This is a genomic window from Fodinicola feengrottensis, assembly GCF_039530045.1.
Taxonomy (GTDB): domain Bacteria; phylum Actinomycetota; class Actinomycetes; order Mycobacteriales; family HKI-0501; genus Fodinicola; species Fodinicola feengrottensis.
The window spans coordinates 170395-228065 of sequence record NZ_BAAANY010000002.1; the positions used below are offsets into that span (position 1 = coordinate 170395).

Here is a 57671-nt window from a genome sequence, read left to right on the forward strand (position 1 = left end):
TCTCCGGTTCTCGGGCGGCGTTGTCAATCACCGTCGTACCGTCCGCCAGCGCCGCCGCGCTCACCAGGTTCTCGGTGGCGCCCACGCTCGGGAAGTCGAGCCAGATCGACGCGCCGTGCAGCCGGTCGGCCTCGGCGATCACGAAGCCGTGCTCGCTGGACACCTTCGCGCCCATCCGCTCCAGCCCGTCGATGTGCATATCCAGCCCACGCGACCCGATCGCGTCACCGCCCGGATAGGCCACCTTGACCCGACCACGCCGGGTCAACAGCGGACCGAGCACGCAAATCGAGGCCCGCAGCCGACGAACCAGGTCATAGTCGGCCTCGGTGCCGGGCTCCGCCGGCACGTCGATGGTCAGCTCGTCCTCGACCCACTCGACCTCGCAGCCCAGCCTCCTGAGCAGCTCCGCCATGATCGTGACATCCAGGATGCGCGGCACGTTCTCGATGACCGTACGACCTTCGGCCAACAGCGCCGCCGCCATCAACTTCAGAACACTGTTCTTGGCACCGGCGACAAAAACCTCGCCCTCCAGCCGCGCCCCGCCCCGCACCCTGATGATTTCCACCCGGCCCATGGTAGGCGGACCCGCCCCCTGCCCCCTTTCACCCCTCACTCTTACGTGCCCGCCAACAACAGGCTCGACGTCGAGTGCGGGACAAAACCCCACACTCGACGTCGACCGCGGCACAAAGTCCCGCACTCGACGAAAATCCGGCCCGCTACCCAACCGGCATCCCCGTTGTCGAGTCAGCACAACAAAAAATGGCCCCCTCCTCGTTACCGGGAGAGAGCCTCGTACAAACAAAAATACCTAACTGGCCGCGCGATCGGACAAAAACGGCGCCCCCGGCGCGGCAGCCTCAAGCCACGAAAGAAACCCGGTCAACGCACCATCCGCGAGCGCCACCTCGATCCGGGAACCACGATCGGAACAGACCAGCACGATCGCGCCGGGCGGCAGAGCCAGCGTTTCCGGGCCGGACGGTGACCGGCGGCGCAGAATTTCCATGCTGGGCCGCAGAAACAGCCGCTTGGGCCGCGGCCACAGGCTGAAGATCCGGAACCACTGCAGCTCGTCGCCGGAGAACCGTCCGACGCCGAACGCCCAGCCCCACCCGCGGCCGCGGGTGGTCAGCCGGACGCTCATCTCGACGGTTCCGCCGGAGCGACGAAGCAGGTGCCGGCGGGTGTAGATGGCAGCGAGCAGCGCGACCGCGGCAATCACCACCAGGGCGGCTACCTCGATGAACTGCATCTCCCGGCCGCCGGCTTCTCGGCTGCTAGCTCGCCGAGCTGGCGGGAACTTCCGCCGGCTCCGCCGTCTCGGCGAGGATGGACACCCCGTCGGAGTCGACCGACAGGAAACCTCCGTGCACGGTGAAGACCTTCTCACCGTCACGGGTCTTGATTCGCACCTCACCGGGGTCGACCAGTTGGCCGAGCAGCGGAATGTGCCCAGGCAGCACTCCGAGCTCTCCCTCGGTGGTACGCGCGCGAACCATCTCAGCCTCGCCGGAGAAGATCATCTCCTCCACCGCGACGAGTTCCACGTGCAGTTCCGCCACTTGAGCTCCTTTACCGCGATTTAGCGTGAGTCTATCGGCGATTCAGCAAGTTATGTGTGACAGGAATGATTGTCACCAGACATGCTGGAAGTCGACTAATGGCTGCTATTTGGCGAATGGTCGGTTTGTTGCCCTGGCACGTGACAGCCCGGCAGTCGAACCACGACTGCCGGGCCGTCAACGCGTACGAGAACATTTAGCCCTGCAGTTCCTTGGCTTTGCGCTCCACGTCCTCCAGGCCACCGCACATGAAGAAGGCCTGCTCTGGCACGTGGTCGTAGTCGCCCTCGCACAGCCGCTTGAAGGCGTCCACGGTCTCGTCCCGGGACACGAACGAGCCGTCCAGGCCGGTGAAGGCCTTGGCCACGAACGTGTTCTGGGACAGGAAGCGCTCGATCCGACGAGCCCGGCCGACCAGCACCTTGTCCTCTTCGGACAGCTCGTCGATGCCGAGGATCGCGATGATGTCCTGCAGGTCCTTGTAGCGCTGCAGGATGACCTTCACCCGGGAGGCCACGTCGAAGTGGGCCTGCCCGATGTACTGCGGATCCAGGATCCGCGAGGTGGAGGTCAGCGGGTCCACCGCCGGGTAGATGCCCTTGGCCGAAATCGGCCGGGACAGCTCGGTGGTGGCGTCCAGGTGGGCGAAGGTGGTCGCCGGCGCCGGGTCGGTGTAGTCGTCCGCCGGTACGTAGATCGCCTGCATCGACGTGATCGAGTTGCCTCGCGTCGAGGTGATCCGCTCCTGCAGCTGACCCATCTCATCGGCCAGGGTGGGCTGGTAACCCACCGCGGACGGCATCCGGCCGAGCAGCGTGGAGACCTCGGAACCGGCCTGGGTGAACCGGAAGATGTTGTCGATGAAGAGCAGCACGTCCTGCTTCTTCACGTCGCGGAAATACTCCGCCATCGTGAGGGCGGACAGCGCGACCCGAAGACGAGTGCCCGGCGGCTCGTCCATCTGGCCGAAGACCAGCGCGGTCTTGTCGATGACACCGGTCTCGGTCATTTCCTCGATCAGGCCGTTGCCCTCACGAGTACGCTCGCCGACACCGGCGAACACCGACACGCCACCGAAGTTCTCGGCGACCCGGTAAATCATCTCCTGGATGAGCACGGTCTTGCCGACACCGGCACCACCGAACAGGCCGATCTTGCCGCCGACCACGTACGGGGTCAGCAGGTCGAGCACCTTGATGCCGGTCTCCAGCATCTCGGTCTTGGGCTCAAGCTGGTCAAACGGCGGCGGGTCGCGGTGGATCGGCCAGCGGTCCTTGATCTCCAGCTTGGCCGGCTCGATGTCCAGCGGCTCGCCCAGCACGTTGAAGACGTGGCCCTTGGTCACGTCGCCGACCGGCACGGTGATCGCGTTGCCGGTGTTGCGCACCTCGGAGCCGCGGACCAGGCCGTCGGTCTGCTGCATGGAAATCGTACGCACCACGTTGTCGCCCAGGTGCTGTTCGACCTCGAGGGTGAGCACCTGCGTCTGCTCACCCAGGGTCACGTCCACCTTGAGGGCGTGGAACAGGTCCGGCATGGCGTTGCGCGGGAACTCCACGTCCACCACGGAGCCGATCACCTGGACGACCCGGCCGCTGGCCAGTTCGCCCTCGGCCGCGGCCGAAGTCTGGTCAAGAGTCGATGTCACTAGTCTTCACTCCCTGCCGCCGCGAGCGCGTTCGCGCCACCGACGATTTCGCTGATCTCCTGGGTGATTTGCGCCTGCCGCGCCTGGTTCGCCTCGCGGGAGAGGTTCTTGATCAGATCCTCGGCGTTGTCGGTCGCCGACTTCATCGCCTGCTGTCGGGCAGCCGACTCCGAAGCCGCCGCCTCCAACAGCGCGGCGAAAATCCGGGTGTTGACGTACTTCGGCAGGATCGCCGACAGCAGCTCGTCCGCTTCCGGCTCGAACTCGTACTCCGGCAGCAGCTTGTGCTCGGCGCCCTCTTCGACGTACTCCACCTGAAGTGGGGCGACGATCTTGGCCGCCGGGGTCTGGCTGACCATCGAGTGGAATTCGGTCGACACGATGTGCAGCTGGTCGATGCCCGGCACACCGTTCGGCACGTTCGCCAGCTCGCTGGCGTCCACAGTGGACTCGCCGCCGGCGGTGAACGCGGCGATCAGGGTTTCCCCGGCGATCCGCGCGTTCTCGAACCGAGGCTGCTCGCTGAACCCGGCCCACTGCGCCGCGATCGGCCGTTCCCGGAACCGGAAGTACGCGATGCCCTTGCGGCCCATCACGAACAACACCGGCTCGACGTTGTCCTCCCGCAACCGGGAGAACAGCTGCTCGGCCTTGCGCAGCACGTTCGCGTTGTAGCCGCCGGCGAACCCGCGGTCACTGGTGACCACCAGTACGCCGGCCCGCCGAACCTGCTCGCGAGGCACCAGCAGCGGGTGCGTGAGGTTGCTGGCATTGGTCGCCAGCGCGGTCAGCACCCGAGTGATCTCCTCGGTGTACGGCCGAGCCGCGTCCACCCGCTGCCGGGACTTGACGATCCGGGAAGCGGCGATCAGCTCCTGGGCCCGGGTGATCTTCTTGATCGACTGAACAGATCGGACCCGGTCACGGATGATCCGTACGTTGGCTGGCATGGCCTAGTCGTCTTCCGGCTTCGGCTTGTTGACCTTGACCGACTCCGACTTCTCCGAGCCCTTGGCCAGCGCGTCGGCCTTGGCCTCGGTGCCGGCCCTGGTGCCACTGGCACCGCCGCTGAAGCCGTTCTTGAAGTCGTCGATCGCGGTCTTGAGCGTCTCCAGGCCATCGGAGGGCAGCTTGCCGGTCTCGTCGACCGTCGAGACGAAGCCGGGGAACTTGCTGTGTACGTACGAGATGAACTCCTGCTCGAAGTTCTTCACGTCCTCGACCGGGACCTCGTCGATGTTGCCCGAGGTGCCCGCCCACAGCGAGATGATCTGGTCCGGCACCGAGAACGGCGCGTACTGGCCCTGTTTGAGCAGCTCCAGCAGACGCTCACCGCGAGCCAACTGCTGCCGCGAGACCTTGTCCAGGTTCTCCGTACCGAACTGGGCGAAAGCCTCCAGGTCGCGGTACTGCGCCAGATCCAGCTTCAGGGTCTTGATGACATCCTTCATCGCCCGGGTCTGCGCGTCGCCACCCACCCGGGAAACCGACAGGCCCACGTTGATGGCCGGCCGCTGGCCCTGGTTGAACAGGTCCGACTCCAGGAAGATCTGGCCGTCGGTGATGGAGATGACGTTGGTCGGGATGTACGCCGAGATGTCGTTGGCCTTGGTCTCGACGATCGGCAGACCCGTCATCGAACCACCGCCGAGGTCGTCGGACAGCTTCGCGCAACGCTCCAGCAGCCGCGAGTGCAGGTAGAAAACGTCACCCGGGTAGGCCTCGCGGCCCGGCGGGCGGCGCAGCAGCAGCGACACCGCGCGGTACGCCTCGGCCTGCTTGGACAGGTCGTCGAACACGATCAGGACGTGCTTGCCCTCGTACATCCACTCCTGGCCGATGGCCGAGCCGGTGTACGGGGCGAGGTACTTGAAGCCGGCCGGGTCGGACGCCGGCGACGCGACGATGGTGGTGTACTCCATCGCGCCGGCCTCTTCCAGCGCCAGCTTGATGCTGGCGATGGTGGAGGCCTTCTGGCCGATCGCGACGTAGATGCAGCGGACCTGCTTCTTCTCGTCGCCGGAGGCCCAGTTGTCCTTCTGGTTGATGATCGTGTCGATCGCGACCGCGGTCTTGCCGGTCTTGCGGTCACCGATGATCAGCTGGCGCTGACCACGGCCGACCGGGGTCATCGTGTCGACCGCCTTGATGCCGGTCTGCAGCGGCTCGGACACCGGCTGCCGCTGCACGACGGACGGGGCCTGCACCTCCAGCGGGCGGCGGCGGGTGGCCTCGATCTCGCCCCGGCCGTCCAGTGGGGCGCCCAGCGGGTCGACGACCCGGCCCAGGAACTCGTCACCGACGGGAACGGACAGCACCTCACCGGTACGGCGGACCTGCTGGCCCTCCTCGATGTGGCTGTAGTCACCGAGGATGACGGCACCGATCTGCCGCTGCTCAAGGTTCAGGGCCAGGCCACGGATGCCGTTTCCGAAGTCCAGCAGCTCGTTGGTCATGGTGGACGGCAGGCCCTCAATGTGGGCAATGCCGTCGCCGGTGTCGGTTACTACGCCGACTTCCTCGCGGGAGACGTCGGGCGCGTACGACGAGACGTACCGGTCGATCGCCCCACGGATCTCGTCCGCCGAGATGGTCAGTTCGGCCATCGTTTCCCTCTACTATCTTCTCGCTCGGGTGATGGAATGCGCTTTATCGGGTGAGCCCGTTGCGGGCCTCGGTGATCCGCCGCAGAATGCTGCCGTCGTAGAGGTCGTCCCCGACCGCCACGACCGCGCCGCCGATGATCGACTCGTCGATCTCGACCAGCACCGAGATGTCCCGACCGTAGATCCGCCGCAGCGAACCGGCCAGCCGGCTCTCCTGCTCGTCGGTCATCGCGGTGGCCACCCGTACTCGGGCGACCGACCGGTTCCGCCGCTCGGCGGCCAGTTCGACCAGCCGATCCAGCCCGGCCGAGAACGGCCGACCACCGAGGCCGGTGACCGCACGGGCGACCAGCTTGAGGGTCTGTGGCGCGACCTTGTCGCGCAGCAGGCCCTCGGCCAGCTCGATCCGCTTGCGGACCGGCCGCATGCCGTCCTCCAGCTCGGAGGTCAGCTTGCTGTTCGCCTCGGCGATCCGGGCGAACCGGAACAGCTCGTCCTCGACATCGGCCAGCTTGCCGGCCCGCTCGGCGGCGGCCAGGGTGGCCTCCACCGAGGCGAGCTCGGCGGCGTCGATGAGGTCGTGCGGCGCGGACCACCGGGAAGTGGCCAGCCCGCGCAGCAGCTTCAGCGTGGGCTCGGCCAGCTGGCTGCCGAACAGGTCGTTCACCAGGCCTTCACGGGCCTCGTGGGTACGGGACGAGTCGGCCAGCGCACGGCGCAGGCCGACCTGACCGGCGAGCAGGTCGGCCACCGCGCCGAGTTCGTCCGCCACCCTCTCGGTGACGGCGTCGTCGGCGTCGGCGACCAGCTGTTCGAGCCGCTCGTGGCTGGTCGCCAGGGCGTCCCGGCTCGCTGCCCGCATCAGCTCTGCCCAGCCGGCAGCTTGGCACCGGCCTGCAGCCGCCCGTCGACGGTGTCGACCTGGGCCAGGAAGCGGTCGATCGTGCCACTCTGGCGGGCCTCGTCGGCCAGCGACTCACCGACGATGCGGGCCGCCAGGTCGACCGAGAGACGACCGATGTCGTCGCGCAGCTCGCGTACGAGTGCGTCCCGCTCAGCCGACAGCTGCTCGCGACCGCGCTCCACAATCCGGTCCGACTCGGCCTGCGCCTTGGTCCGCAGCTCCTCGAGGATCTGCGCGCCCTGGGCGCGTGCGTCGTCGCGGATCTTGGCCGCGTTGACGCGAGCCTCCTCGATGGCCTCTTCGTACTTCGATTGGGCCTTGGCGAGGCTTTCCTCGGTTTCCTTGGCCTGCTCGACCTGCTTGCGGATCATCTCCTGCCGGTCGTTCATCGCCTTGGCCAGCGGTGGCACGACGTACTTCCACAGGATGACCAGGATGATGATGAAGGCGATCAGCTCGACGAAGAAGGTCCCGTTCGGAAGGATCGGGTTGTTCACTTCCTCGGCCAGCACCGAGGTGACTGGTGCGGCAAGAAAAGCCATGGGACTACCTCCGCTCGCTTAGGTCAGACCACGCCGTTGGCTACGACGTACACGAAGACGATCATGAAGGCCAGGTTGATGAAGTACATCGCCTCGACCAGACCGATGGTCAGGAACAGGATCGGGAAGAGCTGGCCGCGGGCCTCGGGCTGCCGGGCGATGCCGGAGATGGTCGCGCTGCCGGCCAGGCCGTCACCGACCGCGGCGCCGATCGCGCCACCAGCCAGGGCCACGCCACCGCCGACCAGGGCGCCGGCGACGGCGATCGCGTGATCAATCGATGCCATTTTGGATCCTCTCGCATTTGCTTGCACTGCAACGAAAAAACAAAGGGGACTGCCAGTACTGACGGGAAAACGGGTATCCGCGGTCGGTCAGTGCTCCTCCTCGGCCATCTGGAATCCGAAGTAGAGGATGGTCAACAGGGCGAAAATAACCGCCTGCAGGACACCGATGAACATGTCGAACAGCTTCCAGGCGATGTTCGGCAGCCAGGTGCCCCACCAGGGAATCAGCGCGATGATGCTGAGCATGATGCCGCCGGCGAAAATGTTGCCGAACAACCGCAAAGCCAGCGTGAACGGCTTCACCAGCTCTTCGATGATGTTGATTGGGGCCAAAAACGCCGCGTGCCCCTTGACGGTGTCCTTGATCCAGCGGCCGAAACCCTTGCGCCGGATCGTCATCACGTGCATCAGGATGATGGTGAACAGGCCCAGCGCGTACGTCAGGTTCACGTCCGCCGTCGGGGCCGGCAGCAGGTGGAAATTCTCGTTCCACTGGGTCGGCAACAGTTCCAGCCAGTTGCAGATCAGGATGAAGAAGAAAATCGAGACGGCGAGCGGCACCACGAAGGGCGCCACCTTCAGTCCGACGTTTTCCTCGACCTGGTCTTCGATCTGACCGATCACGGTCTCCCAGAGGATCTGTGGCTTGGACGGCACTCCGCCGGTCGCCTTGCGGGCGATCAGCAGGCCCATCGCGACCACGATCGCGCCGGCCAGCACCGTGGTCCAGATGGTGTCCAGGTTGAAGGTCCATCCACCGATGGTCGCCTGGATGTGGTGGCCGACCTGGATACCGTCTCCAGCGGCCGCAAGGGGGGTGGTGATCATGCCCTCCGGTACTCCTTGATCAGTGGCATGGACGCGACGATGAGCATGATGACCTGGAAGACGGCGAGGCCACAGATCACGCCCAGACCGTCCGGTCGCAGCAGCAGCACCGGCCCGATGCCCAGCACCGTGATGAGTCCGATCCGGGTCAGCGCGCTGACCATGAACTGCTTCTTGGCGACCAGCTCACCGCCCTTGGCGTACTGCACGACCGCACGCTGGGTCAGGTGGGTGTTGAGGGCGCCCAGGGCGAGCCCGAGCATCACCAGCAGGCCGGCGACCGGGTGGCCCACCACGGACAGCACCGCGAGCGCGATGCCACCGATCGGGATCGCCACGATCGCGCCGATCCGCAGGTTGCGGGCGGTGTGGTGGGGAATGGCGGGGACGGCGAGGGCCAATGCCTCGGCGGCGTCCGGCGGGGGTTCGATAGGGGTCTTGTTATCCATAGGCCTGTCACTGTCAGTGGCGGTCATAGTCGTCGCTGCCCGTACTAGCCTTTCAAGAAACGGCGGATCTGAAGTCCGGCTGTGAGCAGACCGCCCACGATGCCGATGCCAAGCCCGATGAGAGTGCACAACGGGCTAGCGTGCGTCATGTTGTCGAGAAGCAGCCCTATCACCAGGCCACCCACGACGAACCCGAGCAGAGTCGACCCCAGCGTAACCAACTGCCAGAGTCCGGGCCCTTGCGGGCTGGCTCCACTCACCGCGCCTCAATCTTCAGCTCACCGGGGGAAAGGCGGCTCTTCCATGTCGTCGCTCCCTCGCGTCGTTCCGCGGCGCCGTCCAGACTCTCTCTCCGGGCCGGGCGCAGATCACACTTCGCTCCTCTATCACAGTGGCTGACCTGCGGTTATCACCTCGGCCGCGCCGCTGCGCCCCCGCTCTGTGGGGACTTTGAGAACGCTATCACAAAGTCCTTTGAGCACTGTTCACGGGATGGTCAAAACCGCAGCATGAGGTGGTCTTGCGGGCCTTCTTGCCACCCGTTGGCGCTGGACAAATTACGCCGTACGTTACTTATCCCGCAAACCGGCCCTGTTCGCCCTCGGCGAACACCCCGTTCATCACCCTCAGTGACTACTCCAGTTCGCCGCAACGCCCCGTTGCCTGCGCCCCGCCAGCGACAGGCCCGACGTCGAGTGCAGGACNNNNACGTCGAGTGCGGCACAAAGTCCCGCACTCGACGAAAATCCGGCCCCACCCGCGAAGACCGTGCGACAAACGGTGTGTGGGGAGGGTTTAGCGGGGGTAGGCGGGGTGGCGGGCGACCAGGGCGCGGACCTGGTCGCGCAGCTGCGGAGCGGCGGTGCCGTCCTCGTCGCGTACCGCCTGGCTGATCAGCGACGCGACCGACTTCATCTGCGCCTCGGTCATGCCCTGGGTGGTGACGGACGGGGTGCCGACCCGGATGCCGGACCCGATCATCGGCTTCTGCGGGTCGTACGGGATCGCGTTCTTGTTGAGGGTGATCCCGGCGGCGTCGCAGCGGGCCTCCGCCTGCGCACCGGTGACCCCGATTTCCCGCAGGTCGATGAGGCACAGATGGGTGTCCGTGCCACCGGAGACCGGCCGCATTCCCTCGGCGGCGAGGCCGTCGGCGAGCGCCTGGGCGTTGGCGATGACCTGGCGTGCGTACGCCTGGAAGTCCGGCCGGGCGGCCTCGGCCAGCGCGACCGCCTTGGCCGCCACCGCGTGCATCAGCGGTCCGCCCTGGCTGAACGGGAAAACCGCCTTGTCGATGCGCGGCGCCAGCTCCTGCGTACACAGGATCATCCCGCCGCGCGGGCCGCGCAGGACCTTGTGTGTCGTCATCGTGACGACGTCGGCGTACGGCACCGGCGACGGAATTGCCTTGCCGGCGACCAATCCGATGAAATGCGCGGCGTCGACCATCAAATACGCCCCGACCTCGTCGGCGACCTGCCGGAACTTCTCGAAGTCGATCAGTCGTGAGTATGCGGTCGCGCCGCAAATGATCATCTTCGGTTGGTGCTCGCGGGCCAGGTCGCGGACCTCGTCGTAGTCGATCAGCTCGGTGTCGCGGCGGACCGAATAGCCGATGGTGTTGAACCATTTCCCGGAAAAGTTCACTTTGCTGCCGTGCGTCAGGTGGCCGCCGTGCGGCAACGACATCGCCAGCACGGTGTCGCCGGGCTTCAACAACGCCGCGTACGCCGCGAGATTCGCAGAAGCACCCGAATGTGGCTGCAGATTCGCGTGCTCCGCGTCGAAAAGGTCTTTGGCCCGGGAAATGCCGATTTCCTCGGCTTGGTCGACCTCCGAGCAGCCGCCGTAATAACGCTTGCCCGGATAGCCTTCGGCATATTTGTTGGACAACGTCGACCCGAGCGCGGCCAACACCGCCGGCGAGGTCAGGTTTTCGCTCGCGATCAACTGCAACCCGTCGCGCAGCCGGTCCAACTCCGCCAGGATCACGTCCGCGATCTGTGGATCGGCGGCCCGCAGCGCGTCGAAATCGGGACCCCAGAACGGCGTGCTGTCAGACATGTGACGCTCCGAGTCAAGGGCGGCAGGTGTCCCGTGAGTGTAAACGCGGATGCGGTTCTCAGCCTGCTAGCGGGACTGCGTGAGGGCGCGTACGAGAGCACGCAGCGGCGCCTCGATGCTGTCGGCGGTCGCCGAGAAGACGACCTGGGGCCGGGCATACGGGTCGTCGATCTCGTCGGCCGGCAGCGGCGCGGCGTCCGCGCGGACGGCGTTGAGGGCGGCGACCAGGGCGACGCCACGCTTCAGCACCGACTCCGGGTCCTGGTGGAAGGCAGGCAGCGCGGACTCCTCGACCAGCGGGAGCAGGCGGGTGAGCTCACCGAGGACGAACGTACGGCTGGCGGAGCCGGGGACGGCGTGACCGACGTACTGCGACTGCTCGATGGTGGCGGTCAGTACGAGATCGCTGCCCTCGATGAGGTCAGGGCGCAGGTGCCGGGCGTGGAAGTCGCTCGGATCAGCGTCCCGGTGCCGCAACTCCCGGGCGGCGTTGCGCTCCATCGGGTCGCCGGCGTGCCAGGGCCCGACGCCTGCGCTGTGCGAGTGCAGCAGGTCGGCGTCCCCGAAACGGGCCGCCAGCAGCCGTTCGGCCATCGGCGAGCGGCAGATGTTGCCCATGCAGACGTGCAGGACGGTGAACGGCGGCATCAAGCCGCCGGCTCGTCGGTGGCCAGGTCGGGGGCGACCTCGCGGAGCTGCTCGATGCTGAGCGCGCCGGCCCGGCGCAGCCGTGGCGGTCCGCCGGTCGCGCACTCGGTCACGTCCACGATCGTGGACGCGACGGCCAGCTCGGACGGGCCGGCCTCCAGGTAGACGTCGACGGAGTCGCCCAGCATCAGCTCGGCGTCCGCGGCGGTCAGCGCGGCCGGGTTGCCGGTAGTGTTCGCGCTGGACACCGCCATCGGGCCGACCTTGGCCAGCAGCTCCAACGCGACTGGGTGCAGCGGCATCCGTACGGCCACCGTGCCGTACGTGTCACCGAGGTCCCAGTCCAGCGACGCGATGTGCTCGACGATGATCGTCAGGCCGCCCGGCCAGAAGGCCTCGACCAGGTCACGGGCGACCGCCGGCATGGTCATGACCAGGCCGTCCAGCGTCCGCCACGACGGCACCAGCACCGGCGGCGGCATCGAGCGGCCGCGGCCCTTGGCGGCCAGCAGCTTGCCGACCGCCGCCCGGTTGAACGCGTCGGCGCCGACGCCGTAAACGGTGTCGGTCGGGATCACCACCAGGTCGCCCCGGCCAGCCGCCTCGGCGGCCGCGTCCAGGCCCAGCTGGCGGGTGGATTCGTCGCGGGTGTCGTACGTCAGGCTCATGCGGTTTTCCTCACACCGGCAGTTTCCCACTTCCTGATCAGGCCCTCTCAGGGAGAGCGGCCCTGATCGATCGCTCCTTAAAGGAAACCCGGTGTTTTGGCCTCAACCAAAGGAGATTGAGTCGATCAGTGCGAGCGCACTACGAACTGACTCGAACCGTAGCCAGCCAAGGTCGAGGGAGAGTTCAGTCATGAAGAGGATCGCTGCTTTCGGAGTGTCCCTGTTACTGGCCGGCGGCGGTGCCGTCATCGCCGCGACACCGGCGTACGCCGACACCACCTGTCCAGCGCACAACTTCTGCCTGTGGACCGACGGGCATTTCACCGGAACCAAGCAAATCATCAGCGGGTACGCGAGCTATCAGGACGTGAACTCGACGCTGCACGACCACGCCAGCTCGTGGAAGAACGCCAACGCCAGCCAGCGTGAATGCGTCTATGACCACGTCAACGGCGCCCTCGTCACCCTGCAGGTCGTCAACGCCGGCCAGCAGGTCGGCGTCGTACCAGCCGGCACCAACGACCGCGCGGACGCCATCGGCTTCTGCTGAGTCGCGGTCAGCCGCGGCGGGCGGACAGACCGGATGTTTCCGAGCTGTCCGCCCAGATGACGGGTTGGACCGTTCAGCGCGTCGGGACGAGATCAACAACGTCACTGTGAAGTTTGGCCAGCCCTTGATCAAAGGTTGCCAGTCGACCGCCTCGCACCCTGACCAGCTCCGCGAGGTAGGCGTCGGTCACCTGGCGATGGCCAATGACTCCATCCATGGACACGTCAAGATATGAGATGTCGGCTGGCCAGAATTCGTGCCGAGGACTGTCGGTCACGGCCTTGAGAACCGCTTTGGCCGTCGCGGCGGTTTGTCCTTCACGTAGGAGCAGCCGCACCAGACTGCCCTCGGATATCGGACACGTGGCGAACCGATCTTCTCCCTCCACCAGCCAGTTCTCGGCGGCGTCATGATGCACATGACTGGCGACGAGAAGGGCGATGAGCACGTTCGCATCCAGGAGAACCGTCACTGGTCGTCTTCCAGTGAACGGACGTCCTCGGTCGTGATGGTGGTAGCAAGATGGACCACCGGCAAACCGGTGCGCGCACTCCGGGTAACCTCCGGCGTCCCGCCCTGCCCCAAGGCTCGCCGCATCAGATCGACGACCGTCTCGCTCAAGGTCCGCGCCGTATCCCGCGCGATCGACACCGCTTGCCGATGAAGGTCCTCGGGGAGGTCAATGGTCGTCCGCATAGAACACATCATAGCATCTCCGCATCAAGATGCGACGATCTCCATCGGAGAATGTGCTAACATTTTGTCATGACAATGACGGTGGGAATCAGGGAGCTCACCCGGCACACGTCCAGGGTGATTCACCAAGCCGCAGACGGCGAAACAATCCTCGTAACGGAGCACGACGAGCCCATCGCCATGCTTGTTCCGCTGCCGCGCACCGGCAATCCAGCCGTCGATCAACTCATCCGCGAGGGAAAGCTGACTCCCGCAAGCAATCCAGGCGGGATTGCCGCACTGCTCGCCATCACACCAACACCGGCGAGCAACGACATCGACACCACCGAGGTCATTTCAGAGCAGCGCGAAGACCGCGAGTGATCTACTTGGACAGCTCGGCCGTGGTCAAGCTCGCGCGGCAGGAGAACGAAACGGCGGCACTGCGTTCCTGGCTCGCCGCGAACCCACATCCGCTGGTGTGTTCGGCCTTGGCGCGCACTGAGACAGCTCGGGCGCTGCGCCGAAACGACCAGGCCGCACTCAAGATATTGCCCAACGTTCTCGCATTGCTACTTCAGCGCCCGATAACCGGTGCCATCCTTGACGCCGCGGGTCAGCTACCGGGAACGACCCTGAGAAGTCTGGACGCCATTCACCTCGCGACCGCTGAAGACCTCAAGCCAGCACTGACCCATTTCATCGCGTACGACAAACGGCTCGCTGACGCGGCGCGTTCGCTCGGCCTACACGTAGTCGTTCCCGAGTAGGGAACGCCGCTAGCGGCGGCGGGCGGTGGTGTAGCGGGGACGGGCGGACAGGTCGGGGTGATCCGAGATGTCCGTCCAGCCCCCCGCGGCGGCCAGGATGGCCGGCACCGATTCGCCTTGTACGTCCGCGTGTTCGATGCCGACCCAGCCGCCGGGTTTGAGCAGGGCGTGCATGCGCGGCACGAGTTTACGTACGGTGTCGAGGCCGTCGGCGCCGCCGCCCCACAGGGCCATCGCCGGGTCGTGGTCGGCGACCTCCGGGGGCGGCGCGGAGTCGTCCGGCACGTACGGCGGATTGCAGACCAGGAGGTCGGCCTGTCCGTCCACATCGGACAGGACGGCCGGGTCGGTGGCGTCGCCGCTGACCAGGTGAACCCGGTTTTGTCCGTACTTGTCGATGTTTCGCTGTGCCCAGGCGACCGCGAGCGGCGAGAACTCCACGGCGTGTACGACCGCGGCCGCACATTCGTCCACAATGGACAGTGAGATCGCGGCGGAACCGGCACAGAGTTCCACCACCACCGGGCTGTCCAGCGAACCAGCCCGGTCGATTGCCCACTGGGCCAGCATTTCGGTCTCTGGGCGGGGAATGAAGACGCCCGGGCCGACCGCGAGCTCCAGATAGCGAAAGCCCGCGAGGCCGGTCAGGTGCTGCAGCGGGATCCGGTTCGCTCGGTCCTCGACCAGGTCGTCGAAGTGCCTTTGTTGGTCGGAATCGAAACCCTCAACCAAAAGCAGCCCGGACCGCGTCGTACCCAACACGTGCGCGGCCAGCCATTCCGCGTCCACCTGCGGCGAGTCGACGCCGGCTTCAGCGAGCCGCTGGACCGCCACCGAAAGCATGCCAGCGAGCACGGCTCAGCTGCTGCCGGCGGTGGCGGCGGCCAGCCGGTCCTGGCCGTCCTGGTTCACCAGCGCGTCGATGACGCCGTCCAGCTCACCGTCGAGCACGGCGTCCAGGTTGTACGCCTTGTAGCCGACGCGGTGGTCGGAGATGCGGTTCTCCGGGAAGTTGTACGTCCGTACCCGCTCCGAGCGGTCGACCGTACGCACCTGCGACCGGCGCTCGGCGCTGGCCGCCGCGTCGGCTTCCTCCTGGGCGGCCGCGAGCATCCGCGACCGCAGGATCCGCATCGCCTGTTCTTTGTTCTGCAGCTGGGATTTCTCGTTCTGGCAGGACACCACGATGCCGGTCGGTACGTGCGTGATGCGGACCGCGGAGTCCGTGGTGTTGACGCTCTGCCCACCGGGTCCGGACGACCGGAACACGTCGATCCGCAGGTCGTTGGGGTCGATCTGCACGTCGATGTCCTCCGCCTCGGGCAGCACCAGGACGCCGGCGGCGGAAGTGTGTACGCGGCCCTGCGACTCGGTGACCGGCACGCGCTGCACGCGATGCACGCCACCCTCGTACTTGAGGCGCGCCCAGACACCCTCACCGGGCGCCGGGATGCCCTTGGCTTTTACCGCCAACGCAACATCTTTGTAGCCACCGAGCGCGGATTCGGTCGCTTCCATCAGCTCGGTCTTCCAGCCGCGACGCTCCGCATACCGCATGTACATCCGGAGCAGATCGCCGGCGAACAGCGCCGACTCCTCGCCGCCCTCCCCCGCCTTGACCTCCAGGATCACGTCCTTGCCGTCGGACGGGTCGCGCGGCATCAGCAGCTCGGTGAGCCGGCCGGTCAACTGCGGGATGCGGGCCGAGATCTCGTCCGCCTCGGCGGCGAAAGACGCGTCTTCGGTGGCCAGCTCCTTCGCGGTGGCGAGGTCGTCACGAGCCGACTCCAACGCGGTCGCGGCGGCCACGATCGGGCCCAGTTCGGCGTACCGGCGACCGACCTGACGCGCCTTGGCCGCGTCGCTGTGCAGCCCTGGATCGGACATCTGCTTCTCCAGGTCCGCGTACTCAGTGCGGATCGCCGGCAGCGAGGTCAGCGGATCGGACATGTCAGGCCCTTCGGGTGGTACGGATGTGAAGGCATAGACAAAGGCGCGCCCGGAGACCCAAGTCTCCGGACGCGCCTTGATGTAGCTAGCGTGCGCGCTTGCCGAAACGACGCTCGAACCGGGCAACCCGGCCACCGGAGTCCAGAATCTTCTGCTTACCGGTGTAGAACGGGTGGCACTGGGAGCACACCTCGGCGTGAATCTCGCCGCCCTTGGCGGTGCTGCGTGTGGTGAAAGTGGCACCGCACGAACAGCTCACCGTGGTCTCGGCATACTTCGGGTGGATGTCGGCCTTCATGATCTCCTCATTCTGACGTGGTCGCCGGGTCGGCCGTGACGCTCAGGACTCTTGCCAGCCGTGAACCGGAACCTGCGAACCGCCCACCAGTGTGACAGACGGCCTCACGTAGTGCTAAACCGCATGCTCCCCCGCGGTATTCCGGGGTCCAGAACCGCGTCATCAGTCGACGCCGCGCGGGAGGCGGGCGCCGAAGGCGGCGAAAACAGTGGTGCCGGCGCCGAAAAACAGCAGGCCGACGACGATCACGGCGCTGGCGACTGTCCAGGCGAAGCCGGTGGTGGCGTCGGCGCGTACGACCAGGGCCACCAGAGCGACCAGGGCGGCGGCCGCGGCTGGTACGGCCATGCGCCAGCTTCGGGAAAGATCGAAGGGGTTCGCGGCGCACAGGACCAACATGGGCAGCACCCACCACGGCATCGGCGGTTGGGCCGAGTCGCCGACTGGCACGGCGGCGAGCACCACGACGATGCCCAGGCCGGCACCGGCGGCGACCACGCCGAGCGCGCGCAGGACCGTCATCGGGCCCATCTCGGCCTGCCGGCGCTGGACGACCAATGCGCCCAGGGCCGCCGCCAGCAGGGCGAGAACCAGCACCAACTGGTCCTGGGCGCGGGCCGGGGCGCCGTTCATGCCGGGCAGCTCGGGCAGCACGCCGTGCGTCACGGTCGGCTGCAGAGCTGCCGCCGGTACGGTCACGGCCAGCAACGCGAGGGCCACCAAGGCGGCGAAGGAAGTGCGGCGAAAACCCGCGATCAGGGCCGGCACGGTGGCCAGCAAGGCGATGGTCGGGCTGACCAACAGGCTCATCATCAGCAGGGCGACCGTCGCGGCGGCGAGCGTGACCCATCGCAGCATTCGTTCGCAGCGACCAGAAAGCGGATCCAGCACGGACAGCGAGCGGACTCGGGCGTTGTGTGCGCGTCGAGCGCCATCCGCCGAGCGCTGCGCATCGAACGCCGTCACCGCATTGTCCTCCCGACCGCCCGCCTCGCCCCTTGCTCTCACCCTATGAAGGACAGGCCCCGACAATCGAGTCATTTATGAGCGCCGTCACGCGGTCGTTATTCAGCTGCCCGGGCAAACCGGCCGAAACCAGCGAGCTACCGATGGGTAATAAAACAAGAATCCGACCCCATCCCGCGGGGCCGGATTTTTGCTTGCGCGTACGAACAAACTAGTCGGAACCAAAAGTTCCCGGCGTGGTCTTCTGAATCTGCATCAGGAATTCAGCGTTCGTTTGGGTCTTCCGCAGCTGAGCCAGCAAAAGCTCCAGCGCCTGCTGCGAGTCGAGCGCGGACAGCACCCGGCGAAGCTTGATCACGATGCCCAGCTCGTCCGGCGCCAGCAGGATTTCTTCCTTACGGGTACTCGAAGCATCCACGTCGACAGCCGGGAAGATCCGCTTGTCGGACAGCTTGCGGTCCAGCTTCAGCTCGGCGTTGCCGGTGCCCTTGAACTCCTCGAAAATCACCGTGTCCATCGTGGACCCGGTCTCCACCAGCGCGGTGGCGAGAATGGTCAGCGAGCCGCCGTTCTCGATGTTCCGAGCCGCACCAAGGAAACGCTTCGGCGGGTAAAGCGCGGTCGAGTCCACACCACCGGACAGGATCCGGCCCGAGGCCGGCGCCGCCAGGTTGTACGCGCGACCCAGCCGGGTGATCGAGTCGAGCAGCACGACCACGTCGTGGCCCAGCTCCACCAGCCGTTTCGCCCGTTCGATGGAGAGCTCGGCGACCGTGGTGTGGTCTGCCGGCGGCCGGTCGAAGGTAGAGGCGATGACCTCGCCCTTCACCGAGCGCTGCATGTCGGTGACCTCTTCCGGACGCTCGTCGACCAGCACGACCATCAGGTGGCATTCGGGGTTGTTGGTGGTGATCGCGTTGGCGATGGCCTGCAGGACCATCGTCTTACCGGCCTTGGGCGGCGACACGATCAACGCGCGCTGGCCCTTGCCGATCGGCATCACCAGGTCGATCACCCGCGTGGTGAGCACGTTGGCCTCGGTCTCCAGCCGCAGCCGCGTCTGCGGGTAGAGCGGCGTGAGCTTGGTGAACTCCGGCCGGTTGCGGGCCTCCTCCGGGGGCACGCCGTTGACCGTGTCCAGCCGTACGAGCGCGTTGTACTTGTCGCGCCGCTCGCCCTCACGGGGCTGCCGAACCGCACCGATCACGTGGTCGCCGCGACGCAGGCCGTTGCGGCGAACCTGCGACATCGACACGTAAACGTCGGTCGGGCCGGTCAGATATCCGGACGTACGAACAAAGGCGTAGTTGTCGAGAACGTCAACAATGCCGGCGACCGGAATAAGTACGTCGTCGTCACGAACTTCGGGCTCGGTGTTGTCGAAACGCTCGTTGCCACCACGCTCCCGAGCACCGCCGCCACCGCCACCACCGGTGTTGCCGCCGCGGCGGTTGCGGTCGCGGAACCGGCGCGGCCGGCGCCGGCCGTCCGCGTCTTCCTCGTCGTCCTGCTGGTTGTTCTGCGGGTTCTGCCGGCCCTGGTTGCGGTTCTGCTGGTTGCCGCGGTCGGCCCGGTCGTTCCGGTTGTCGGTGCGGTTCTCGCTCCGATTGTCGGTCCGGTTCTCGGCCCGACTATCGGTACGGTTGTCCGCTCGACTGTCGTTGCGGTTGCGGCCGCCCTGACCGTCGCGCTGGTTCTCGGTACGACCCGGCTGCTGGTCGGTGTGCGCCGCGGCCCGAGCCGGTTCGCGCTGCTGGGGAGCCTCTTCGGCGGGCGCCTCGACGGCCTCCTCGCGCACTCGCTCCTGGCGGCCCCGACGCCGGTCCGTACGAGCCGGCGCGGCGGTCTCGACGACTGGCGCCTCGACGGTCTCGCGGGCCTCGTTGCTGGCGGCCTTGGCGGCCTGCTTGGCGGCCGAGCGCGGTGCCGGCGCGGACCGGGGCGCGGGCGTACGGCCCGTCGGCGCCTCGCTGGCCGGTGCGGTGTCCGCGCTGGTCAGGGTGTCGGCCGGGGCAGCCGTACCAGCCGCCCGGGTGGCTACCCGACGGCCACGCCGACGGGGTGCCTCGCTCGCCACCGGCGCAGCCGGTTCCTCGACCGGGAGCAGGGTGTCCTGCCCGGAAGAGCCGCCCTGCTTGGCCTTGATCGCGGTGATGAGGTCGCTCTTGCGCATCCTGGCCGTGCCGGTGATACCGAGCTCGCTGGCCAGCGTCTGCAATTCCGGCAGCTTCATGCCGGTGATCCCCCCGGTCGAGCGGCGCCGCGGCTTCGCGGCGGAGGCCGACTCGGTCAGGAGGTCAGTGGTGTCGCTCAATGGGGATTCCTTCCCTACGACGACGCCCGGGACACGAACCCGGCGTCGGTTGCACTGCGACCGACGCCAGGGCCCACGCCCCAGCATCGGAGACCCGCGTACTCACGGAATGCGGACAGCCCCGAAACGCACCGGCGATATGGACCGCTGCGATCGAAAGAAGTGTCCGTGCCTCAGCCCGCCCAGGGAACCCGGTCACAAAACGTCATCGAAGCGACGTATTGCGGCGGAGGAACCCCCGGAACGAGAAAATGGCCTCAAGACACTGGCCCGGTAGCGCTCACGCGCCAAAAGGGCGGCTGTACTGCTTCCAGAGCGTAGACTGCCCGGTCAACGACGGCAACAACACCCCACCGGCGTGTCCGTAATCACCTTGCCGCGTTTGCGCCGCCCAGCGCCCGTGAGAACGCTTTCAGGACGGCCGCGCCACCGCTCCACAGTAGTCAACAGTCAGTGGCAGGACAGCTGTTCCGGCCGGCGCGTACCCGGCCAGCACCTCGACCGAAGGACCGTCGCCGCTGGTCAGCGCCAGTACGGTCGCGCCCGCGCCGCTGATGACAGCGGGAATGTCGGCGGCTCGCAGCTTCTCGACCAACATCGCTGACACCGGCATCGCGGCAGCTCGATAGGCCTGGTGGAGGCGGTCCTCGGTGGCCGCGAGCAACACCGACAGGTCGGTGGTCAGAGCGTGTACGAGCAAAGCCGCGCGACCCGCGTTCGCGGCCGCGTCGGCGTGCGGGACCCGCGCGGGCAGCAATCCGCGCGCGACCTCGGTGGACAGCGGCTGGGTGGGGACGAAGGCGACCGGCACGAGATCCGCCGCCGGGTGAAACCGTACGGCCTGCGCTTTCGGCCCTTCCATCCACGCGATCGTGCCGGCGCCGAGCAGGCACGCGGCCACGTTGTCGGGGTGGCCCTCCAGCTCGGTGGCCAGGCTCAGCAGTTCGTCGTCGGACAGCGCGCCGCGCGGGCCCGCATCCGGGTCGGCGAGGACGCTGGCCGCCACCACGCCGGCCACGATCGCGGCCGCCGAGGACCCCAGCCCACGCCCGTGCGGGATCCTGTTGGTGCAGCTCAGCCGCAGGCCAGCTGGCTGGCCACCGAGCCGGTCGAAAGCGGCCCGGGCGGCGCGTACGAGCAGATGCGACTCGTCGGTCGGCACGTCCCGGGCGCCCTCGCCAGTCACCTCGACCAGCAAGCCGTCCGACACGATGCTCAGCTCGACGTCGTCGTACAAACCCAGCGCGAGACCCAGGGCGTCAAAGCCCGGGCCCAGATTCGCACTCGAGGCCGGCACTCGTACGCGTACGCCCGACGGCCGGTAGGCACGCCCCATTCGCACTCCCCCAGGAAGATCTTCGGCCAGAACGATCCAGCAGGCGGCCCATCGGCGAGGTCTTCCCCAATGCCGGCAAACCGCTCCTGAGCAGGCTACCGATCAATCATGATTGGCCTGCTCCTGCGGGTTTGTTTACCCAATTTCCGCAGGCACCCGGTGCAAAAAACTATATCTGCACAGGAAAGGGACACGATGTCAGAAGCACCGTTTCGGGGTCTGCCCCACAGACCCCGCCACGGACTCAAACGCGGCCTGATAGCGGTCAGCGCGGCGACGCTGGTCGCCGCCGGCATGACCCCGGCCGCGGTCGCGGCGGCGCCCGCGCCGGCCGCGAAGCCGGCTCCGGCCAGCAGTCAGGGCTCGTCCGACCAGGAGAAGTACGACTTCTACGACTCCCGCCAGGTTTCCGCGGCCCAGCCCGCGCTGCAGAAGCGAGCAGCCGTCAAGGCCGCGACGCCGTCCAGCGGCGTACCAGCGCTTCGCTCGCAGCTCGGGCCGCAGGGCGTCGTGCAGATAGACCCGTTGACGAACACCCCGCGCTCAATCGCCAAGCTCGACGGTTTCCTCACGCAGCCCAGCAAACAGCCGGCGAAGACGGTCGCGCTGAACTACGTGACCGCGCACCAGAACGTCTTCGGTCTGACCGCCGCGGACCTGTCCGCGCTGACGCTGCGGCGCGACTACGTCGACATCAGCGGTACGCACCACCTCAGCTTCGTGCAGTCGGTGGGCGGCGTGCCGGTCTTCGACAACGGCCTGCAGGCCAACGTGGCGAAGAACGGCCAGCTGATCAACCTCGTCGGTGCGCCCGTCTCCGGGATCACCACCGCGTCGCTACCGGCCGCCTCGGTGACCGCCGACAAGGCCCGTTCGCTGTCCGCGAGCAGCGTGAAATCCGCTCCGCTCAAGGCCACCGCGGCCGCCCCGACCGGGGCCGCGCAAGTCACCAAATACAGCAATGGTGACCAGGTCAGCCAGGTGGTCTTCCAGACCGCGTCCGGTCCCAGGCGGGGCTGGCAGACGGTCGTCACCACCGCGTCCGGCCGGATGTTCGTACACGTCGTCGACGCGCAGACCGGTGCCGTTCTTTATCGGCAGAGCCTGACCGACAACGACAGCGCCGACACGTTCGACAACTACCCGGGCGCGCCGGCCGGCGGCAAGGCCACCACGCACACGTACAAGCAGAGCTGGCTGCCCAACGGCTCGCCGAAGCTGGCCGGCAACGTCGGTCACGTGTACGCGGACATCAACGACGACAACATCGCGAACCCGAACGAGGAAATCGCGCCGAGCGCGCCAGGGAAGTTCCAGTTCCCGCTGAAAACCTTCAATGTGGCTGGTCAGCCGTGCTCTGCGGCCTTCCCGTGCACGTGGGACCCGTCGGTGCCGAACTCGTGGCGTACGAACGTGTCACAGGGCGCCGCGCAGGTCATGTACTTCCTCGGGAAATACCACGACCACCTGGAAGCCGCCCCGATCGGCTTCACCCGGGCGGCTGGCAACTTCGAGGCAGTTGACGACGACGCCGTACAGGCGCAGGTCTTCGACGGCGCGGCCACCGCCGCGAGCGGCAGCCTGCCGGACGGCGCGCACATCAACAACGCGAACTTCGGTACGCCGCCGGACGGCCAGAAGCCGACCATGCAGATGTACCTGTTCCGCCAGCCGGGCAACCCGAACGACCCGTGGCTGGCGTCCTTCGGTGGCAACGAGTCGGACATCGTCTACCACGAATACACCCACGGCCTGTCGCACCGGCTGGTCGTGGACGCCAACGGCCTGTCCCACATCGGCGCCCAGGAGGGCGGCTCGATGGGTGAGGCCTGGAGCGACTGGTACGCGATGGATTACCTGGTCAACGACAAGTTGGTCAAGGACACCGCCGCTCCCGGCGAGGTCCGGGTCGGCCAGTACGTCGGCGCCGGCAAGGACGGCATCCGTACGCAGCCGCTGGACTGCCCGGTGGGATCCACCTCGCCGGCCTGCCCCGGCAGCGCCTTCGGCGCCGGTCCCGGCGGCTACACCTTCGGCGACTTCGGCCTGATCAGCAAGCGCGGCACCGCCGAGGTGCACGCGGACGGCGAGATCTGGGGCGAGACGCTCTGGGACCTGCGGGCCGCGATCGGCTCGAAGATGGCCGAGACGCTGGTCACCCGGGGGATGGAGCTGTCCCCGATGGAGCCGTCGTACCTCGACATGCGTAACTCCATCCTGCAAGCCGACACCGTCGTCAACGGCGGCAAGCTGAACAGCAAGATCTGGCAGGTCTTCGCGCACCGCGGCATGGGTTGGTTCGCCAGCGTCACCGACGCCGGCGACACCCACCCGGTCGAGGACTTCTCGTTGCCGCCGGCGCCGGGCACCCCGACCGGCTCCGTCAGCGGCACCGCGAACGACGTGGACAGTGGCCACGGCGCTCCCGGCGTCCTGGTCGGCTTCGGCGGCCACAACTCCGGTTTCCCCGGTGACTACCAGGCCGTGACCGACGCCAACGGCAAATACACGATCAGTGGCATCTACGCCGGTACGTACCCGGCGCTCATCGCTGGTGGCGCTGGCTACGACCGACAGGTCAAGACCGGAGTTTCGGTGCCATCACACGCGATCACCGTCAACTGGCAGATTCGCCGGGACTGGGCGGCTGCCTCCGGTGGGGCCGCGATCAACAGCTTCACCGGTGTCGACTACAGCAGCTTCGGCTGTGGCCCGCCCGGCGACATCGACCAGTCGTTGAGCACCGGCTGGGGCAGCGAGACGAACCCGGTCGCCGGCGTGCCGACGGCCAAGAACATCGTTATCAAGCTGCCCAAACCGGTGTCGATCACCGAGTTGTCGATCGACCCGAGCAACACCTGCGGCGACGACCCGACCGCGGCGACCAAGGACTACACGATCGAGACCTCGACCGACGGGCAGGTGTGGGTGCCGGCCGCGGCCGGTTCCTTCGCCACCGGCGATCGCGGCCGCCTCAACAAGGTGACGTTGACCGCCGGCACACAGAACGTGTCGTACGTCCGCTTCACGATGGTGAACCCGCAGGTCCCAGGCGTCTACGCGACCGCATGCGCGGCGAACCCCGGGCTGAGCGGCTGCTCCTTCCTGGATTCCAGTGAGGTAGCGGTTTACGGCGCCGCCGGCTGATCTTTGGCCGCACTGGATCTTTGGCAACACTGGGCGGTGTCCTCTTCGGAGGGCACCGCCTTTTGCTTGTACGGTCGTGAGAGTGACTGACTTCCGGATGGTTTTCACCAAGTACGACGGCTCTCGGCACTGGCACGAGACTCTCGAACTGCTGGGCGAGGACCAGCACGGTCTGTGGATCGGCGCCTCCAGCGGCAGCGTCATCCAGCGCGGCGACGAGCCGCCCATCACGCTCCCGCAGCCGCACGTCATCCTGATTCCGGCCGAGCCGCACTGGTGGACGGTCGTGTTCAACGGACCGCAGGAGACATACCTCGAGGTCTACTGCGACATCTGCACTGTCCCGGTGCGTACGGACAACCAGGTCACGATGGTCGACCTGGATTTGGACGTGGTCCGGCGCTGGGACGGGGTCGTCGAGATTCTGGACGAGGACGAGTTCGAAATTCACCAGGTGACATACGGATATTCACCCGAAGTGATCGCTTCGGCACGTAAAGCTGCCGACGAGTTGGCCGAAATCGTTCGGTCTGGCGCCGAACCGTTCGCCACCGCGTACAAACCGTGGTTGGCAAAGGTCTCCTGACCGACATGACGTAGGAAAACTGGAAATTTAAGGCATCGGGGCAACGACTTAATTTCGCCTTCAGGTCCCCTTGACCCGCGCCCGCCTACTGTCGATCTTGCACCTCCGGCTCACCAGCATCTTTGTCGCGCGTTCACGCGCCGCTGCCCTGTGTCGTTTTTCGGCCTGGTTGAGCTGTTCCTTCGATCGACAGGAGACGCATGTGAATAAGCGCGCCATTTTCCGGGTTAGCGTGATAGGGGCGATGGCCCTCGCGGTGGTGCCAGCGGCCGGCACCGCGGCCTCGGCCGCGCCCGCACGGGTCGGCATCGCCGGTGCCAGCAACTGGACCACGCAGGCGAAAACCGCTGGTGCGGTGCCGGACAGCACACCGGTGACCTTCGGCGTCAACGTGAGCCTCCGGGATTCCGCTGGTCTCCAGCAGTATGTCCAGCAAGTCTCCACTCCGGGCAGCTCGAACTTCCGGAAGTTCCTTACCCCGCAACAGTTTGCCGACGCGTACGCTCCGACAGCAGACACTCAACGTAAAGTAAGCAACTGGTTGTCGTCGCAGGGCCTGCAGGTCCGCTATTCCTCCACTGACCGTACATATATCGCGGTGTCCGGGTCCGCGGCGCAGATCCACCAGGCTTTTGGTGCCCCACTGGACAAGTACAGCAAGAGCGGTCGGACCGTGACCGCGCCGAGCGGCGGCCTGAGCGTACCGGCCGACCTCGGCGGTGCCATTCAGGGCGTGGTCGGGCTGGACACCTCGCACCAGATCCAGACCACCAACCGGAAACCGACAGCCACCGCCGCTCGTTCCGCCGGAACCGATGACGGCTGCTCGAATTTCTATGGTCAGCACACCGTCTCGGCCGAATGGGACGCCGCCCCGGCGCCCTTTGGCGCTCGCCTTCCGGGCGCGAACTGTGGCTACACGCCTCAACAACTCGCCACCGCACGGGGCATCACCAGCACCGGGCTGACCGGAAAGGGCATCACCGTGGGCATCGGCCTGTGGTGCAACGACCTGATGACCGAGGCGGACACCAACCGCTGGGCGAGCATTCAGCACTGGCCCGGCCTCAAAGCCGGCCAATACACTTCCCTGCAGCCAAAAGACGGCCCGCAGTGCACCGGCCCGGACGGCGAGCAGGATCTGGACGTACAAGCGATCCACGGCGCCGCACCAAACGCGAACATCGTCTACGGCAACGCTTCCGCCCCACAGGACGACGCGTTGATCTCGATGTTCCACCAGTTCCTGGACGCCAACAAGGTCGACATCATCACCAACTCGTGGGGTGAGGTGGTGTCCGATGTGGACCCCGCCAGCTCCACCGCGTACGAAAACGTCTTCATGCAGGCCGCCGCCCAAGGCGTCTCCATCCTGTTCTCCTCCGGCGACGCCGGCGACAACAGCAACGGCAACGCCCCGAAAAACGGCACCCTGAACGACTACCCTGCGTCCGACCCGCTGGCCACCGCGGTCGGCGGCACGTCACTCGGGCTGACCAACGCCAGCGGCTCCGCGGTCGGCTTCGAACAGGGCTGGACCACCGCCGAAAGCGACGAGACCAACGACAAGTGGAGCCCCTGGTCCTCTGGCCGCTCCGCCGGCGGTGGCGGCACCAGCAAGACCTTTGCCCAGCCGTTCTACCAAAAGGGCCGCGTCCCGGCCGCCCTCGCCGGTGCCACCCCGCACCGCGTCTACCCCGACCTCGCCAACATCGCCGACTGGTACGCCGGCTACCGCATCGGCACTCACGACGACTTCGACCAGTCCGGCAACTTCGAAATGCAGGAAAACGGCGGCACCAGCCTCGCCTCCCCGTACACCGCCGGCATGGTCGCGCTTGCGCTGGAATCCAACAAGGGCACCCGCCTCGGCTTCCTGAACCCCTTGATCTACGCCAAATCCCACGCCGGCTTGACCGATATCAAGGCCGGACCAGTGAAATACGGCACCGAGCAGGTCTCCTTCGAAGGCCCCCGCGCAGCTGAGGCATTCAACGCCGAATCACTGCTGAACCAGACGCTGCATGCGACGGACGGCTTCGACAACAAGACCGGCTGGGGCGTCCCCGGCTCCGCCCGGTCCTTCGTCACCGGTTTGATCGGGTAGCTTCCCCGTCTGTTGCGGTTCTGCTTTGTCCCGCATCAGTAGTCCCACCAGTCTCGCCGGCAACAGGTCCCTCATCGAGTGCGGGACAAAACCCCGCACTCGACGTCGAGTGCGGGATAAAGTCCCGCACTCGACGAAAACCCAGCCCTCACCACAGCGAGGGTGACGTTGTGGGGGCGGATCGCCCTAAAATCAGTCGACGAGTTGCAGGGCCTTCGCGGCGGCCTGCGGATCGGTGGCGATGGTGATCGGCTTGGGGGCGCCATCGATGGCCCAGTCAGGATCCTTCAGGCCATTCCCCGTCACCGTGCACACAACCCGCAGACCAGCCTCGAGAGTGCCGGCTTCGCGCGCGGCCAACAGCCCAGCGACGCTGGACGCACTGGCGGGCTCCACGAAAACGGCCTCTCGTCGGGCCAACAGTTTGTACGCGGCCAAAATCTGCCGGTCAGTCACCGATTCGATGGCCCCGCCGGACTCGTCCCGAGCGGCCAACGCCTTGGTCCAGGAGGCGGGATTTCCGATCCGGATGGCGGTGGCGATCGTCGTCGGGTGTTCCACGACGTGACCGAGGACGATCGGGGCGGCACCGGCGGCTTGGAAGCCGCGCATGACTGGCCGGTGGGTGGAGATCTTGTCGTCCGCGTATTCGACATATCCACGCCAGTACGCGGTGATGTTGCCGGCATTGCCGACCGGCAGGCAGTGCACGTCGGGGGCGTCACCGAGCACGTCGATGATCTCGAAGGAGGCGGTTTTCTGGCCCTGGATACGGAACTCGTTCACCGAGTTGACCAGGCTGACCGGATATTCGATGGCCAGTTTGGAAGCCAGCGCCAGGCAGTCGTCGAAGTTGCCGTCGACCTGCAGCAGCCGTGCCCCGTGCACCAATGCCTGCGCCAGCTTGCCCATCGCGATTTTCCCGCGAGGCACCAGAACGGCGCAGACAATGCCGGCACGTGCCGCGTAGGCGGCTGCTGAGGCGGAAGTGTTTCCGGTGGAGGCACAGATAACGGCCTTGGCGCCTTGTTCGACGGCCTTGGAGATCGCCATCGTCATGCCGCGGTCCTTGAAGGAACCGGTGGGATTCGCGCCCTCAACCTTGAGAAAGACATCGCAGCCAGTCATTTCTGACAATACTGGCGCGGGAAGCAGCGGGGTGCCGCCCTCCAGCAACGTGATGCGGGGGGTCGCGTCGGTGACGGGCAGTCGGTCCGCGTATTCGTCGATGAGCCCGCGCCAGCGGACCCTGGAAAGATCAGCGCCGTCCCTCACGTTTCCCCCTCAACCCTCATCACCGAGAGCACTTTTCGCACCGAGTCGAGCCGGCGCAACCTGTCCACTGTGGACGACAGCGCGGCATCTGGGGCCGCGTGGGTGACCACCACGAGAGTGGCGTCGTCCCCGTGCCCTTCTTGTTTGACCGTACGGATAGACACCCCGCTGGTGGCGAATTCCGAGGCGACCGCGGCCAGCACGCCGGCTCGGTCGGCGACTTCCAGGCTCAGGTGATAGCGGGTGATCGCCTCGCCGATCGGGCGCACCGGCAGCAGCGCGTACGATGTGTCGCTGGCGGACCGCACGCCGGTGAGCTTGTGCCGAGCGACCGCCACCACGTCACCCAGCACCGCGCTCGCGGTCGGCGAACCGCCGGCACCGCGGCCGTAGAACATCAACTCGCCGGCCGCATCCGCCTCAACGAAAACAGCGTTGAACGCGCCGGTGACGCCGGCGAGTGGATGGCTGCGCGGAATCATCGCGGGGTGTACGCGTACGCCGACACTTTCGGTGCCATCGGCGTCCACCTGGCGCTGAGCGATGCACAGCAGCTTCACGGTGCAGCCGATCGTACGGGCGCTCGCCACATCGGCGGCGGTGATTTCCGTTATGCCTTCACGATAAACGTCCGCCGCGGTGACCGGTGTGTGGAAGGCAAGAGAAGCCAGAATGGCGGCTTTGGCGGCCGCGTCATAGCCCTCGACATCAGCGGTCGGATCGGCCTCCGCATAGCCGAGCGCGGTCGCTTCCTCAAGCGCCTCACCAAAACCGGCGCCGGTCGAGTCCATCGCGGACAGGATGAAGTTGGTCGTCCCGTTGACGATTCCCATCACCCTGGTGATCCGGTCGCCGTGCAGCGATTCGCGCAGCGGACCGAGCAACGGGATGCCGCCGGCCACGCTGGCCTCGTAATAAAGATCGGCGCCACCCTCGGCCGCGGCGGCCTGCAGGGCAGCGCCGTCCTCGGCCAGCAGGGCCTTGTTGGCGGTCACCACGGACTTTCCGGATTTCAGCGCGGCGAGCAGCCAGTCACGAGCCGGCTCGAGGCCGCCGACGACCTCGATCACCACGTCGACATCGTCGCGCTCGATCAACGACATCGGGTCGTCGGTGAAAAGCTCGGCCGGCACCGGCAGATCCGAGCGGTCGACGGTGAGTCGCCGGACCGCGATGCCAGCGATTTCCAGCCGCGCCCCCACTCGCGCGGCCAGCTCGTCACCATTGCGGTGCAACAGCCGGATAACTTCTGAGCCGACCGTGCCACAGCCCAGAAGCGCGAGCCTCAACACCCGCTTTTGGCCGGTCATCCGGCATCCAACCGGAGCAGGTCGTCCTCGGTTTCCCGGCGCAGCAACACTTTCGACTGCCCGCCGCCGACCGAGACCACCGGCGGTCGGGGCACCTGATTGTAATTGCTCGCCATGCTGCGGCAATACGCCCCGGTGCCGGCGATCGCGAGCAGGTCCCCCGGCTCCAGGTCGGACGGCAGCCAGGCGTCTTTCACCACGATGTCACCGGATTCGCAGTGTTTGCCAACGACACGGGCCAGCATCGGCTCGGCGTCCGAACCGCGGGAAGCCAAGACGCACGTGTACGCGGCGTCGTAAAGAGCGGTCCGGATGTTGTCGCTCATGCCACCGTCGACGGAAACGAAATGGCGCACGGCACCCGCGTCCAACTGGACCGGTTTGACCGTGCCCACCTCATAAATCGTGATGCCCGCCGGACCGACCAGCGCGCGTCCCGGCTCGACGACCAGCCGCGGCAACCGCAGCCCGTGCCGGCCGCATTCGTACGCCACGATGGTCCGCAGATCAGCGGCAAACCGATGCAGTTGCGCCGGGTCATCGTCCACTGTGTACGCGACGCCGAGCCCACCGCCGAGGTCCAGCTCGGTCAGCTCCACGTCATGCTCGGCCCTGATGTCGGCGAGCAGCTGGACGACACGTTTCGCGGCCACCTCAAAACCGGCGGTGTCGAAGATCTGCGAGCCAATGTGGCTGTGCAGCCCGACCAGTTCCAGCGAAGGCAGTGCCAAAACGCGACGCACTGCTTCGGCCGCGCCGCCAGAACTCAGCGAGAATCCGAATTTCTGGTCCTCGTGCGCGGTAGCGATGAATTCGTGCGTGTGCGCCTCGACACCCACAGTCGTACGAATCATCACCTTCTGCCGAATCCCAGCCGCGGCGGCGATATCGGCGAGCCGGACAATCTCCACGTACGAGTCCAGGACCACGCAGCCGACCCGCTCGGCAACCGCCCGGCGCAGCTCGGCGTCGCTTTTGTTGTTGCCATGCATGGCAATGCGGTCGGTCGGGAAGTCGGCTCGCAGCGCAATGCCCAGCTCTCCTCCGCTGCACACGTCCAGTCCGAGGCCCTCGCTGGCGACCCAGCGCGCGAAACCAACGGACAGAAATGCCTTGCCGGCGTAGTAGACATCGGCGCCGGCGAAGGCCTCCCGGAACGTACGAGCACGGGCCGCGAGATCAGCCTGGTCGAGCAGGTAGAGCGGACTTCCATGCTCAGCAACGAGATCTCGTACGTCCATGCCGCCCAGATGCACGACGCCGTCGATCCGCTCGGCGGTGGCCGGCCAAACGGCCGGATGCAGCTCGCTCAGGTCGTCGGGCGGTGCGGCAGCGGCGGCCGGGTGAATCAGGTCGCCGTGCGCCGGCCCGGCGGGATGCGCCCTCACATCCGCTCCGGAGCGGTCACGCCGAGCAGCCCGAGGCCGTTGGCCAGCACCGTACGAGTGGCCTCACAGAGCCAAAGCCTCGCCCTGTTCGTGTCCGTGGCTTCCTCGTCTCCTTGCGGTAACACCCGATGTGAGTCGTAAAAACGGTGATAGAGCCCGGCGAGGCTTTCCAGATAGCGGGCGATCCGGTGCGGTTCACGCAGCTCGGCCGCGGTCGCGATCACCGCTGGATATTCGGCGAGCGCACCCAGCAGCGCGTTCGTCTTTTCCTCCGACAGCAGCGAAGGATCGAGCTCGCCGCGATCGACCCCAAGGTCGGCCGCGTTGCGCAGCACCGACGAGATCCGCGCGTACGCGTACTGAACGTAAAAGACCGGGTTGTCGTTGGTTTTCTTGGTCAACAGGTCGACATCGAGCACCATCGACGAGTCGGTCGAGAACCGGGTCAGCTGATAACGCGCGGCATCCACGCCGACCAGGTCGATCACGTCCCGGAGGGTGATGATGGTGCCGGCGCGCTTGGACAGCTTCATCTCGGCGCCGTTCTGAATGACCTTGACCAACTGTCCAATCAGGACATCCACCGACTCGTCCGGATTGTCGCCCGCACACGACGCGATCGCCTTGATCCGGTTGATATAGCCGTGGTGGTCGGCGCCGAGCAGATAGAGACAGCGGTCGAAACCACGGCTCCGCTTGTTCACGTAATAGGCAGCATCAGAGCCAAAATACGTGTACTCGCCGTCCGACTTGATCAGCGGACGGTCCTTGTCGTCGCCGAAGTCGCTGGTCCGCATCCAGACGGCGCCCTCTTTTTCGTACACATGCCCCTGACCGCGCAGCTTGGCCATCGCCTCGTCGATCGCGCCGGACGAGTGCAGCGAGCGCTCGGAGAACCACACGTCGAAGTTCGTACGGAACTCGGCCAGCACGGCCTTCTGCTCGTCGAGCTGGCGCTGGTAACCCTCTTCGCGGAAGGCGGTCAGCCGCTCGTCTTCGGGCAGCGCCATGATGTCCGGACGGTCCTTGACGATCGCGTTCGCCAGGTCGGTGACATATTCGCCTTTGTAGCCATTTTCCGGCACCGGCTCACCGAGCGCGCCGGCGACCAGCGACAGAGCGAAGTTCTGCAGCTGGTTGCCACGGTCGTTGATGTAGAACTCGCGCGCGACCTCGGCGCCAGCGGCCTCGAAGACCCGGGCCAGCACGTCGCCGACGGCGGCCCACCGGGTGTGCCCGAGGTGCACCGGGCCGGTCGGGTTCGCGGACACGAACTCCAGGTTGATCCTGCTGCCTTTGAGCAGCTCACCGCGCCCGTACGCGGCGCCGGCCGCGACGATCGTACGAGCCAGCTCGCCAGCGGCGGCGGCCTCCAGCCGGATGTTCAGGAACCCCGGCCCGGCGACCTCGGCGGACGCGATGCCGGCGGCCTGCGCCAACTGCTCGCCGATCCAGGTCGCGAGGTCCCGCGGCTTGGCGCCGAGTTTCTTGGCCAGTTGCAGCGCGATCGTCGTCGCATAGTCGCCGTGGTCCCGATTCCGGGGTCGCTCGACCGTCGTAGTCTCCGGCAGGGCGGAGGTGTCCAGGCCGTGGGCGGCGAAAGTGGCCCTCACGGCATCGAGTACGGCGGCGGAGACGGCTTCGGGAGTCACAACGCAATGCTACCGACGTGGGATTGACCACCGGAAACGCATTAGCTCACGCGCCACTTAGTGGGATCTGACATGGTGATCGGCAGCATCATCACGCCGAGCACGGAGGACCGGATGACTGGTGACGGGCTGGCTGGGCGGTTGGCCGCCCTCGTCGGCGAGGCGAATCTGCTGATCGGCGAGGCGATCTCCGACGACTACAGGCACGACGAGGCACTCGGTGTGGCGCCCGTCACGCCTGCGTACGTCGTGAAGCCCGGCACCGCGCAGGAGGTCGCCAGCGTGCTGAAGCTGGCGAACGACTCGCGCGTACCGGTCACCGCCCGCGGTTCCGGCAGCGGACTGTCCGGCGGCGCCGTCCCGCGCGCCGACGGCGTCGTCGTCTCGTTCGAGCGGATGGCGTCGATCGCCGAGATCGACACGGTCAACCACACCGCGACTGTCCAGCCAGGCGTCACGCTCGCGCAACTGGACGAGGCCACCGCGAAGGTGGGCCTCGCGTACCAGGTGCATCCGGGCGAGCTGTCCGGCAGCCTCGGCGGCAACGTGAACACCAACGCCGGCGGCATGAGCGCGATCCGGTACGGCGTGACCAGGCAACACGTGCTCGGGCTGGAAGTGGTGCTGGCGACCGGCGAGATCCTGCGTACCGGCGGGAAGGTCTCCAAGGTCAGCAGCGGGTACGACCTGACCCAGCTGATCGTCGGATCAGAAGGCACGTTGGCGCTGGTCACCGAGGCGGTGCTGCGGCTCGCGCCGCGGCTGGAACACCAGACCACGCTGCTGGCGCCCTTCAGCACGCTGGACGAGGTGACCCGGGCGGTCCCGAAGATCGTGGCGAGCGGGATCGGACCGACGATCCTGGAATACATCGACATGCTGACGATGGCCGCGATCAGCCACAACGCCAACCTGTCACTGGGCATCCCGGATTCCGTACGCGACACCGCACAGGCGTACCTGGTGGTATCGCTGGAAAACCGGGACGCCGATCGGCTGGAGACGGACATCGAGACGGCCGGCGAGCAGCTCGGCGAACTCGGCGCGATCGACGTGTACGTGTTGCCCGGACCGGCCGCACGCAAGCTCATCGAAGCCCGCGAAAAGGCATTTTGGACCGCTAAAGCGGCCGGCGCGGACTGCATCATCGACACCGTCGTACCGCGTGGCGCCATCCCGGATTTCGTCGCCCAGGCGAGCAAGATCGCCACCGAACACGGCTCGTACGTGATCGGCTGCGGGCACGCCGGCGACGGCAACGTGCATTTCGCGCTCTTCCAGAAAGACCCGGAAGCCCGCGATCAGACGCTGAAGGCAATGTTCGCGGCCGGGATGGCGCTGGGCGGGATGATCTCCGGCGAGCACGGCATTGGCCAGGAGAAGAAGAAATACTTCCTGGAGCTGGAGGACCCCACCAAGATCGCCCTGATGCGGCGGATAAAATCGGCCTTCGATCCCAACGGCATTCTCAATCCGGATATTCTGCTGGTTTCCCCGGAAGGCAACGCATGAACGGCGCACAGGCTCTGATCCGTACGCTCGTCGACTCCGGCGTCGACGTGTGCTTCTCCAATCCGGGCACCTCGGAGATGCATTTCGTGGCCGCTCTGGACTCCGTCCCCGAAATGCACGGCGTGCTGGCGCTTTTCGAAGGCGTCGCGACCGGTGCCGCCGACGGGTACGCGCGAATGGCCGACAAGCCGGCCGGCGTTCTGCTGCATTTGGGCCCAGGTCTGGGAAACGGGCTCGCCAACCTGCACAACGCGCGGCGCGCGGCGACCCCCGTCGTGAACATCGTTGGCGATCACGCGCTTGACCACAAACGTTATGACGCGCCGCTGGAGTCGGACATCGACGCGATCGCGAGCGCGGTGTCCAACTGGCAGCGGCGCAGCGAGAAAACCACCGATGTCGGTCGCGACGCGGCCGACGCGGTGGCCGCCGCCTGCTCGCCGCCCGGCGGGGTGGCAACACTCATCCTGCCGGCCGATGTTTCCTGGTCAGAAGGCGGACAGGCGGCTGATCCGGTACGCCCGCAGGAGCGGACGCCAGTCGCCGAGGAAGCTGTCATCGACGCCGTCAACGCGTTGACTTCCGGCGAGCGTACGGTCATCCTGCTCGGCGGCGCCGCCACCCGCGAACCCGCGCTGGTCGCGGCCAGCCGGATCAGCGCGGCCAGCGGCGCGATCGTGCTCGCCGAGACCTTCCCGGCCCGGATCACCCGGGGTGCCGGAGTGCCCACTTTCGACCGCCTCGGTTACCTTGCCGAGCAAGTCGCGTACCAACTCGAAGGCGTCCAGCACCTGATCCTGGCTGGCGCCCGCTCACCGGTTTCTTTCTTCGCCTATCCCGGAAAAGCCAGCGACCTGGTGCCGGACGGCTGTGCCGTGCACACTCTCGCCGGTGCCAGCGAGGACGCCGCCGGCGCGCTGGAGCGGCTCGCCGAGGTGATCGGCAAGGACGCCGAGCCGGTGCTCGCCGCCGCGCACCGGCCGGAGCTGCCGACCGGCCCGCTGACCGCGCAGAACTGGCCGGACGTGATTGGCGCGCTGCTGCCGGAAAACGCGATTGTCGCGGATGAGGCCAACACCTCGGGCGTACTCATTCCCAGCGCCACCGCCGGTTCCCCGAAACACGACGTGCTGACCCTCACCGGTGGGGCCATTGGCTACGGCCTGCCGGTCGCCACCGGCGCCGCGCTCGCCTGCCCGGACCGGCCGGTGTTGTGCCTGCAGGCGGACGGCAGCGCGATGTACACGATCTCCGCGCTGTGGACCCACGCCAGGGAAAACCTGAACATCACCACCGTGCTGCTGAACAACTCCGCGTACGCGATCCTGCGGTTGGAGCTGCAGCGGGTCGGCGCGCAAGCTGGTGGGCCGCGGGCCAAGGACCTGCTGGACCTGTCTCGGCCGGACCTGGATTTCGTGTCCATCGCTCAGGGAATGGGCGTGCCAGCGTCGAAAGCGACCACCGCCGAAGAACTGGCCGAAGCACTGAAAGCCGCGTTCGCCGAGCCCGGCCCGCACCTGATCGAAGCCATCGTTCCCGCAATGATTCCCTAGGGGCCTAGGAAAACAGCACGTTCGCGGCCCGGCGGGCCAGGGTTTCCAGTTCTGCCGGGCTGTTCGCGGCGAGGACCTCGCTGCGGTAGAGGGTGACCAGGCCGTGGCAGAAGAACCAGCCGGCCAGGCCAGCCGCCTCTGAGTCCTTTGTGGACTGTCCAGTTGCCGCGGCCAGGTCGACCGTGCCGGCGCCGGCCCGCAGAATCGCCATCGTACGATCGCGTTGCTCGGCCAGGTCCGGATCGTCGCGATACAGGGCCGGGCGGAACATCACGTCGAAATGCGCGGGATGCGCCACCGCGAACCGCACATATCCCACGCCGACTTCCAGGAAACTGTTGGTTTCCCGAAGAATCTCGTCCAGCTCGTCTCCGAGCAACCGGTAGCCCTGGGCCGCGACGGCGGTGAGCAGCCCGGTCCGATCGGTGAAGTGATAAGCCGGCGCGGCATGCGAGACGTTGGCCCGACGGGCGAGATCGCGCAGACTGAGCCGCTCGAACCCGTTCTCTGCGATGGCGGCGACCGCGTGGTCTATGAGCACGCGACGTAAGTCGCCGTGGTGGTACGGCTGCACTCCGGTCACGATCACACCCTAGCCGAGATCTTGGCATTGACAAGATCGGCCTTTTCGGCGAATCTTGTCAGTGACAAGATTGAGTCAGAAGACGGGAACACATGGTGACCAAACCCGTAAGTCCGTGGGACTCGCCTGGATTCCTTCGGTTCTGGACAGCGTCAACGGTTTCTGGGTTCGGCACGTACGTGACGACTCTCGCCATCCAGGTGCTGATTGTGCTGTCCCTGCACCAAGGATCGGTGGCCGTCGGGCTGGTCAGCGCGGCCCGCTGGTTGCCCTATCTGCTGTTCGGCTTGGTCGCCGGCGTTCTGATTGACCGTACGCGGCGCCGGCCGTTGTTGGTGGCGACCGATCTCGGCCGGGGCGTCCTACTGGTCGGCATTCCCTTGCTGGCAGTGACTCACCAGCTTACTTTGAGTGTACTGATGGCATTCATGGCCGTCTTCGGGCTGATGTCGTTGCTGAACGACGCGGCTTTCCAGTCGTACGTGCCCCGGCTGGTACCCACGAATCTGCTCACCGCGGCCCATGCCCGACTCGACCAGAGCGACGCCGTTTCGCAGACCTCCGGGCCGGCGCTCGCCGGTGGGCTGGTGTCGCTGCTGACCGCGCCGTGGGCAATTCTCGTGGACGCCGCGAGCTATCTCGTCTCGGGCATTTTGTTGATGCGCATTTCGGTCGCGGAGCCGCCAGGTCAACCGCTGTCGATCCGCGGCGTACGGCAGGACGCGGTGGAAGGCCTGCGGTGGGTCTACAAACACCCCACTCTGCGGCTCATCGCCCTGAACACCCACGGCTGGTTTCTCTGCTCGGCCGTGGTCGGCGCGGTCATGCCGGCGTTTGCGTTGCGTACGCTCGATCTCAGCCCGTTCGGCCTCGGACTCGCTCTCGCCGGCGGCGGCGTTGGCGGACTCGCCGGCAGCCTCGCGGCCACCCGGTTGGGAGCGCGGTGGGGCAGCGGGCGGGTGATCGTCGCATGTCGTGCGCTGAGCGCGGTGTCCTGGTCTTTTGTCGCTCTCAGCACGCCACACTGGTATGGCTGGCTTGTTTTCGGTGCCGGGCAACTCCTCTTTGGTTTCTCACTCGGCGCCGAAAACGCGAACGAGATGGGCTACCGACAGGCCGTCACTCCCGACCGGCTGCAAGGCCGGATGAACGCCACCATGCGCTCGATCAACCGCGCGATGATCGTCATCGGCGCCCCGGTGGGCGGATTCCTCGGTGACACGATCGGCTACCGGCCGATGCTCTGGGCGGGCGCCGGCGGATTTCTGGTGGTGGCCCTGGCCTTGGGCCTTTCCCGGTTCCGCGACGCCCGCACCTGAACCTCCGCGAGAGTGGCGTTCTAGGGTGACAAGACCCCCGAAACGGCACCCTCGCGGCGGGGTGTTTACGGCATTCCGGCGATGGCGGCGCTGGTGGCTTGGGCGGCGTCGGTCGTACCGATCCCGGGCAGGCCGTTGAAGCCGCTCCAGTTTCCGTTGCTGAAGCGGACTTCGTGATACACCCGGTTGTCCAGGCCGACGATCACCACCTGGGACGACCCGTCCGGTTCGCCGGCGATGCCGACGGATTTCGCGCCAGCTGCCTCGGTCGTGCCGATGCCGGGCACCGGCCGCAGACCGCTCCAGTTTCCGTTCGCGTAACGGATCTCGTGATAGACCCGGTCGTTCATGTCGATGATCGCGACCTGGGCGGAGTTTCCTGGCAGACCAGCGATGCTGACCGCCTTCGCGGTGGCACCCAGCGGCGCGAACCCACTCCAGTTTCCATCCGGGAAACGGATCTCGTGATAGACCTGATTGTCGAGGCCGACGATCAGCACCTGCGCCGAACCGTCCGACATTCCGGTGATGGCGACCGCTTTCGCGCCGGCCGGCTCGGTCGTACCGATGCCCGGCAGACCGTTGAAGCCGCTCCAGTTTCCGTCTGGGAAACGAACTTCGTGGTAGACGCGGTTGTCCGTACCGATGATGACCACCTGCGACGAGCCGTTTGGCAGGCCGGCGACGCCGGCCGCTTTCGCACCGGCCGTCTCGGTGGTACCGATGCCTGGCAGACCCTGGAAACCGCGCCAGTTTCCATCCGGGTAACGGATCTCGTGATAGACCCGGTCGTTGCCGACGATCACCACCTGGGCGGATCCGTCATGCAGGCCGGCCACCGCGACATCTTGGGCGTGCGTGGGCAAGCTGCCAAAGCCGGTCCAGTTTCCGTCCGGGAACCGGATTTCGTGGTAGACCAAGCCATCCATGCCGGCAATGACGACCTGCGCCGAGCCAGGCCCAGCGGTCGGAGTGCCACCCCCGGTCAGGCCAACCGGCGTGACGATGACAATGGTTCCGGACATATAGGCGCCCGGCGCGTGCCAGTCATCGAATCGTACGAGCCCGGGGCTGCCTTGGTTTCCGCCAATAGTCTGAACGAAACCATCTCCACGTACGGCCACCACGATGTTCACGTGCGCGGCGAAACTGCCCTGGTAATAGACAATCGCGTCACCGACATGCGGGGTGGTGGTGATGATGTTGTTCGCCCTGCCGTAGCTGGTGAAACTCCCCGAATCCGCGGTCAGGCCGGCAGTCCTGACACCGGGAGTCTGGCCCCACACCCAGCGGGCGAAGTCCGAGCACCATTCCCCGGCGTCACACACCCACCCATTGCCCGAGCAGCCCTTTCCCAGCTGGGCATGGGCGAGGTTGGCAATGTCCTGGCCGGTGGCGGCCTGCGCCGGGCTGGCGGTGAAGGCCACCGTGCCGGCCAACAGGAGAACCAGGACAAGGAGCAGCTTCCGTACGGCAACACGCATGACCCGGCCTCCAGGGCGAAACGAGCGACTGCAGACACAAACGCCCGGCAAGGCCAGTTGTCACACCGTTATTCGATCGAGCCGCCGCGCCGCCAGTAGCCGAGGAAGGTGACCGACTCGCGGTCCACCTTGCGTTCCTTGACCAAATGCCGGCGCAGCGCGGTCACCGTGCTCGACTCACCAGCCAGCCACGCGTACGGCCGACCGGCGAGAAACTGGGCTTCGGTGACCGCGCGGCGCAGCGACAGGCCGATCCCGTCGCCGGCGCCAGAGCGCGGCAGCCAGGTGACGTCGACATTGCCTTGGGTGGCCATCGGCTGCACGTCCGCCTCGTCCGGCACCTCGACGAAGACCATCGCTTTTTCGTCCGGGCCAAAGGATTCCAGGATGCCGGAAATGGCCGGCAGGGCGGTTTCGTCGCCGACGATCAGCCGCCAGTCGCTGTCCGCGACCGGCCGGTATTCGTACCCGACAGTGGGCACCACGGCCGCGTTCGGGCCGCAGATCACCACTCGGTCACCGGTCTTGGCGCGGGTCGCCCAACTGGAGGCCGGCCCGCTGTCGCCATGCAGCACGAAATCGACATCCACCTCGCCGGCGGCCGGTCGGTGATTGCGGATCGTGTACGTACGCATCGGCGGGCGCACGGCGTCGGGCATCTCGCGATAGCGCTGATACCAGTCCACCCCGTCCGGCACCTGCGGCTCGGTTTGGCCGGGCAACGGGAAGAAGAGCTTGATGCGATGGTCAATCCCGACGGTGGTGAATCCGTCGAGCTCGCCACCGAACGTGATCCGGGCCATATGCGGGGTGAGGACCTCGCGGCTCACCACTTCGGCACCGAACATCCGGTAGGCACTGTCGTTTTGCCGGACCGGTGCGGCCGGCGGGCTCGGCGCAGCAACACTGCTGTCGGCCATGAGCAACTCCCCCACGGTTCTGTTTCCACCCAGTCGCGTACAGCACGCCACTACGCGACTAAGGACACCATACAGCAAGGTAAGCCTTACCTACCGGTCGCGCATCTTGAAGTGGGAGCGCCCACATATCGTTTTAGACCAGTGGCACGATTCGGGTAGCCGTACAGCCAGCCAGGTTGCCTGCCGATCGGCGGACCGCTAGACAAGTGGTCTAACGAGAATGGACAGACCCCTGGTGAACCCGATGGCGGGTCACGGAAAGTGTGTGAACGTCATCGGTACGGTTCCGTGGTCGGCGAGGAGGTCCAGCGATGCCCAACGCGGCACCCGGCAAGATCGCCGAGATCCGGGCTCGGCTGTTGGACCTGATCGACCAACAGCCGGAGGGCACCATCCTGCCGTCCGAGCGGGAGCTGGCGGCCCGCTGGCAAGTGGCCCGGATGACCCTGCGCCGGGCGATGGACGAGCTCGTCCTGCAGGACCTGCTGGTACGCCGGCAGGGCAGCGGCACCTTCACGTCTCGCCCGAAGATCAGTCGCCGACTGGCGATGACCTCCTTCTCCGAGGAGATGTCCCGGCGCGGGATGCGGCCGGCCAGCCGTACGCTCGAACTGCGCCGACACCGCGCCGACCGGGCCCGCAGCCGGCAGTTGCGGATCCCCATCGGCGACCCGGTGGTGGAGTTCGTCCGGCTGCGGCTCGCGGACGACCTGCCGATGGCCGTGGAGCGTACGACCGTGCCGGAGCGGTATGTGCCGGGGCTGACCGCCGACGACCTGGACGGGTCCTGGTACGAGCTGCTGGCCAGCCGCTATGGCGTGGAAATCGCCAGTGGCACCTGCCACCTGGAGCCGGCGATGCCCGATCCGAAGACCGCCGACCGGCTACAGATCCCGGTCACCCAGCCCTGCCTCGCGATCCGCGGGATGAGCCTGGACATCCGTGGCCGGGTGATGGAGAGCTGCGTCTCGATGTATCGGGGCGATCGCTACTCGATCACCGCGGAGCTGCGCCCGCCGCGCCCGTCGGTGCCTCGCGGAGCCCTCGGCTGAGCTCTTTTCCTTACACTGCACCAACGTTCCGTGGAGGCGTAACGATGTCCGCAGGTGCTCGATGATGGCAGCGCCGCGCTGGGTGGCCATCGACGGCGGCCAGTCGGGCCTGCGGCTGGTCGCCGGGCCGGAGCCGGCCAGCGGCGCTGGTCCGGGGTTCAGCTACCGCGGCGGCGATCCGGTGGGTGCCGTCGCCCGGGCCGTACGGGCAGCCGCCGCCGATGCCGGGCTGACCGGCCCGGTGGACGTTGCTTGCCTTGGCCTGACCGGAAATCCCACCGATCCTGACGACTCCCAGCGGCTGGCCGCGGCGGTGGGCGGGGCGTTGGACGCCACCGAGGTGCGGCTCTGCGAGGACATGGTGACCGCCCACGCGGGCGCGCTGCCCTCGCGGCAGGGAGTCGTGGTGGCAGCTGGCAGCGGGGTGGTGTGCCTGGGCGTCGGCGCGGATGCGGCGATCCACAAAGTCGACGGCGGTGGGTATCTTTTCGGTGACGTGGGCAGCGGCTTCGCGATCGGCCGGGCCGGTGTGCGAGCGGTGCTGGCCGCTCGGGACGGTCGCGGCAGGCCGACCACGCTGACCGCTCGGGCCGAGAATTTCTATGGCGGGGTAAGGAATCTCGCGGTCAGGCTGGCCAGCTCCGACGCCCTGGTGGCCGAGGTGGCCGGCTTCGCGATCGACGTTTTCGCCGCCGCCGCCCATGACCCGGTCGCCGCGGCCATCGTCGCGGACGCTGCCGCCGGCCTCGCGCACAGCATCGTGGTGACCGTTCGGCGATTGTCGCGTACCGAACCGGTCACTGTCGCCTACACCGGATCCCTCTTCCAGGCCGGTGAGATCTTCCTCGGGCCGATCCGTAGCCGGCTGGCCGAGGTGGTGCCCACGGCCACCTTCGTACCAGCCGCCGGAACCCCTTTGGACGGCGCGAAACTCCTCGCGCAAGGCTCCCTCGGGCCGTACGCGCGACTGGTCCGGGTTTATCGGCCCGAACCGCTGCCCATCGTGTCCACTATGGACAGCCTGCCGTTTCCGGCCGGTTCGCTGGTGGTCTCTTGTCAGGCCTGGTACGGAAATCCTCTGCACGGGCCGGAGTCGATGGCGCTGATGGCCGCCGCGGCCGCCGCTGGTGGTGCCTTGGGCGTACGAGCGAACGGGCCGTCCGACGTGGCCGCCATCCGGTCCACTGTGGACTTGCCGATCATCGGGATAAACAAGCTCGGCGACCCCGGCGGGGTTTACATCACCCCGACCGTGGCGGCGGCGGCCGAAGTGGTGCGGGCCGGCGCCAGCATGGTCGCGATTGACGGCACCGACCGTCCGCGACCCGACGGCAGCACCCTCGCCGATCAGATTTCCGGGATCCATAACGAACTTGGCGTCCAGGTGATGGCCGATGTGGACTCGCTGGCGGCCGGCATCGCGGCCCGGCAGGCCGGCGCCGACCTGATCGCCACCACCCTGTCCGGCTACACCGGCGGCCCGGTGCCGGACGACCCGGACGTGGAACTGGTGGCCGCACTCGTGGACCGGCTGGACTGCCCGGTGTTGGCCGAAGGACGATACTGGACACCGGATCAGGTGCGAGCCGCGATCACGGCCGGCGCGTACGCGGTGATCGTCGGCACCGCGGTGACCAACCCGATGGCCATCACCACTCGACTTTTGAAGGCGATGCAATGATTTCCGTTGGGCATGGGGTGGTGTCGCTGGACGTGCCGCTGGGCACCCCGATGGGCGGATATGCCGCCCGGGTAGGCCCCAGCACCGGCACCTTGGACGGGCTGGAAATGCACGCGGTCAGCATGAGCGCCGCAGGGCGCCGATTTCTCTGGCTGGTTGGCGACTTGCCCGCCATCAACACCGATCTCGCCGACGCGATCACTGCCCGGCTTTCGTCCGCCTCCCCCGAATTGGTGTGGGTCGGTGCCACCCACACCCACTCCGGGCCGGACACCGGCTGCCACGCTGGCGGCGGCACCACCCCGCCCGCTTTGTTGACTCAGCTGACAAACGCGGCACAGGAAGCCGCCGCTGCTGCGGTACGTGCCGAGGTGCCGGGTTTCCTGACTGTCCATAGTGGAGAGTTGGAGGCGGTGGCCGGACAGCGCAGCGGTCCCGCGCCGCTGGGCACCGTCCCGATCACCGCGCTCGCTTTCCGTTCCCCTGCCGGAGATTTGCTCGGCATGATCGCGATCCTGCCGATCCATCCGACGATCCTTGGAGCCGACAACCAACTGGTCAGCGCGGACCTCGCGGGCGCGGTCCGGCAGGGCCTCATCGACGTGCCCTGGACCATGGTCGCCACCGGCGCCGCCGGCGACATCAGTACGCGCCCGCATCGCCGCGAGCAGACGCCGACCGAGCTGGCCCGGCTCGGCACCCTAGCGGCCGCGCAACTGATGGCGCTGCTGGAAAATCCCGGGTCCGCGGTGGACGGTGCTGGGTTGGCCGGCGCTCGTACGCTCGGATTCGGGCTGCCGGCTCGTACGAACGAAGGCGCTCCCGCACTCGCCGGCATTCGGTCACGACTGGCCGCGGCTCAGGCCACTGGTGACCCAGTGGCCGTACGGGAAGCTGAAACCGCCTTGCAGGGCGCCGAACTGTCCGCCGTTTCGCGCCCTGCCGATCCACGGCTCACCGTCAGCGCCATCCAGGTCGGCTCGCTGCGCCTGGTGGCCTTCGGCGCCGAGCCGTACTTGGACCTGCAGGCCCAGGTCATCGCCGGCGCACCGGACGTCAGCGCCCTTGTCGGCTACACGCACGGATATCTTGGCTACCTGCCAACGAAAGCCGCCTACGACACCGACGTCTACGAAGTAAACATTTCTCCGGTGGCAGCCGGCGCTGGTGAACTCGCGGTCGCTGAGGGCATCCGCCTTTCCTCGACTTTGGCGTCACAGTTCCGTAGTTGACGCCACCATCACCCGGCCGGGTAGGCCTGGAGTTCGTAGAACGAGTAGCCCCATTGCAGGGCGCGTTTTGCCCCCTGCATACGGAGGTAGCTGGCGTTGACCGGATCGAAGCGGACTGTCTCCACCCCGCCACTGCCGTGCGATTGGTCGGCGACCGTTGTCCAGGTCGTACCGTCGGACGAGACCTGGAGTTTGTACGCCGAAGCGTAAGACGCCTCCCACTGAATGACCACTTTGGACAGTGGGTACGAGCCGGCCAGCTTGACTGTCCACCAGGCGTTGTCGTCATAGCAGGACGACCACCGGGTCTGCGGGTCGCCATCGTTTCCGAAAGGTGCGCCGAACCGGCTCGGATCATCGATCTCCACGCACGACGCGGTGGCCGATGCGCCCGCTGAGGCCAAAGCCACGTTGGTGCCGAGCGTGTGCGGATAAATGTGCAGCGGCACCTGGAAAATACGACCGGCGAGCGTCACCGTAAGCTGCTTCGCACCGGTTGGCGCGGACGCGGAAACGGTGACAGCCAACGGAATCTGGGTCTGGTCTCCCCTGCGTACGGACACGTCGACCGACGCGGGAGTGACGGTCACACTCGCTGGGGCAGTGACCTGCAGCCGGCCGCGGACCGCGGCCAACGCCGTACTCGCCACCGTGAGGGTCGCGGACACCTGAGCGCCCGCGTCGGCCACCAGTGCGGCCGGGTCGACCGTCAGCGCTGCTGGTACGCCGGACGGCACCGGAACGACCTCGGCCACTGCCGGTGCTGTGGAGTTTTCCAGCCACCGCAGCCGTACGGCGTCGACGCTGAGTCCCTTGACCGGGAGTTCGGCGTAGCCGCTGGAAATCCGGCCGATCGGCTGCCACTGGCCGGACGTACGCACGTCAACCTCGGCCGCCGTTCGCCGGCCGGCCGGCACCGCCACCAGGACCGCGGACAGCGGCGCGGCACTCGCCGCGCTGATGACCAACGCGTCGCCCGAAACCGGCGCGGCGGCTGCCACATAAGAAGTGTCGAGGTTCCGGTCGGTCACGTTTGTCAACGACGATCCCGATGCTGCGGCCGGGCCACCAGTCACCGACCAAGAAGCGGTGCTGCTGAGCCCAAACCAGCGATCGTTCGTCGCCAACGCGTCCCGTACGAACGCGTCTGCGACCGTGTTGGCGACCTTCACATGCGTGGTTCCGTCAATAGGATCGACCTGATGTGCGGCCGCTGCCACCAAAGCCGGGATCTGCTGCCGGTCAGCCCAGGCCCGCGCCCCGTCTCCGGACCGCTGCGCTCGCAGCATGTCCAGCGACAGTTTCATCGCCTGGCCCCACGATGTCATCGCGTCCAGCCATGGGCCGGTCTCGGTCGCGAAAGCCGGTTCAAGACCGGCCCGCAGGATCGTCGGCGCTTGCGCGAAGTCCCGTACCTGCTGCTGGAAAACCGCGATTCCGTGCTGGTCATCGTGTTGCCACGCCGACCAGAAAGCGCTGACCGCGGCCGCCAACCGCGGTGCCTCCACCGGATCGATGGTTTGCATCCAGTTCTCGGCATCGGCGTACCAGCGCAACGCGTCGACGACCCGCTGGTTTCCGTGCGCGTACTCGTATGCGCCGGCCAGCCAGGACACCCGCGGGTCGAAACCGGTGTCGTTCCAGGCGAAGTCGGCGACCCCGAACAGGTCGACCTTACTCGCGGCGGCCTGGTTCATCGGGTTCGCCACGATGCCGACCTGGGCACTCGCGACGCCGTCCTGCCGGCCAAGATAGGGCGACATCGGCGTACGGCCACGCATGTAGTCGTTGACCGGATAGTTGTCCCACAGCAGCATGTCGTGCCCGAACACCTGCTCGGCGGTTTTGGTCTGCGCCACCGTGATCGTGGTCGGGATCACCGCGGTGCCGGTCCACATGACGATCACGTTCTTGTCCAGCTGCTCACGCAAAGCCGTCTTGTATGGCGAATCCGTGATCGAGTAGTACTCGGTGGCGACCGTCTCCAGCCGGCGGACATCGCTGTGTTTGGCGATGAAATCCTGGTTGATCCGGTTCAGCAGGTACGACTGCGCCGCGCCGGCCGCGGCACCTCCGGTGCCGAATTTCGTGGCGTCCGCGGGACAGTTCCAGTTGGTGTAGCTGATGTCGTCCAGCGGAATGTCGAAGGCCCGGACACCAATCGCGTACACCTGCTCGAACTTCGCGATCAGGGTGGCGATGTCCGTCTCGGACGAATAGCAGACCGACAGGCCCGGCGAGAGCGCATACGTCAGCCGGACATGGTTGGCATTGGCCCGATCCACCAGCTCTTTCAGATCGGCGAGCTTGTCCGCCGGGTAGAGGTCACGCCACCTCTCGCGCAGGTACGGGTCGTCTTTCGGGGAGTATTCGTAGGTGTTCATCTTGTGCTGGCCGTAAAAATCGAGCTGGTCCAGCCGGGAGGCGTGCGACCAGGGAGTGCCGTAAAAACCCTCGATGGTGCCGCGCACCTGCGCGGCGGGCCAGTCGCGTACGTGCACCACCGGCAGCAGCCGGGACCGCGCGGCCGCGCTGAGCAGCTGGCGGAAAGACTGCACCGCATAGAAAGTGCCGGTCGGGTCGACCCCGGCGAGCGCGACCAACTGGCGGCCGTGGCTGCTCCCGGTGGCCAGCACATAGCCCTCCGCGGGCAAACCTTCGGTGTTGCCGGCCGACAAAGTCGCCAACACGTCGGCGGTCGCCGGATTTTCCGTTGCACCACCGAGATAGACGGTCAGCGGCCCGGACTCCGGCCGGTCGGTGACCTGCACCCGTACGCCGGCGCCTTGCAGTGCCACTGTCAACGCGGTCAACGCAGCGGGATCGGTGGCCGCACCGCGTACGACGGTGACCGTCGGTGGCAACACAACGGCGCCCCGTGACACCGAAATCTGGTGTGGCCTGGGATAAATCGAGGGCGCCGGTGCGGCCGCTTCAGCCGGTGCGTACGACACGGCCACCGCCGTGGCGGCGCCCAACATAACGGTGACGGCAGCTCTTCCCCATCGCACGTACGCCTCCGAACCGGTGCGGCAGCCGTCGGCTCACGGCTCCACCGGTCGGATCCGCGCGCCGAACCGCGCCCACAGTTCCTCGTTGTGGGCGTCGCCTTCGGGCACGTTGTTGGAAACCATGACCGGTGGACGGATGCCGCGCTCCAGCAGCCGGCCGCACACCTGCGTGACGACCAACTGCACGATCAGAGCGCCGGCAACCGTGGACATCGGCCCGGTCGCAGCACCGTCCGGCAGCGGCACCGAAGCATCTCCGTAGCGCCCGCAATTGTCAATAACCACATCGGCGACCTCGAAGAGCCGCAACCCGCTTGGATGCCGCGAAGTGATCCGCCGACTGTGCTCCAACGACGTGATCGCGACGATCTTGTGACCGCGGGCGCGGGCCAACTGGGCCATTTCCACGATGACGCCGTTGCCGCCGGACTGCGAGGCGATCACGAAGACATCGCGCGGATCCACTTCAGCGAGCCGCAAAATCCGCTCCGCGAGGCCGGGATCGCGTTCACAGAGCGGATCCAGGATCTCCTTCGGGTCAGTGTCACCGAACAGCACCAGATCCTTGACCGCGAGCATGTTGACGGGCAGCAGGCCGCCGGCCCGGCCGGTGAATTCCTGCGCGAGTGACCGGGAGTGGCCAGTGCCAAAAGCCTGCACCACAGCCCCGTCGGCGATGGCCGCCGCGATCAGCTCGGCGGCCTCGGTGACCGGCCCACCCTGGGTCTCGATGATCCGGTCGACCACCGCCCTGGCCTGCTCGGCCGCCGCCGTCCACCGCACCGTCGGATAGGTCACATCGCCTCCATGTCGCCGTCACCTCGGCCTGACGCTAGGAGCCAGGCCGGCCGATGAGAAGGGGAACCGCCACTTGCCGGAGACCAGTGCGCTCCGTCGCCGCGTCACACGCTGCGCGTACGCGCGTCCGAACGCCACCACTGGTCTACAGGACGCTCGAACGGGCGGACCTTTGCCCTATTGAGCATCAAACCGGCGCGAAATTGCCATCGACCCTGGCCCACCTGATGCAAGTCATTTGCAGATACCAGATAATGGGGGAAGAAGACTGAGGACGTAAAGAAAGGCTGGCCATGGCCGCTCCCACCGCTGCCGCGGTTCGCACTCGCCGGTTCAGCCTCTCGCCTGGCGAGTGGCGCAGCGCCGGCGGCATGGTGACCATGATCGCCGTCCTGCACCTCCTGGGCTGGGGCACTCTCGTCCTGCTGGTCATTCCGGCCGGGTACAAGGTCGGCAGCGGCATTTTCGGCATCGCGCTCGGTGTCACCGCGTACACGCTGGGCATGCGACACGCGTTCGACGCCGACCACATCGCCGCGATCGACAACACCACGCGAAAACTAATGGCCGACGGCAAACGGCCGATGTCGGTCGGATTCTGGTTCTCACTCGGCCATTCCAGCATCGTGTTCCTGCTGTGCGTTCTGCTGGCGCTCGGCATTCACGTGGCCGGCCAACTGGGTGATGACAGTTCCACCCTGCACCAGGTCACCAGCCTGATCGGCACGCTGGTTTCGGGCGTTTTCCTGATGATCCTGGGCATCATCAACCTGGTGATCCTGGTCGGGATCGTCAAGGTGTTCCAGCGGATGCGGCACGGCGACTACGACGAAGCCGAATTGGAGCACCACCTCAACAACCGCGGCTTCATGAACCGGATTCTGCGCGGGGTCACCAAAGCCGTCACCAAACCGTGGCAGATGTATCCGGTGGGCCTGCTGTTCGGCCTCGGTTTCGACACCGCCACCGAAATCGGCCTGCTGGTGCTGGCCGGCGGCGCGGCCGCTTCGTCACTGCCTTGGTACGCGATCCTGACCCTGCCGGTACTTTTCGCCGCCGGCATGTCACTGCTGGACACCATCGACGGATCCTTCATGAATTTCGCGTACGGATGGGCCTTCGCCAAGCCGGTCCGCAAGGTCTACTACAACATCACCATCACCGGGCTGTCCGTGCTGGTCGCGGTGGTGATCGGCGGCGTCGAGCTGATCGGCCTACTGGCGGACAAACTCGGCATAGACTCCGGCCCGCTGGGCTGGATCGCCGGCCTGGACCTGAATTACGTGGGATTCGTCATCGTCGGGTTGTTCGTCCTCACCTGGATCGTCGCGCTCGCGGTCTGGCGGTTCGCCCGAATAGAGGACCGCTGGTCATCGGCTCCAGTGCCCGGGTCGGCTGACTGAGCCCGGAAGTCTCGTACGAGCGTCGCCGCGCGCCGCGTTGACCTGAGACTGGGTAAGGAAAATGCTGCCAGTGAGGTCGGCCCCGCGCAGGTCTGCGTCCCGCACGTCGGCGCCGATCAGATCAGCCAACCGCAGGTCCGCCGCACCAAGATCGGCGCCGATCAAGTAGGCACCGCGCAGATTCGCGCCGCGCAAGTCGGCATTCCTCAGCCGTGCGCCGATCAGGTCCGCTCCGCTACGGTCTTTTTTCTTACGCCCGGCGTTAGCTCGTACGAGTTCACTGGTCTTCACCAACAACACGTTGACACCCTGCCGGTGTTCGGCCACGTCGAATTTCATGAGGACATCGGCGTTTTCGTGAGTCAGTCGCTCGGTTTCGTCGTACCCGCGAACGATCTCGTCTCGCAGCGAGCGCGCCGGCTCCAGCTCCCGGGCCTCGGCCAAATACCAGAGCAGTTCGTGTAACTGGCGCATCACCGGAAGCAAGGCGAACATGTGACCGGCGGTCTCCGGCGCCTGTCGCCAATCCTTACCACCGAAAGTCTCCTGGGAGATTTTCTGGCCAGCACCAAAACAGTCATAGACCGTACAACCGGCAAACCCGCGCGGTCGCAGGTCTTGGTGAATGCCGCAGCGAAAGTCATCGGCCAGGTTCGGACAAGGTTCGCCGGCGCGTTTGTCTATCCCGAAGTCCGCCGACTTCGCGAACGTCAGCGCGACACAGCACAGGCCGAAACAGCTGGCGCAGTCGGCGCGCAGCTCAGACTTCTCGGGCAATGGTTCACTCTCCTGCCCATGCCGGCGGGCTGGCACAAGTCCATCCTGGTCGCCCCTTCCACCCGCCGCGACACAGTGCCATCATAGGCCTTTCAGATATGTGTTTCATGTCACATACATGAACGACCTGGCCGATGGTCATGGAGGCGCCGGTGTACACGCAGAACCTGAATCCGACCGGTTCGCTGACGTTGTCTGCTTTGCTCGCTTCGCTGCCGTTGTTGGCATTGCTGATCGCGCTCGGCGTTTTCAAGTGGCGCGCCCATTGGGCTGGTACGGCGGCGCTGCTGATCTCGCTGGTGGTCGCCATCGCCGTTTATCACATGCCGATTGGACAGACCCTGAACGCGGGCGTTTTCGGTGCCGCGCTGAGCATTCTCGCGGTTCTGTGGATCACCTTCAACGCGATCTGGATCTACAACTTGACCGTACGAACCGGGCATTTCGCGGTGCTGCGGCGGGCTTTCGCGGCTATCAGTGACGATCGGCGGATCCAGGCGATCGTCATCGCGTTCTCGTTCGGCGCATTGCTGGAATCGCTGGCCGGCGGTGGCTCGCCGATCGCGATCTGTGCCGTCATGCTGATCGCGATCGGCTTCCACCCGCTCAAAGCCGCCACCGTAGCACTTGTCGCGAACACCGCTCCGGTGGCGTTCGGCGGCCTGGGCAACCCGATCACCATCATGGGCCAGGTCACCGAGCTGTCCGCCGGCTCCTTCGGTGCCATGGCCGGCCGCCAAGTCGCCATTCTCGCGGTTTTCGTGCCCTTCGTCCTGGTCGGCATCGTGGACGGCTGGAAGGGCGTACGCGAGGTGTGGCCGGCCGCGCTCACCTGCGGGCTGTCCTTCGGGATCGCGCAGTTCGCGTTTTCCAACTTCGTCAACTACAAACTCTGCGACATCTTCGCCTCGCTGGTGTCCGCGCTCGCCGTCATCCTGCTGAACCGGGTATGGAAGCCGCGGCCAGCCGTCGTCGCGGTGCCGGTGATCGCCGGTGGCGCCGCCGACGACCCGACTTTCACCCGGCGAGTGGGCGACCCCGGCGGCGACTCCCGCAAGGATGTGGTGCTGGCTTTCGCGCCCTACGCGGTGGTTGTGGTGCTTTTCTCCCTCGCCCAGGTGCCGGCCATCGCGACCGTCCTCAACGCACCGACCATCACTTTCAGCTGGCCGGGCCTGAGCATCCTTTCGCAGGCGGGAAAAGCGGTCTCAGTGGCGTACAAGCTGAACTGGCTGTCCGCCACCGGCACCCTCCTTTTCCTGTCCGGCGTGATCACCGCGCTGCTGCTCGGCGTGAAACCGTTGGCGGCCCTCAAAACGTACGGGCAGACGCTCCGGCAGTTCGGCTGGGCGATCGTGACGATCTTGCTCGTTTTCGCGCTGTCGTACGTGATGAACCTGTCCGGCCAGATCTCCACGCTCGGCCTCTGGCTCGCCGGCGCCGGCGTGTTCTTCGCCTTCCTCTCGCCGCTGGTCGGTTGGTTCGGCGTCGCGGTCACCGGTACGGACGCCGGCTCGAACGCGCTTTTCGGGAAACTGCAGGTGACCGCGGCCCAACAGCTGCACGCCAGCCCGATCCTGTTCGGCGCCGCGAACACCTCCGGCGGCGTGATGGCGAAGATGATCTCGCCGCAGAACCTGGCGATCGGTACCGCCGCGGTCGGCGAAGTCGGCGCCGAAGGCGTGCTGTTCCGTCGAGTTTTCGGCTGGAGCGCGCTCTTTCTGCTGGCGATGTGCGTGATCGTCTTCCTGCAGTCCACCCCGGTCCTGGGCTGGATGCGGGTGGGCTAACGCAACTCCTCCATCACCGCGGCGAAATCCTTCATCGAGGTTTCCAGGACGGTGAAATGCGAGATGCCGGTGTCCGCTCGGATCTCGCGCAGCCGGTCCGCGATTTCCTTGACCGTACCGATCTGCAGAATCGGTGTGTCGTCAAGCAAGTCCGCGTCGGTTCGATCGGGGCTCATCATCCGCGCCCGCTCCAGGGTGGCCTTCGGGTTGTCCGTGACCGCGACCCGCTGGATTAACAGGTTGAACTCGACGTCGTCGGCGCGCTCTCCGGCCGCCGTACGGGTGAAAGCCGCCCGCTCGACGAGCGTCGCGGTGTCGCCGGCGACGAGGGAACCGGCCTTGGCCACCCCAGTGAAACCGATGATTTCGGCGTGCTTCGCGGCCAGCCGCAACACCCGGTCCCCGGCGCCGCCGATCAACAGCGGCGGTCGCGGTGCCTGGACTGGTCGTGGCTGATGGTCAGGGTCGGCCAGAATCCGGTCCAGCTCAAGGATCGTGTGCTCCAGCCGGTCCACCCGCTGGCCGCCGCTTTCGAAGGGCAGCCCGGCGGTGTCGAACTCCGCTTTCACATATCCGGTGCCCAGGCCAAGATCCAGCCGGCCACCGGTGAGCTGGTCGAGGCCGGCGACCTCACGGGCCAGCAGCGTGGGGTTGTAAAAAGCCACGTTCAAAACGAAAGGCGCCACCCGCGGCCGCTCGGTCGCCTCTGCCGCCAGCAAAAGACTGGTAAAGGGCGCCGGCATGCCGAGGTGATCGGGCACCATGATCACGTCGTAGCCAGCTGATTCGGCCGTACGCGCCTTGCCTACCCACTCATCGCGGCCGCAGGCCGCCAGCAGATTGACGGAAAAACGAAAAGGTCGGCTCACCTAGGGCGTGTCTCCTAATTCCAGGTGGATGAGGGTCGAGATCCAAGCGCCGGCTGGGGTTAGGAGACACACCCTAATATCCCTTCGGACCGGAAGTTACCTCCTGGACCTTACGTCGGGCCCGCGGTGTCCCGGATTCGACGCAGGACGAGCGCGAGTTGCAGCCGAGCACGGCCGGCCGGGGTGTCCACGCGAAAACCCAGCACGGACTCGGCAAGCGCGAGCCGCGCGGCCACCGTGCTGTGGTGCCGAAACACGGCGGCCGCCGCCTTGCGAACCGAGTCCGTTGCCTCCACCGCGATCAGGATATCCAGGGTTTCCGCGCCGCTCGCGCCCCTTGCGAGCTGGTCCAGAGCTGTCACATCGGCCACCGTCGCGATGTCCGCGGCAGTGAGCCTTTCGGCTAGCAGCGCGAAACCGCCGAGCTCGGCGGCTCGTACGACCGGCTGTACTGCCGTGCCCAAACGCACCGCCGTACGCGCGGACCGCCAGGCCCGCGGCGCCTCGATGGCCGGCGTCCGCTCGGCGATTCCGACGATCGTCCCGGCCGGCGGCCGGATGTGCGGTTCAGTGTCTGGGAAAAGCCAACTCACCAGAGCCGCCCGCTGCTGCCCGAGATCAGCCGTCCGTACGCCGGCGGGTCGGCCGCCGAGCGCGGCAACCACCTCGTCGAACCCGGACGTCGTCGAACTTCGCACCGCCAGCACGAAAACCGGTGTGGTCGGCGCGAGCCCAAGCAACTGCAGTGCCCGCGAGCGCTCAGCGATGCCAGCGCTGTCAGACAAAGCCAGCTCCACCAGCGCCGGATCGCCCAGCTCGGGCGCCGGCACCCGGGAGTGGTCGAGCAGCGCGGCCGCGGTGATCGCGAAACGCTCCAGCACCATCGCGTCCAGCGGCAACGGATCGCTGGCCCGCTCCAGCCAGATCGTCATCCCACCAGCGAACTTGCGGCGGATGGCCGACGCCGGCACCTTGCCGGCCGTGCTGAGCCGGCCGCTGGGGTCCGCTCGTACGAACAAACCGCCGTCCACCCGTACGCCCGCGGGGCACTCCGCGAGCCGCGCGGCATTGCGTACCAGCGTGTCCACATCGGTCGGCCCGGTGATCATCTGGTCGAAGAAGCCGATCACTCGCAGCGCGTTCTCCGCGTCGGCGTCCAAGGCGGACAGCCGCAGGATCAACCCTTCCATAGGCCGGACCCTACGCCGTGAACCCGCCAGTTGGCTCGCGGATGGCCGCGATGCCCGCCAGCTGGCGGCTGCTTTCCGGTAGCGGAAGGGACCATCCTTGCTTTAGATAGCCGAGAAGGAGGACACCATGACGTATGCATTTGATCCGGAGTTGCGGCCCTGGGTGGAGATGCTGCCCAAGATCGACATAGCCAACCTCGACCTCGCCGCTCTGCGCTCGGGCGGCATCCCGCAGCTGTTCACCCAGCACACGTACGAGCCGACGCAGCCGCTGGAGATCCGGAACCTGACGATCCCGGGCCCGGACGGTGGCCCGGACGTGCCGGTACGGGTGTACGCGCCGGCCGAGCACGGCGGCGACCTGCCGGGCCTGGTCTACATCCACGGCGGCGGCTTCATCCTGGGCAGCCTCGACCAGGTCGATCCGCTGGGCCAGCGACTCGCGGACCAGCTGTCCATGGTCGTGGTGTCGGTCGACTACCGGCTGGCTCCGGAAAACCGGTTCCCGGCCGGCCTGGAAGACTGCTACGCGGCCCTGCTGTGGACCGCCGCCAAGGCCGCTGACCTGGGCATAGACCCGACCCGGCTGGGAGTCGGCGGCGACAGCGCCGGCGGTGGCCTCGCGGCGGCGACCGCGCTGCTCGCGCGGGACCGCGGCGGCCCGGCGATCAAGGCGCAGATCCTCGGCGTACCGGAACTGGACGACCGGCTCACGACGCCGTCGATGGTCGCTTACACCGACACTCCTCTGTGGAACCGCCCGAACGCGACCGCGAGCTGGCGCTTCTACCTTCCTGAAGAGGTCGAGCCGGGCGGCGACGCGGTGTCCGAATACGCGGCGCCCGCCCGCGCCAAGGATCTTTCCGGGCTGCCTCCGGCTTACGTCAGCGTCTGCGAATTCGATCCGCTGCGCGACGAAGGCATGATTTACGCGCAACGGCTCGTACAAGCCGGGGTCGCCACCGAGCTGCATCTCTACCCGGGCACTTTCCACGGCTCCGGGATGATCGTCGACGCCACGATCAGCAAGCGGATGGCCGCCGACACCATCGAGTATTACCGCCGCGCACTCTGAATATGAATCAAGGTGGGACGATCGGCGGCCAGGGCGTTCGTGATGTCCTCGGTGAGGTCGCCGGCCGTCATCGCGTGGCACCCCAAAGACTGGCCTAGCGCAACGAAATCGGGATGGCCGAGGTCGACCGCGTGGACCGGGTCGCCACGCTCGGCCATCTCGTTGCGTATCTCGCCATAGCCGCCGTTGTCCACTATCAGTACGGGCAAGGGCAACCCCAGCTGGGCGGCGGTGGCGAGTTCCGCGACGGTGAACATCAGGCCACCGTCGCCTTCCAGGGCCACCACTGGAGTGTCCGGCTCGGCCAGCTTCGCGCCAATCGCGGCTGGCAGGCCGTAGCCGAGGGTTCCCAGCCCAGTGGGGAAAAGAAAGCACCCGGGCCGATAGCCGGGCAGGTTCGACAGTGCGCCGTAATAGCTGACCATCGCATTGTCGGCGGCGACCACGCCGTCCCGCCCAAGGGCCGCCGCCAGGCTGTCCACAATGGACCTCCATGGGGCGCCTTCGATGGCGGCCTGCGCACTGACCCGTTCCCGCCACTGCGCTGGCCGCTGCGTCGATTCCCTTGCTGGCAAAGCCAAAGCCAGCTCGGTCAACGCCTGCCGGGCATCGCCAACGATCGCCAGGTCCGGCTCGGCGTTCGTCAGCAACTGCGCCGGGTCGATATCCACTCGTACGAGCTTGCCACGAAACTCCAGGCCACCGGCGAAAAGATCGGAAGGCGCCAACTCGGTGCCGATCGCCAGCAGCACATCGCATTCGGCGACAAAGTCGAAAACCGCGCGATGGTGCAGGCCGGCGCCGAGCGACAGCGGATGATCAGCCGGCAGGATTCCCTTGCCGTTGGTGCTCGCGATCACCGGCGCGCCCAGCGACTCGGCCACCCTCGCCAATTCCGCGGCCGCGGCTCGTACGCCCCCGCCGGCGATGATGCCCGGAAACTGAGCGTCAGCCAGCATGTGCGCGGCCTCGGAGATCGCCGCCGGGTCCGCGATCGCGGTGGCCACCCGGATGGGCGCCGGCAGCCGTACGCTCGCGACCCGGTCGAGAAGATCCAGCGGCACATCGATATGCCGAGGTCGCGGCCGGCCCGTACGCATATCGGCGAAAGCCTGCGCCACCGCGACCGGGATCTCCTGGACGCTGTGCACCCGATGGCTGCCGGCGGTGACCGCGTCCATCGCGGCCCGCTGATCCTTGACCTCATGCAACAGCCCGTTTCCGCGGCCGGGATGGTCGACCGGCACCGCTGGCGAAAGGAAAAGCACCGGCACCGAGTCCGAATAGGACTGTGCGGCGGCGGTCGCCGCGTTGAGGATCGCCGGACCGGTGGTCGTCACTACCACGCCCGGCCGGCCGCTCACCCTGGCATAGCCGTCAGCGGCATAGCCGGCACCCTGCTCGTGCCGGGTCAGCACATGCCGGATGCCGTACTGCTGGAAATACGGGTAGATCGGCAGGCTGTGAGTGCCGGGAATCCCGAAAACGGTGTCCACGCCGTGGGTGGCCAACCCGGCCACCAGGGCCTCGCCGCCGGTCATTTGTCTGCTCACGACGGGAATCGTACGGCGATCCGGTCCAGATTTTGCGCGGCCAGCGCCAGCGCGGCGGCGCGTGGTGTGCCAGGCCGGGCCAGCGTGGCCGCGACGAGAGCGCGCATCCGCTGCCGGATCTTGCCAAAGGCGGATTCCGCGGTCGGCTCGATGTCTCCGAACAAAGTCCACCACCACCAGGCGTTTGTGGCTGAATTCGCGAGAAAATCCGGGATGATGGTGACCCCGCGAGCGGCCAGCGACCGCTCCGCGGCGGCGGTCACCGGCAGGTTCGCCGCCTCGACGATCACCTGGGCCGCGACCCGATCGCAGTTCGTTTCGTCCACGCAATAGGAAACGGCCGCAGGCACCAGCACCTCGGCCGGCACCGCGAGCCAATCGTCCAGCGGCAGCGTGGTGTCCCCGGGACGCAGTCCCATCCGGTCGATGCCGCCAAGCGGATCGCGGTGCCGCAACAGGTTTTCCACGTCCAGGCCGGCCGGATTCGCCACCACGCCGTGCCGGTCGGCGATGCCCACCACGAGAACTCCGGCAGCGGCCAGATATCGCGCGGTGGCCCCACCCATCGACCCGAAACCCTGCACCACCGCCCGTACCGGCCCGTCTTTTGCTGGCAGCGCAGCCAAAGTCGCTTCGGCCACGCCGTACCCGCCAACGAGTTCATCCAGCGGCACGCCGTCGACCTTCACCCCGAACGCCGCCGCGAGCCGGTCGCGAGCTTGCTTTTCGTTGTCCAGCAACGGATAGACCGCCTGGATCGAACTACCCATGCCCATCTCGCCGAGCACGTCGTCGATGGTGTCCTGGCGTAGCCCGAAATCCTCGCCCATCGTCCAATGCCGCTCGATCAGCGCCCGCATCGCGGTGAGATAACGACCCAGAATCTCACGGGCGTTGCGATCGTACGGGTCGAAGTCGATGCCCCCTTTGGCGCCACCGAGCGGCACGTACCGGCCCGTCGAGTCGTAATGCAGCGCTTCTTTCAACGTCATGCCGGCGGCCAGCCCACGCACCTCGTCGAGCGTGCAGCCCGCGCGCATCCGCAGCCCACCGCTGGAAACTCCGCGCACCAACCGGTCGATGACCAGGAAACCGGTCGTACCGGTCACTGGATCGACCCAGGTGACCTCCAGATACGCGGCCATGGACACCTCTCGCTACTGACTGATTGATTAGTCAGTATCGAGAGTATGGGCCGATCCGTCAAGGACTCCTAAATGCCCAGCTCGGCCTTGAGGCAGTCCTGCAGCCAACTGGTCACCTCGCGCCGGGTGATCGCGCCGGGACGGGCCACCAACTGCACCGCGAGGCCGTCCAGCAGCGAGGTCAG

General features: G+C 66.9%; 52 protein-coding genes and 1 pseudogene (2 of these 53 only partly in view). 15 read left to right on the top strand and 38 right to left on the bottom strand.

All coding sequences use genetic code 11. The features are described 5' to 3' along the window. The 15 genes and pseudogenes from murA to ABD301_RS03345 all read right to left on the bottom strand — a co-directional run. On the bottom strand, positions 1-571 hold the beginning of the coding sequence (gene murA / locus ABD301_RS03280) for a UDP-N-acetylglucosamine 1-carboxyvinyltransferase (RefSeq protein WP_344307001.1). It extends 710 nt beyond the left edge of the window; only the first 571 of its 1281 coding nucleotides appear in the window; the start codon lies at positions 569-571; its stop codon lies beyond the left edge, outside the window. Positions 572-817: 246 nt separating this feature from the next. Beyond that, the gene (locus ABD301_RS03285) at positions 818-1261 is read right to left on the bottom strand and encodes a DUF2550 domain-containing protein (RefSeq protein WP_344307003.1); all 444 of its coding nucleotides are present in this window, start codon (positions 1259-1261) and stop codon (positions 818-820) included. A 49-nt stretch (positions 1262-1310) separates the two neighbouring features. After that, positions 1311-1571: pseudogene (locus ABD301_RS03290) on the bottom strand (F0F1 ATP synthase subunit epsilon); the annotation flags it as partial. A 196-nt stretch (positions 1572-1767) separates the two neighbouring features. Beyond that, positions 1768-3219 carry a F0F1 ATP synthase subunit beta gene (gene atpD / locus ABD301_RS03295; RefSeq protein WP_344307005.1) on the bottom strand — a complete coding sequence of 484 codons (1452 nt, stop codon included), beginning with the start codon at positions 3217-3219 and terminating at the stop codon, positions 1768-1770. Next, complete coding sequence (locus ABD301_RS03300; protein ID WP_344307007.1) at positions 3219-4169, bottom strand: F0F1 ATP synthase subunit gamma; 951 nt, start codon at positions 4167-4169, stop codon at positions 3219-3221. Before ABD301_RS03300 ends, atpD begins: the two co-directional genes overlap by 1 nt. 3 nt (positions 4170-4172) lie before the next feature. Then, entirely contained in the window at positions 4173-5825 is a 1653-nt protein-coding gene (gene atpA, locus ABD301_RS03305; protein ID WP_344307009.1) for a F0F1 ATP synthase subunit alpha, read from the bottom strand. A gap of 43 nt (positions 5826-5868) precedes the next feature. Further along, positions 5869-6687, bottom strand: coding sequence for a F0F1 ATP synthase subunit delta (locus tag ABD301_RS03310; RefSeq protein WP_163567430.1), 819 nt, complete (start codon positions 6685-6687; stop codon positions 5869-5871). Then, positions 6687-7271, bottom strand: coding sequence for a F0F1 ATP synthase subunit B (locus ABD301_RS03315; protein ID WP_344307011.1), 585 nt, complete (start codon positions 7269-7271; stop codon positions 6687-6689). The genes ABD301_RS03310 and ABD301_RS03315 overlap by 1 nt, the downstream gene beginning before the upstream one ends. Before the next feature lie 23 nt (positions 7272-7294). Next, entirely contained in the window at positions 7295-7549 is a 255-nt protein-coding gene (gene atpE, locus ABD301_RS03320; protein WP_344307389.1) for an ATP synthase F0 subunit C, read from the bottom strand. A gap of 96 nt (positions 7550-7645) precedes the next feature. Beyond that, positions 7646-8386 carry a F0F1 ATP synthase subunit A gene (atpB, locus tag ABD301_RS03325; protein WP_163567429.1) on the bottom strand — a complete coding sequence of 247 codons (741 nt, stop codon included), beginning with the start codon at positions 8384-8386 and terminating at the stop codon, positions 7646-7648. Then, the gene (locus ABD301_RS03330) at positions 8383-8835 is read right to left on the bottom strand and encodes a hypothetical protein (protein WP_344307013.1); all 453 of its coding nucleotides are present in this window, start codon (positions 8833-8835) and stop codon (positions 8383-8385) included. The genes atpB and ABD301_RS03330 overlap by 4 nt, the downstream gene beginning before the upstream one ends. A gap of 44 nt (positions 8836-8879) precedes the next feature. Then, positions 8880-9095, bottom strand: a complete 216-nt coding sequence (locus ABD301_RS42280; protein WP_425551881.1) for an AtpZ/AtpI family protein — start codon at positions 9093-9095, stop codon at positions 8880-8882. A 535-nt stretch (positions 9096-9630) separates the two neighbouring features. Continuing rightward, positions 9631-10899: a serine hydroxymethyltransferase gene (locus ABD301_RS03335; protein WP_344307015.1), complete on the bottom strand. Its 1269-nt coding sequence runs from the start codon at positions 10897-10899 to the stop codon at positions 9631-9633. A 66-nt stretch (positions 10900-10965) separates the two neighbouring features. Then, positions 10966-11547: an arsenate reductase/protein-tyrosine-phosphatase family protein gene (locus tag ABD301_RS03340; RefSeq protein ID WP_344307017.1), complete on the bottom strand. Its 582-nt coding sequence runs from the start codon at positions 11545-11547 to the stop codon at positions 10966-10968. Further along, positions 11547-12215, bottom strand: coding sequence for an L-threonylcarbamoyladenylate synthase (locus ABD301_RS03345; protein WP_344307019.1), 669 nt, complete (start codon positions 12213-12215; stop codon positions 11547-11549). The genes ABD301_RS03340 and ABD301_RS03345 overlap by 1 nt, the downstream gene beginning before the upstream one ends. Before the next feature lie 190 nt (positions 12216-12405). On the opposite strand from ABD301_RS03345, the gene ABD301_RS03350 reads away from it, so the two are divergent. Beyond that, positions 12406-12765, top strand: a complete 360-nt coding sequence (locus tag ABD301_RS03350) for a peptidase inhibitor family I36 protein (RefSeq protein WP_163567405.1) — start codon at positions 12406-12408, stop codon at positions 12763-12765. Between the two features lie 73 nt (positions 12766-12838). On the opposite strand, the gene ABD301_RS03355 is transcribed toward ABD301_RS03350, so the two are convergent. Beyond that, the gene (locus ABD301_RS03355) at positions 12839-13237 is read right to left on the bottom strand and encodes a TA system VapC family ribonuclease toxin (protein ID WP_163567404.1); all 399 of its coding nucleotides are present in this window, start codon (positions 13235-13237) and stop codon (positions 12839-12841) included. Then, positions 13234-13461 carry an antitoxin gene (locus tag ABD301_RS03360; RefSeq protein ID WP_163567403.1) on the bottom strand — a complete coding sequence of 76 codons (228 nt, stop codon included), beginning with the start codon at positions 13459-13461 and terminating at the stop codon, positions 13234-13236. The genes ABD301_RS03355 and ABD301_RS03360 overlap by 4 nt, the downstream gene beginning before the upstream one ends. Positions 13462-13530: 69 nt before the next feature. Between ABD301_RS03360 and ABD301_RS03365 the strand changes: the two genes are divergently transcribed. Together ABD301_RS03365 and ABD301_RS03370 are read left to right on the top strand one after the other, a co-directional pair. Beyond that, the gene (locus ABD301_RS03365; RefSeq protein ID WP_163567402.1) at positions 13531-13824 is read left to right on the top strand and encodes a type II toxin-antitoxin system Phd/YefM family antitoxin; all 294 of its coding nucleotides are present in this window, start codon (positions 13531-13533) and stop codon (positions 13822-13824) included. Further along, positions 13821-14210: a type II toxin-antitoxin system VapC family toxin gene (locus ABD301_RS03370; RefSeq protein ID WP_163567401.1), complete on the top strand. Its 390-nt coding sequence runs from the start codon at positions 13821-13823 to the stop codon at positions 14208-14210. The genes ABD301_RS03365 and ABD301_RS03370 overlap by 4 nt, the downstream gene beginning before the upstream one ends. A gap of 9 nt (positions 14211-14219) precedes the next feature. Here ABD301_RS03370 and prmC read toward each other — a convergent pair whose 3' ends face one another. The 6 genes from prmC to thrB form a co-directional block, all read right to left on the bottom strand. Then, a complete protein-coding gene (prmC, locus tag ABD301_RS03375) occupies positions 14220-15065 on the bottom strand; it encodes a peptide chain release factor N(5)-glutamine methyltransferase (protein ID WP_279579580.1) in 846 nt (281 codons plus the stop codon). Positions 15066-15068: 3 nt separating this feature from the next. Further along, positions 15069-16160, bottom strand: a complete 1092-nt coding sequence (gene prfA / locus ABD301_RS03380) for a peptide chain release factor 1 (RefSeq protein ID WP_163567400.1) — start codon at positions 16158-16160, stop codon at positions 15069-15071. 85 nt (positions 16161-16245) lie between these two features. Next, positions 16246-16458 carry a 50S ribosomal protein L31 gene (rpmE, locus tag ABD301_RS03385; RefSeq protein ID WP_344307026.1) on the bottom strand — a complete coding sequence of 71 codons (213 nt, stop codon included), beginning with the start codon at positions 16456-16458 and terminating at the stop codon, positions 16246-16248. 162 nt (positions 16459-16620) lie between these two features. After that, positions 16621-17424: a hypothetical protein gene (locus ABD301_RS03390; RefSeq protein ID WP_344307028.1), complete on the bottom strand. Its 804-nt coding sequence runs from the start codon at positions 17422-17424 to the stop codon at positions 16621-16623. Between the two features lie 211 nt (positions 17425-17635). Beyond that, positions 17636-19657 (bottom strand): transcription termination factor Rho, encoded by a 2022-nt coding sequence (gene rho, locus ABD301_RS03395; RefSeq protein ID WP_344307391.1) that lies wholly within the window; start codon positions 19655-19657, stop codon positions 17636-17638. A 493-nt stretch (positions 19658-20150) separates the two neighbouring features. Beyond that, positions 20151-21074 carry a homoserine kinase gene (gene thrB, locus ABD301_RS03400; RefSeq protein WP_344307030.1) on the bottom strand — a complete coding sequence of 308 codons (924 nt, stop codon included), beginning with the start codon at positions 21072-21074 and terminating at the stop codon, positions 20151-20153. 195 nt (positions 21075-21269) lie between these two features. Here thrB and ABD301_RS03405 point away from each other — a divergent pair, with 195 nt between their 5' ends. The 3 genes from ABD301_RS03405 (at position 21270) to ABD301_RS03415 (ending at position 26914) form a co-directional block, all read left to right on the top strand. Beyond that, positions 21270-24221: a M36 family metallopeptidase gene (locus ABD301_RS03405; protein WP_344307032.1), complete on the top strand. Its 2952-nt coding sequence runs from the start codon at positions 21270-21272 to the stop codon at positions 24219-24221. Positions 24222-24303: 82 nt separating this feature from the next. Further along, entirely contained in the window at positions 24304-24807 is a 504-nt protein-coding gene (locus tag ABD301_RS03410; RefSeq protein ID WP_344307034.1) for a DUF402 domain-containing protein, read from the top strand. Between the two features lie 202 nt (positions 24808-25009). Beyond that, entirely contained in the window at positions 25010-26914 is a 1905-nt protein-coding gene (locus ABD301_RS03415; RefSeq protein ID WP_344307036.1) for a S53 family peptidase, read from the top strand. Positions 26915-27106: 192 nt separating this feature from the next. On the opposite strand, the gene thrC is transcribed toward ABD301_RS03415, so the two are convergent. The 4 genes from thrC to argS are packed head-to-tail and all read right to left on the bottom strand — an operon-like array spanning position 27107 to position 32539. Continuing rightward, positions 27107-28189, bottom strand: coding sequence for a threonine synthase (thrC, locus tag ABD301_RS03420; RefSeq protein WP_344307038.1), 1083 nt, complete (start codon positions 28187-28189; stop codon positions 27107-27109). Beyond that, the gene (locus ABD301_RS03425) at positions 28186-29499 is read right to left on the bottom strand and encodes a homoserine dehydrogenase (protein ID WP_344307040.1); all 1314 of its coding nucleotides are present in this window, start codon (positions 29497-29499) and stop codon (positions 28186-28188) included. Before ABD301_RS03425 ends, thrC begins: the two co-directional genes overlap by 4 nt. Then, positions 29496-30887 carry a diaminopimelate decarboxylase gene (gene lysA, locus ABD301_RS03430; RefSeq protein WP_344307042.1) on the bottom strand — a complete coding sequence of 464 codons (1392 nt, stop codon included), beginning with the start codon at positions 30885-30887 and terminating at the stop codon, positions 29496-29498. The genes ABD301_RS03425 and lysA overlap by 4 nt, the downstream gene beginning before the upstream one ends. After that, positions 30884-32539: an arginine--tRNA ligase gene (argS, locus tag ABD301_RS03435; RefSeq protein WP_344307044.1), complete on the bottom strand. Its 1656-nt coding sequence runs from the start codon at positions 32537-32539 to the stop codon at positions 30884-30886. The genes lysA and argS overlap by 4 nt, the downstream gene beginning before the upstream one ends. Before the next feature lie 114 nt (positions 32540-32653). On the opposite strand from argS, the gene ABD301_RS03440 reads away from it, so the two are divergent. Further along, a complete protein-coding gene (locus ABD301_RS03440; protein ID WP_344307393.1) occupies positions 32654-34051 on the top strand; it encodes an FAD-binding oxidoreductase in 1398 nt (465 codons plus the stop codon). Beyond that, positions 34048-35604: an acetolactate synthase large subunit gene (locus tag ABD301_RS03445; protein WP_344307046.1), complete on the top strand. Its 1557-nt coding sequence runs from the start codon at positions 34048-34050 to the stop codon at positions 35602-35604. The genes ABD301_RS03440 and ABD301_RS03445 overlap by 4 nt, the downstream gene beginning before the upstream one ends. Before the next feature lie 4 nt (positions 35605-35608). Here the strand turns inward: ABD301_RS03445 and ABD301_RS03450 are convergent, their stop codons facing one another. Next, complete coding sequence (locus ABD301_RS03450; RefSeq protein WP_279579575.1) at positions 35609-36187, bottom strand: TetR/AcrR family transcriptional regulator; 579 nt, start codon at positions 36185-36187, stop codon at positions 35609-35611. Between the two features lie 95 nt (positions 36188-36282). Here ABD301_RS03450 and ABD301_RS03455 point away from each other — a divergent pair, with 95 nt between their 5' ends. After that, the gene (locus ABD301_RS03455; RefSeq protein ID WP_344307049.1) at positions 36283-37506 is read left to right on the top strand and encodes an MFS transporter; all 1224 of its coding nucleotides are present in this window, start codon (positions 36283-36285) and stop codon (positions 37504-37506) included. A gap of 65 nt (positions 37507-37571) precedes the next feature. Here the strand turns inward: ABD301_RS03455 and ABD301_RS03460 are convergent, their stop codons facing one another. Continuing rightward, a complete protein-coding gene (locus tag ABD301_RS03460) occupies positions 37572-38990 on the bottom strand; it encodes a DUF8189 domain-containing protein (RefSeq protein ID WP_344307051.1) in 1419 nt (472 codons plus the stop codon). A 68-nt stretch (positions 38991-39058) separates the two neighbouring features. Beyond that, on the bottom strand, positions 39059-39910 hold the full coding sequence (locus tag ABD301_RS03465; protein ID WP_344307053.1) for a siderophore-interacting protein: 852 nt from the start codon (positions 39908-39910) through the stop codon (positions 39059-39061). Positions 39911-40221: 311 nt separating this feature from the next. On the opposite strand from ABD301_RS03465, the gene ABD301_RS03470 reads away from it, so the two are divergent. The 3 genes from ABD301_RS03470 to ABD301_RS03480 all read left to right on the top strand — a co-directional run bounded on the left by ABD301_RS03470 (position 40222) and on the right by ABD301_RS03480 (position 43875). Beyond that, the gene (locus ABD301_RS03470) at positions 40222-40962 is read left to right on the top strand and encodes a GntR family transcriptional regulator (RefSeq protein ID WP_344307055.1); all 741 of its coding nucleotides are present in this window, start codon (positions 40222-40224) and stop codon (positions 40960-40962) included. Positions 40963-41026: 64 nt separating this feature from the next. Next, entirely contained in the window at positions 41027-42643 is a 1617-nt protein-coding gene (locus tag ABD301_RS03475) for a putative N-acetylmannosamine-6-phosphate 2-epimerase (protein WP_344307057.1), read from the top strand. Beyond that, positions 42640-43875 carry a hypothetical protein gene (locus tag ABD301_RS03480; RefSeq protein ID WP_344307059.1) on the top strand — a complete coding sequence of 412 codons (1236 nt, stop codon included), beginning with the start codon at positions 42640-42642 and terminating at the stop codon, positions 43873-43875. Before ABD301_RS03475 ends, ABD301_RS03480 begins: the two co-directional genes overlap by 4 nt. A gap of 8 nt (positions 43876-43883) precedes the next feature. Here ABD301_RS03480 and ABD301_RS03485 read toward each other — a convergent pair whose 3' ends face one another. Together ABD301_RS03485 and ABD301_RS03490 are read right to left on the bottom strand one after the other, a co-directional pair. After that, on the bottom strand, positions 43884-46856 hold the full coding sequence (locus tag ABD301_RS03485; RefSeq protein WP_344307061.1) for a beta-N-acetylglucosaminidase domain-containing protein: 2973 nt from the start codon (positions 46854-46856) through the stop codon (positions 43884-43886). Positions 46857-46919: 63 nt separating this feature from the next. Beyond that, on the bottom strand, positions 46920-47684 hold the full coding sequence (locus ABD301_RS03490; RefSeq protein ID WP_344307062.1) for a sugar isomerase domain-containing protein: 765 nt from the start codon (positions 47682-47684) through the stop codon (positions 46920-46922). 293 nt (positions 47685-47977) lie between these two features. Between ABD301_RS03490 and nicT the strand changes: the two genes are divergently transcribed. After that, positions 47978-49087, top strand: coding sequence for a Nickel transporter NicT (nicT, locus tag ABD301_RS03495; protein WP_344307063.1), 1110 nt, complete (start codon positions 47978-47980; stop codon positions 49085-49087). Here the strand turns inward: nicT and ABD301_RS03500 are convergent. After that, positions 49055-49864 (bottom strand): pentapeptide repeat-containing protein, encoded by an 810-nt coding sequence (locus ABD301_RS03500; protein WP_344307064.1) that lies wholly within the window; start codon positions 49862-49864, stop codon positions 49055-49057. The two genes, nicT and ABD301_RS03500, sit on opposite strands and share 33 nt — an antisense overlap. Positions 49865-50016: 152 nt before the next feature. On the opposite strand from ABD301_RS03500, the gene ABD301_RS03505 reads away from it, so the two are divergent. Next, entirely contained in the window at positions 50017-51654 is a 1638-nt protein-coding gene (locus ABD301_RS03505) for an L-lactate permease (RefSeq protein ID WP_344307065.1), read from the top strand. On the opposite strand, the gene ABD301_RS03510 is transcribed toward ABD301_RS03505, so the two are convergent. Together ABD301_RS03510 and ABD301_RS03515 are read right to left on the bottom strand one after the other, a co-directional pair. Further along, positions 51651-52523, bottom strand: a complete 873-nt coding sequence (locus tag ABD301_RS03510) for a TIGR03621 family F420-dependent LLM class oxidoreductase (protein ID WP_344307066.1) — start codon at positions 52521-52523, stop codon at positions 51651-51653. The two genes, ABD301_RS03505 and ABD301_RS03510, sit on opposite strands and share 4 nt — an antisense overlap. 110 nt (positions 52524-52633) lie before the next feature. Continuing rightward, positions 52634-53713, bottom strand: coding sequence for a helix-turn-helix domain-containing protein (locus ABD301_RS03515; RefSeq protein ID WP_344307068.1), 1080 nt, complete (start codon positions 53711-53713; stop codon positions 52634-52636). A 127-nt stretch (positions 53714-53840) separates the two neighbouring features. On the opposite strand from ABD301_RS03515, the gene ABD301_RS03520 reads away from it, so the two are divergent. Further along, entirely contained in the window at positions 53841-54788 is a 948-nt protein-coding gene (locus ABD301_RS03520; protein WP_344307070.1) for an alpha/beta hydrolase, read from the top strand. On the opposite strand, the gene ABD301_RS03525 is transcribed toward ABD301_RS03520, so the two are convergent. The 3 genes from ABD301_RS03525 to ABD301_RS03535 all read right to left on the bottom strand — a co-directional run. Further along, complete coding sequence (locus ABD301_RS03525; protein ID WP_344307072.1) at positions 54770-56341, bottom strand: 5-guanidino-2-oxopentanoate decarboxylase; 1572 nt, start codon at positions 56339-56341, stop codon at positions 54770-54772. The two genes, ABD301_RS03520 and ABD301_RS03525, sit on opposite strands and share 19 nt — an antisense overlap. After that, entirely contained in the window at positions 56338-57486 is a 1149-nt protein-coding gene (locus tag ABD301_RS03530; protein ID WP_344307075.1) for a Glu/Leu/Phe/Val dehydrogenase dimerization domain-containing protein, read from the bottom strand. The genes ABD301_RS03525 and ABD301_RS03530 overlap by 4 nt, the downstream gene beginning before the upstream one ends. 68 nt (positions 57487-57554) lie before the next feature. Further along, positions 57555-57671, bottom strand: partial view of a TetR/AcrR family transcriptional regulator gene (locus tag ABD301_RS03535; protein ID WP_279579563.1) — the 3' portion only. Its footprint extends 477 nt past the window's final position; 117 of the gene's 594 nt are visible here — the last part of the coding sequence; the start codon falls outside the window, past its right edge; the stop codon is at positions 57555-57557.

What these genes read in the sequence shown, in the direction of transcription:
- ABD301_RS03285 (WP_344307003.1), bottom strand. Translation starts at nt 1,261, where the DNA reads ATGCAGTTCATCGAGGTAGCCGCCCTGGTGGTGATTGCCGCGGTCGCG.
- ABD301_RS03300 (WP_344307007.1), bottom strand. Translation starts at nt 4,169, where the DNA reads ATGCCAGCCAACGTACGGATCATCCGTGACCGGGTCCGATCTGTTCAG.
- rpmE (WP_344307026.1), bottom strand. Translation starts at nt 16,458, where the DNA reads ATGAAGGCCGACATCCACCCGAAGTATGCCGAGACCACGGTGAGCTGT.
- ABD301_RS03475 (WP_344307057.1), top strand. Translation starts at nt 41,027, where the DNA reads ATGGCAGCGCCGCGCTGGGTGGCCATCGACGGCGGCCAGTCGGGCCTG.
- ABD301_RS03345 (WP_344307019.1), bottom strand. Translation starts at nt 12,215, where the DNA reads ATGAGCCTGACGTACGACACCCGCGACGAATCCACCCGCCAGCTGGGC.
- nicT (WP_344307063.1), top strand. Translation starts at nt 47,978, where the DNA reads ATGGCCGCTCCCACCGCTGCCGCGGTTCGCACTCGCCGGTTCAGCCTC.
- ABD301_RS03405 (WP_344307032.1), top strand. Translation starts at nt 21,270, where the DNA reads ATGTCAGAAGCACCGTTTCGGGGTCTGCCCCACAGACCCCGCCACGGA.
- ABD301_RS03440 (WP_344307393.1), top strand. Translation starts at nt 32,654, where the DNA reads ATGACTGGTGACGGGCTGGCTGGGCGGTTGGCCGCCCTCGTCGGCGAG.
- ABD301_RS03530 (WP_344307075.1), bottom strand. Translation starts at nt 57,486, where the DNA reads ATGGCCGCGTATCTGGAGGTCACCTGGGTCGATCCAGTGACCGGTACG.
- ABD301_RS03340 (WP_344307017.1), bottom strand. Translation starts at nt 11,547, where the DNA reads ATGCCGCCGTTCACCGTCCTGCACGTCTGCATGGGCAACATCTGCCGC.
- ABD301_RS03520 (WP_344307070.1), top strand. Translation starts at nt 53,841, where the DNA reads ATGACGTATGCATTTGATCCGGAGTTGCGGCCCTGGGTGGAGATGCTG.
- prfA (WP_163567400.1), bottom strand. Translation starts at nt 16,160, where the DNA reads ATGTCCGATCCGCTGACCTCGCTGCCGGCGATCCGCACTGAGTACGCG.
- rho (WP_344307391.1), bottom strand. Translation starts at nt 19,657, where the DNA reads ATGAAGCTGCCGGAATTGCAGACGCTGGCCAGCGAGCTCGGTATCACC.
- ABD301_RS03315 (WP_344307011.1), bottom strand. Translation starts at nt 7,271, where the DNA reads ATGGCTTTTCTTGCCGCACCAGTCACCTCGGTGCTGGCCGAGGAAGTG.
- thrB (WP_344307030.1), bottom strand. Translation starts at nt 21,074, where the DNA reads ATGGGGCGTGCCTACCGGCCGTCGGGCGTACGCGTACGAGTGCCGGCC.
- ABD301_RS03460 (WP_344307051.1), bottom strand. Translation starts at nt 38,990, where the DNA reads ATGCGTGTTGCCGTACGGAAGCTGCTCCTTGTCCTGGTTCTCCTGTTG.
- ABD301_RS03470 (WP_344307055.1), top strand. Translation starts at nt 40,222, where the DNA reads ATGCCCAACGCGGCACCCGGCAAGATCGCCGAGATCCGGGCTCGGCTG.
- ABD301_RS03515 (WP_344307068.1), bottom strand. Translation starts at nt 53,713, where the DNA reads ATGGAAGGGTTGATCCTGCGGCTGTCCGCCTTGGACGCCGACGCGGAG.
- ABD301_RS03445 (WP_344307046.1), top strand. Translation starts at nt 34,048, where the DNA reads ATGAACGGCGCACAGGCTCTGATCCGTACGCTCGTCGACTCCGGCGTC.
- ABD301_RS03335 (WP_344307015.1), bottom strand. Translation starts at nt 10,899, where the DNA reads ATGTCTGACAGCACGCCGTTCTGGGGTCCCGATTTCGACGCGCTGCGG.
- ABD301_RS03425 (WP_344307040.1), bottom strand. Translation starts at nt 29,499, where the DNA reads ATGACCGGCCAAAAGCGGGTGTTGAGGCTCGCGCTTCTGGGCTGTGGC.
- ABD301_RS03480 (WP_344307059.1), top strand. Translation starts at nt 42,640, where the DNA reads ATGATTTCCGTTGGGCATGGGGTGGTGTCGCTGGACGTGCCGCTGGGC.
- ABD301_RS03360 (WP_163567403.1), bottom strand. Translation starts at nt 13,461, where the DNA reads ATGCGGACGACCATTGACCTCCCCGAGGACCTTCATCGGCAAGCGGTG.
- ABD301_RS03465 (WP_344307053.1), bottom strand. Translation starts at nt 39,910, where the DNA reads ATGGCCGACAGCAGTGTTGCTGCGCCGAGCCCGCCGGCCGCACCGGTC.
- ABD301_RS03485 (WP_344307061.1), bottom strand. Translation starts at nt 46,856, where the DNA reads ATGTTGGGCGCCGCCACGGCGGTGGCCGTGTCGTACGCACCGGCTGAA.
- atpA (WP_344307009.1), bottom strand. Translation starts at nt 5,825, where the DNA reads ATGGCCGAACTGACCATCTCGGCGGACGAGATCCGTGGGGCGATCGAC.
- ABD301_RS03350 (WP_163567405.1), top strand. Translation starts at nt 12,406, where the DNA reads ATGAAGAGGATCGCTGCTTTCGGAGTGTCCCTGTTACTGGCCGGCGGC.
- atpB (WP_163567429.1), bottom strand. Translation starts at nt 8,386, where the DNA reads ATGATCACCACCCCCCTTGCGGCCGCTGGAGACGGTATCCAGGTCGGC.
- ABD301_RS03310 (WP_163567430.1), bottom strand. Translation starts at nt 6,687, where the DNA reads ATGCGGGCAGCGAGCCGGGACGCCCTGGCGACCAGCCACGAGCGGCTC.
- ABD301_RS03365 (WP_163567402.1), top strand. Translation starts at nt 13,531, where the DNA reads ATGACAATGACGGTGGGAATCAGGGAGCTCACCCGGCACACGTCCAGG.
- ABD301_RS03330 (WP_344307013.1), bottom strand. Translation starts at nt 8,835, where the DNA reads ATGGATAACAAGACCCCTATCGAACCCCCGCCGGACGCCGCCGAGGCA.